This is a genomic window from Solicola agrisoli (genome assembly GCF_049059935.1).
Taxonomy (GTDB): Bacteria; Actinomycetota; Actinomycetes; order Propionibacteriales; family Nocardioidaceae; genus JAURVT01.
Genome location: NZ_JBMGQR010000015.1, coordinates 1 through 52,221 on the forward strand (window position 1 = coordinate 1; position 52,221 = coordinate 52,221).

At 70.4% G+C, this 52,221-nt stretch carries 63 protein-coding genes, 4 tRNA genes and 1 pseudogene (1 of these 68 only partly in view); 33 read left to right on the forward strand and 35 right to left on the reverse strand.

What is annotated here, in order from left to right; translation table 11 throughout:
• The 3 genes and pseudogenes from ACI6PP_RS07695 to ACI6PP_RS07705 form a co-directional block, all read left to right on the forward strand.
• Positions 1-255: pseudogene (locus ACI6PP_RS07695) on the forward strand (MFS transporter); the annotation flags it as partial.
• A gap of 31 nt (positions 256-286) precedes the next feature.
• Positions 287-1,018: an alpha/beta hydrolase gene (locus ACI6PP_RS07700; protein WP_421110514.1), complete on the forward strand. Its 732-nt coding sequence runs from the start codon at positions 287-289 to the stop codon at positions 1,016-1,018.
• A gap of 61 nt (positions 1,019-1,079) precedes the next feature.
• A complete protein-coding gene (locus tag ACI6PP_RS07705) occupies positions 1,080-1,742 on the forward strand; it encodes a DUF6518 family protein (RefSeq protein WP_421110516.1) in 663 nt (220 codons plus the stop codon).
• Positions 1,743-1,810: 68 nt separating this feature from the next.
• Here the strand turns inward: ACI6PP_RS07705 and ACI6PP_RS07710 are convergent.
• The 3 genes from ACI6PP_RS07710 to ACI6PP_RS07720 all read right to left on the reverse strand — a co-directional run bounded on the left by ACI6PP_RS07710 (position 1,811) and on the right by ACI6PP_RS07720 (position 3,501).
• Positions 1,811-1,882: transfer RNA gene (locus ACI6PP_RS07710), tRNA-Val, on the reverse strand.
• 39 nt (positions 1,883-1,921) lie between these two features.
• Positions 1,922-2,626, reverse strand: a complete 705-nt coding sequence (locus ACI6PP_RS07715; RefSeq protein ID WP_421110517.1) for a DUF6199 family natural product biosynthesis protein — start codon at positions 2,624-2,626, stop codon at positions 1,922-1,924.
• Between the two features lie 35 nt (positions 2,627-2,661).
• A complete protein-coding gene (locus tag ACI6PP_RS07720; protein ID WP_421110518.1) occupies positions 2,662-3,501 on the reverse strand; it encodes an aminotransferase class IV in 840 nt (279 codons plus the stop codon).
• Between the two features lie 99 nt (positions 3,502-3,600).
• Between ACI6PP_RS07720 and ACI6PP_RS07725 the strand changes: the two genes are divergently transcribed.
• From ACI6PP_RS07725 to ACI6PP_RS07765, 9 genes are all read left to right on the forward strand, one after another.
• Positions 3,601-3,672: transfer RNA gene (locus tag ACI6PP_RS07725), tRNA-Gly, on the forward strand.
• A 42-nt stretch (positions 3,673-3,714) separates the two neighbouring features.
• Positions 3,715-3,785: transfer RNA gene (locus ACI6PP_RS07730), tRNA-Cys, on the forward strand.
• A 31-nt stretch (positions 3,786-3,816) separates the two neighbouring features.
• Positions 3,817-3,891: transfer RNA gene (locus tag ACI6PP_RS07735), tRNA-Val, on the forward strand.
• Between the two features lie 301 nt (positions 3,892-4,192).
• Positions 4,193-4,666: a hypothetical protein gene (locus tag ACI6PP_RS07740; protein ID WP_421110519.1), complete on the forward strand. Its 474-nt coding sequence runs from the start codon at positions 4,193-4,195 to the stop codon at positions 4,664-4,666.
• On the forward strand, positions 4,663-5,010 hold the full coding sequence (locus ACI6PP_RS07745; RefSeq protein ID WP_421110521.1) for a DUF6907 domain-containing protein: 348 nt from the start codon (positions 4,663-4,665) through the stop codon (positions 5,008-5,010). The genes ACI6PP_RS07740 and ACI6PP_RS07745 overlap by 4 nt, the downstream gene beginning before the upstream one ends.
• A complete protein-coding gene (locus ACI6PP_RS07750; RefSeq protein ID WP_421110522.1) occupies positions 5,007-5,207 on the forward strand; it encodes a hypothetical protein in 201 nt (66 codons plus the stop codon). Before ACI6PP_RS07745 ends, ACI6PP_RS07750 begins: the two co-directional genes overlap by 4 nt.
• Complete coding sequence (locus tag ACI6PP_RS07755; protein WP_421110524.1) at positions 5,204-5,572, forward strand: hypothetical protein; 369 nt, start codon at positions 5,204-5,206, stop codon at positions 5,570-5,572. The genes ACI6PP_RS07750 and ACI6PP_RS07755 overlap by 4 nt, the downstream gene beginning before the upstream one ends.
• Positions 5,569-5,970 carry a hypothetical protein gene (locus ACI6PP_RS07760; protein ID WP_421110525.1) on the forward strand — a complete coding sequence of 134 codons (402 nt, stop codon included), beginning with the start codon at positions 5,569-5,571 and terminating at the stop codon, positions 5,968-5,970. The genes ACI6PP_RS07755 and ACI6PP_RS07760 overlap by 4 nt, the downstream gene beginning before the upstream one ends.
• A 98-nt stretch (positions 5,971-6,068) precedes the next feature.
• Positions 6,069-6,878 (forward strand): ParB N-terminal domain-containing protein, encoded by an 810-nt coding sequence (locus ACI6PP_RS07765; RefSeq protein WP_421110527.1) that lies wholly within the window; start codon positions 6,069-6,071, stop codon positions 6,876-6,878.
• A gap of 134 nt (positions 6,879-7,012) precedes the next feature.
• Here ACI6PP_RS07765 and ACI6PP_RS07770 read toward each other — a convergent pair whose 3' ends face one another.
• Entirely contained in the window at positions 7,013-7,774 is a 762-nt protein-coding gene (locus ACI6PP_RS07770) for a DUF3800 domain-containing protein (RefSeq protein ID WP_421110529.1), read from the reverse strand.
• Between the two features lie 357 nt (positions 7,775-8,131).
• Between ACI6PP_RS07770 and ACI6PP_RS07775 the strand changes: the two genes are divergently transcribed.
• Together ACI6PP_RS07775 and ACI6PP_RS07780 are read left to right on the forward strand one after the other, a co-directional pair.
• Positions 8,132-8,374 (forward strand): DUF6411 family protein, encoded by a 243-nt coding sequence (locus ACI6PP_RS07775; RefSeq protein ID WP_421110531.1) that lies wholly within the window; start codon positions 8,132-8,134, stop codon positions 8,372-8,374.
• 599 nt (positions 8,375-8,973) lie between these two features.
• Complete coding sequence (locus tag ACI6PP_RS07780) at positions 8,974-9,105, forward strand: hypothetical protein (protein ID WP_421110533.1); 132 nt, start codon at positions 8,974-8,976, stop codon at positions 9,103-9,105.
• A gap of 62 nt (positions 9,106-9,167) precedes the next feature.
• Here ACI6PP_RS07780 and ACI6PP_RS07785 read toward each other — a convergent pair whose 3' ends face one another.
• The 19 genes from ACI6PP_RS07785 to ACI6PP_RS07875 form a co-directional block, all read right to left on the reverse strand.
• A complete protein-coding gene (locus ACI6PP_RS07785) occupies positions 9,168-9,512 on the reverse strand; it encodes a hypothetical protein (RefSeq protein WP_421110534.1) in 345 nt (114 codons plus the stop codon).
• A 233-nt stretch (positions 9,513-9,745) separates the two neighbouring features.
• Positions 9,746-10,084 (reverse strand): hypothetical protein, encoded by a 339-nt coding sequence (locus tag ACI6PP_RS07790; RefSeq protein ID WP_421110536.1) that lies wholly within the window; start codon positions 10,082-10,084, stop codon positions 9,746-9,748.
• A 26-nt stretch (positions 10,085-10,110) separates the two neighbouring features.
• Positions 10,111-11,652, reverse strand: coding sequence for a DNA methyltransferase (locus ACI6PP_RS07795; RefSeq protein ID WP_421110538.1), 1,542 nt, complete (start codon positions 11,650-11,652; stop codon positions 10,111-10,113).
• A gap of 137 nt (positions 11,653-11,789) precedes the next feature.
• Positions 11,790-16,145, reverse strand: a complete 4,356-nt coding sequence (locus tag ACI6PP_RS07800) for a phage tail tape measure protein (protein WP_421110540.1) — start codon at positions 16,143-16,145, stop codon at positions 11,790-11,792.
• A 104-nt stretch (positions 16,146-16,249) separates the two neighbouring features.
• Positions 16,250-16,486: a hypothetical protein gene (locus tag ACI6PP_RS07805; protein WP_421110542.1), complete on the reverse strand. Its 237-nt coding sequence runs from the start codon at positions 16,484-16,486 to the stop codon at positions 16,250-16,252.
• A gap of 108 nt (positions 16,487-16,594) precedes the next feature.
• Complete coding sequence (locus ACI6PP_RS07810) at positions 16,595-16,885, reverse strand: hypothetical protein (RefSeq protein ID WP_421110544.1); 291 nt, start codon at positions 16,883-16,885, stop codon at positions 16,595-16,597.
• A gap of 102 nt (positions 16,886-16,987) precedes the next feature.
• Positions 16,988-17,515, reverse strand: a complete 528-nt coding sequence (locus ACI6PP_RS07815; protein WP_421110546.1) for a hypothetical protein — start codon at positions 17,513-17,515, stop codon at positions 16,988-16,990.
• Positions 17,515-17,736: a hypothetical protein gene (locus tag ACI6PP_RS07820; RefSeq protein WP_421110548.1), complete on the reverse strand. Its 222-nt coding sequence runs from the start codon at positions 17,734-17,736 to the stop codon at positions 17,515-17,517. The genes ACI6PP_RS07815 and ACI6PP_RS07820 overlap by 1 nt, the downstream gene beginning before the upstream one ends.
• The gene (locus ACI6PP_RS07825) at positions 17,733-17,912 is read right to left on the reverse strand and encodes a hypothetical protein (protein ID WP_421110549.1); all 180 of its coding nucleotides are present in this window, start codon (positions 17,910-17,912) and stop codon (positions 17,733-17,735) included. The genes ACI6PP_RS07820 and ACI6PP_RS07825 overlap by 4 nt, the downstream gene beginning before the upstream one ends.
• Positions 17,912-18,340, reverse strand: coding sequence for a helix-turn-helix domain-containing protein (locus ACI6PP_RS07830; RefSeq protein WP_421110551.1), 429 nt, complete (start codon positions 18,338-18,340; stop codon positions 17,912-17,914). The genes ACI6PP_RS07825 and ACI6PP_RS07830 overlap by 1 nt, the downstream gene beginning before the upstream one ends.
• Positions 18,337-18,582, reverse strand: a complete 246-nt coding sequence (locus ACI6PP_RS07835; RefSeq protein ID WP_421110552.1) for a WhiB family transcriptional regulator — start codon at positions 18,580-18,582, stop codon at positions 18,337-18,339. Before ACI6PP_RS07835 ends, ACI6PP_RS07830 begins: the two co-directional genes overlap by 4 nt.
• A 47-nt stretch (positions 18,583-18,629) precedes the next feature.
• A complete protein-coding gene (locus ACI6PP_RS07840) occupies positions 18,630-19,883 on the reverse strand; it encodes an AAA family ATPase (RefSeq protein WP_421110553.1) in 1,254 nt (417 codons plus the stop codon).
• Positions 19,867-20,103, reverse strand: a complete 237-nt coding sequence (locus ACI6PP_RS07845) for a hypothetical protein (protein ID WP_421110555.1) — start codon at positions 20,101-20,103, stop codon at positions 19,867-19,869. Before ACI6PP_RS07845 ends, ACI6PP_RS07840 begins: the two co-directional genes overlap by 17 nt.
• Positions 20,100-20,387: a hypothetical protein gene (locus tag ACI6PP_RS07850; protein WP_421110557.1), complete on the reverse strand. Its 288-nt coding sequence runs from the start codon at positions 20,385-20,387 to the stop codon at positions 20,100-20,102. Before ACI6PP_RS07850 ends, ACI6PP_RS07845 begins: the two co-directional genes overlap by 4 nt.
• Positions 20,384-20,539 carry a hypothetical protein gene (locus ACI6PP_RS07855; protein WP_421110559.1) on the reverse strand — a complete coding sequence of 52 codons (156 nt, stop codon included), beginning with the start codon at positions 20,537-20,539 and terminating at the stop codon, positions 20,384-20,386. Before ACI6PP_RS07855 ends, ACI6PP_RS07850 begins: the two co-directional genes overlap by 4 nt.
• A gap of 100 nt (positions 20,540-20,639) precedes the next feature.
• A complete protein-coding gene (locus tag ACI6PP_RS07860) occupies positions 20,640-20,864 on the reverse strand; it encodes a helix-turn-helix transcriptional regulator (RefSeq protein WP_421110560.1) in 225 nt (74 codons plus the stop codon).
• Positions 20,865-20,930: 66 nt separating this feature from the next.
• A complete protein-coding gene (locus ACI6PP_RS07865) occupies positions 20,931-21,311 on the reverse strand; it encodes a hypothetical protein (protein WP_421110562.1) in 381 nt (126 codons plus the stop codon).
• Between the two features lie 91 nt (positions 21,312-21,402).
• Positions 21,403-22,518 carry a tyrosine-type recombinase/integrase gene (locus ACI6PP_RS07870; protein ID WP_421110563.1) on the reverse strand — a complete coding sequence of 372 codons (1,116 nt, stop codon included), beginning with the start codon at positions 22,516-22,518 and terminating at the stop codon, positions 21,403-21,405.
• 275 nt (positions 22,519-22,793) lie between these two features.
• Entirely contained in the window at positions 22,794-25,868 is a 3,075-nt protein-coding gene (locus ACI6PP_RS07875) for a DEAD/DEAH box helicase (RefSeq protein WP_421110565.1), read from the reverse strand.
• A 120-nt stretch (positions 25,869-25,988) separates the two neighbouring features.
• Here ACI6PP_RS07875 and ACI6PP_RS07880 point away from each other — a divergent pair, with 120 nt between their 5' ends.
• Entirely contained in the window at positions 25,989-26,195 is a 207-nt protein-coding gene (locus ACI6PP_RS07880) for a hypothetical protein (RefSeq protein ID WP_421110567.1), read from the forward strand.
• A 64-nt stretch (positions 26,196-26,259) separates the two neighbouring features.
• Here ACI6PP_RS07880 and ACI6PP_RS07885 read toward each other — a convergent pair whose 3' ends face one another.
• Positions 26,260-26,691 (reverse strand): ester cyclase, encoded by a 432-nt coding sequence (locus tag ACI6PP_RS07885; protein ID WP_421110569.1) that lies wholly within the window; start codon positions 26,689-26,691, stop codon positions 26,260-26,262.
• Between the two features lie 106 nt (positions 26,692-26,797).
• Here ACI6PP_RS07885 and ACI6PP_RS07890 point away from each other — a divergent pair, with 106 nt between their 5' ends.
• Complete coding sequence (locus ACI6PP_RS07890; RefSeq protein WP_421110570.1) at positions 26,798-27,172, forward strand: hypothetical protein; 375 nt, start codon at positions 26,798-26,800, stop codon at positions 27,170-27,172.
• Between the two features lie 30 nt (positions 27,173-27,202).
• Here the strand turns inward: ACI6PP_RS07890 and ACI6PP_RS07895 are convergent, their stop codons facing one another.
• Positions 27,203-28,768, reverse strand: coding sequence for a GMC family oxidoreductase (locus tag ACI6PP_RS07895; RefSeq protein WP_421110572.1), 1,566 nt, complete (start codon positions 28,766-28,768; stop codon positions 27,203-27,205).
• Positions 28,769-28,803: 35 nt separating this feature from the next.
• The gene (locus ACI6PP_RS07900) at positions 28,804-30,279 is read right to left on the reverse strand and encodes an aldehyde dehydrogenase family protein (RefSeq protein WP_421110574.1); all 1,476 of its coding nucleotides are present in this window, start codon (positions 30,277-30,279) and stop codon (positions 28,804-28,806) included.
• Positions 30,280-30,385: 106 nt separating this feature from the next.
• Between ACI6PP_RS07900 and ACI6PP_RS07905 the strand changes: the two genes are divergently transcribed.
• The 3 genes from ACI6PP_RS07905 to ACI6PP_RS07915 all read left to right on the forward strand — a co-directional run bounded on the left by ACI6PP_RS07905 (position 30,386) and on the right by ACI6PP_RS07915 (position 32,123).
• Positions 30,386-30,850 carry a cupin domain-containing protein gene (locus ACI6PP_RS07905; protein ID WP_421110575.1) on the forward strand — a complete coding sequence of 155 codons (465 nt, stop codon included), beginning with the start codon at positions 30,386-30,388 and terminating at the stop codon, positions 30,848-30,850.
• Positions 30,851-31,068: 218 nt separating this feature from the next.
• Positions 31,069-31,692 carry an Ltp family lipoprotein gene (locus ACI6PP_RS07910; RefSeq protein WP_421110577.1) on the forward strand — a complete coding sequence of 208 codons (624 nt, stop codon included), beginning with the start codon at positions 31,069-31,071 and terminating at the stop codon, positions 31,690-31,692.
• A 209-nt stretch (positions 31,693-31,901) separates the two neighbouring features.
• Positions 31,902-32,123 (forward strand): hypothetical protein, encoded by a 222-nt coding sequence (locus ACI6PP_RS07915; RefSeq protein WP_421110579.1) that lies wholly within the window; start codon positions 31,902-31,904, stop codon positions 32,121-32,123.
• 89 nt (positions 32,124-32,212) lie between these two features.
• Here ACI6PP_RS07915 and ACI6PP_RS07920 read toward each other — a convergent pair whose 3' ends face one another.
• The 3 genes from ACI6PP_RS07920 to ACI6PP_RS07930 form a co-directional block, all read right to left on the reverse strand.
• Positions 32,213-32,398 (reverse strand): hypothetical protein, encoded by a 186-nt coding sequence (locus ACI6PP_RS07920; RefSeq protein WP_421110580.1) that lies wholly within the window; start codon positions 32,396-32,398, stop codon positions 32,213-32,215.
• A 37-nt stretch (positions 32,399-32,435) separates the two neighbouring features.
• Positions 32,436-33,497 carry a ribosome small subunit-dependent GTPase A gene (gene rsgA, locus ACI6PP_RS07925; RefSeq protein WP_421110582.1) on the reverse strand — a complete coding sequence of 354 codons (1,062 nt, stop codon included), beginning with the start codon at positions 33,495-33,497 and terminating at the stop codon, positions 32,436-32,438.
• Positions 33,498-33,636: 139 nt separating this feature from the next.
• The gene (locus ACI6PP_RS07930) at positions 33,637-34,824 is read right to left on the reverse strand and encodes a YihY/virulence factor BrkB family protein (RefSeq protein ID WP_421110584.1); all 1,188 of its coding nucleotides are present in this window, start codon (positions 34,822-34,824) and stop codon (positions 33,637-33,639) included.
• A gap of 17 nt (positions 34,825-34,841) precedes the next feature.
• On the opposite strand from ACI6PP_RS07930, the gene ACI6PP_RS07935 reads away from it, so the two are divergent.
• The 6 genes from ACI6PP_RS07935 (at position 34,842) to ACI6PP_RS07960 (ending at position 40,802) form a co-directional block, all read left to right on the forward strand.
• Complete coding sequence (locus ACI6PP_RS07935; RefSeq protein ID WP_421110585.1) at positions 34,842-36,485, forward strand: acyl-CoA dehydrogenase family protein; 1,644 nt, start codon at positions 34,842-34,844, stop codon at positions 36,483-36,485.
• A gap of 20 nt (positions 36,486-36,505) precedes the next feature.
• Positions 36,506-37,135, forward strand: a complete 630-nt coding sequence (locus ACI6PP_RS07940; protein ID WP_421110586.1) for a hypothetical protein — start codon at positions 36,506-36,508, stop codon at positions 37,133-37,135.
• Between the two features lie 304 nt (positions 37,136-37,439).
• Entirely contained in the window at positions 37,440-39,116 is a 1,677-nt protein-coding gene (locus ACI6PP_RS07945) for a nitrite/sulfite reductase (RefSeq protein WP_421110587.1), read from the forward strand.
• Positions 39,113-39,280, forward strand: a complete 168-nt coding sequence (locus tag ACI6PP_RS07950) for a hypothetical protein (protein WP_421110589.1) — start codon at positions 39,113-39,115, stop codon at positions 39,278-39,280. The genes ACI6PP_RS07945 and ACI6PP_RS07950 overlap by 4 nt, the downstream gene beginning before the upstream one ends.
• Positions 39,277-40,002 (forward strand): phosphoadenylyl-sulfate reductase, encoded by a 726-nt coding sequence (locus tag ACI6PP_RS07955; RefSeq protein ID WP_421110591.1) that lies wholly within the window; start codon positions 39,277-39,279, stop codon positions 40,000-40,002. The genes ACI6PP_RS07950 and ACI6PP_RS07955 overlap by 4 nt, the downstream gene beginning before the upstream one ends.
• 50 nt (positions 40,003-40,052) lie before the next feature.
• Positions 40,053-40,802 (forward strand): sirohydrochlorin chelatase, encoded by a 750-nt coding sequence (locus ACI6PP_RS07960; RefSeq protein WP_421110592.1) that lies wholly within the window; start codon positions 40,053-40,055, stop codon positions 40,800-40,802.
• A 38-nt stretch (positions 40,803-40,840) separates the two neighbouring features.
• Here ACI6PP_RS07960 and ACI6PP_RS07965 read toward each other — a convergent pair whose 3' ends face one another.
• Positions 40,841-41,680: a PPK2 family polyphosphate kinase gene (locus ACI6PP_RS07965; RefSeq protein ID WP_421110594.1), complete on the reverse strand. Its 840-nt coding sequence runs from the start codon at positions 41,678-41,680 to the stop codon at positions 40,841-40,843.
• Positions 41,681-41,732: 52 nt separating this feature from the next.
• Between ACI6PP_RS07965 and ACI6PP_RS07970 the strand changes: the two genes are divergently transcribed.
• The 5 genes from ACI6PP_RS07970 to ACI6PP_RS07990 are packed head-to-tail and all read left to right on the forward strand — an operon-like array spanning position 41,733 to position 45,095.
• Positions 41,733-42,416, forward strand: coding sequence for an SDR family NAD(P)-dependent oxidoreductase (locus ACI6PP_RS07970; protein WP_421110596.1), 684 nt, complete (start codon positions 41,733-41,735; stop codon positions 42,414-42,416).
• Between the two features lie 2 nt (positions 42,417-42,418).
• Positions 42,419-43,489, forward strand: a complete 1,071-nt coding sequence (locus tag ACI6PP_RS07975; protein WP_421110598.1) for an ATP-dependent DNA ligase — start codon at positions 42,419-42,421, stop codon at positions 43,487-43,489.
• A 17-nt stretch (positions 43,490-43,506) separates the two neighbouring features.
• On the forward strand, positions 43,507-44,025 hold the full coding sequence (locus ACI6PP_RS07980; RefSeq protein WP_421110600.1) for a hypothetical protein: 519 nt from the start codon (positions 43,507-43,509) through the stop codon (positions 44,023-44,025).
• A gap of 46 nt (positions 44,026-44,071) precedes the next feature.
• Positions 44,072-44,485, forward strand: coding sequence for a peptide-methionine (R)-S-oxide reductase MsrB (gene msrB, locus ACI6PP_RS07985; RefSeq protein ID WP_421110601.1), 414 nt, complete (start codon positions 44,072-44,074; stop codon positions 44,483-44,485).
• A 22-nt stretch (positions 44,486-44,507) separates the two neighbouring features.
• Positions 44,508-45,095: a hypothetical protein gene (locus ACI6PP_RS07990; RefSeq protein WP_421110602.1), complete on the forward strand. Its 588-nt coding sequence runs from the start codon at positions 44,508-44,510 to the stop codon at positions 45,093-45,095.
• A gap of 18 nt (positions 45,096-45,113) precedes the next feature.
• Here the strand turns inward: ACI6PP_RS07990 and hemQ are convergent, their stop codons facing one another.
• Genes hemQ through hemE form a run of 3 tightly spaced genes read right to left on the reverse strand, consistent with a single transcriptional unit; the run spans position 45,114 to position 48,293 of the window.
• On the reverse strand, positions 45,114-45,836 hold the full coding sequence (gene hemQ / locus ACI6PP_RS07995) for a hydrogen peroxide-dependent heme synthase (RefSeq protein ID WP_421110604.1): 723 nt from the start codon (positions 45,834-45,836) through the stop codon (positions 45,114-45,116).
• Complete coding sequence (hemG, locus tag ACI6PP_RS08000; protein ID WP_421110605.1) at positions 45,826-47,253, reverse strand: protoporphyrinogen oxidase; 1,428 nt, start codon at positions 47,251-47,253, stop codon at positions 45,826-45,828. Before hemG ends, hemQ begins: the two co-directional genes overlap by 11 nt.
• Positions 47,253-48,293: a uroporphyrinogen decarboxylase gene (gene hemE / locus ACI6PP_RS08005; RefSeq protein ID WP_421110607.1), complete on the reverse strand. Its 1,041-nt coding sequence runs from the start codon at positions 48,291-48,293 to the stop codon at positions 47,253-47,255. The genes hemG and hemE overlap by 1 nt, the downstream gene beginning before the upstream one ends.
• Positions 48,294-48,364: 71 nt before the next feature.
• Between hemE and ACI6PP_RS08010 the strand changes: the two genes are divergently transcribed.
• From ACI6PP_RS08010 to ACI6PP_RS08020, 3 genes are read left to right on the forward strand one after another with little or no spacing between them, the layout of a single operon-like run.
• Positions 48,365-48,961 (forward strand): DUF3000 domain-containing protein, encoded by a 597-nt coding sequence (locus ACI6PP_RS08010; protein ID WP_421110608.1) that lies wholly within the window; start codon positions 48,365-48,367, stop codon positions 48,959-48,961.
• The gene (locus ACI6PP_RS08015) at positions 48,958-50,238 is read left to right on the forward strand and encodes a ribonuclease D (protein WP_421110610.1); all 1,281 of its coding nucleotides are present in this window, start codon (positions 48,958-48,960) and stop codon (positions 50,236-50,238) included. The genes ACI6PP_RS08010 and ACI6PP_RS08015 overlap by 4 nt, the downstream gene beginning before the upstream one ends.
• 49 nt (positions 50,239-50,287) lie before the next feature.
• Positions 50,288-50,893: a hypothetical protein gene (locus ACI6PP_RS08020; RefSeq protein ID WP_421110611.1), complete on the forward strand. Its 606-nt coding sequence runs from the start codon at positions 50,288-50,290 to the stop codon at positions 50,891-50,893.
• A gap of 553 nt (positions 50,894-51,446) precedes the next feature.
• Here the strand turns inward: ACI6PP_RS08020 and ACI6PP_RS08025 are convergent.
• Positions 51,447-52,061, reverse strand: coding sequence for a class I SAM-dependent methyltransferase (locus tag ACI6PP_RS08025; protein WP_421110612.1), 615 nt, complete (start codon positions 52,059-52,061; stop codon positions 51,447-51,449).
• Positions 52,058-52,221: the 3' end of a GNAT family N-acetyltransferase gene (locus ACI6PP_RS08030; protein WP_421110614.1), read on the reverse strand. 733 nt of this gene lie beyond the right edge of the window; the window shows 164 of its 897 coding nt (coding positions 734-897); the start codon falls outside the window, past its right edge; it ends in the stop codon at positions 52,058-52,060. The genes ACI6PP_RS08025 and ACI6PP_RS08030 overlap by 4 nt, the downstream gene beginning before the upstream one ends.

Consider the following 52,221-nt stretch of genomic DNA (forward strand, 5'->3'; position numbering starts at 1 on the left):
TTCGGCTCGATCGGCGCGCAGATCCTCGTCAACGGGTTCGTCGCCACCTACTACCCCGACGCGACCCGGGCCACCGCCCTCGGCGTGACGCTCGGCCTCGGCCGGCTCGGCGCCATCCTCGCGATCTCCGGCGGTGGCTGGCTGGTCGCCGCCGAGGCCGGCCAGCTGGTCAACTTCTCCATCTGGGCGCTCGCCGCCGCCGTCGGTCTCGCCACCGTCCTGTCCGTGCCGCGCCGCTCGACCCCCACGTCCTGACCCACCCCCACCCTCACCCCTCGGAGCACCCATGACCCAGACCTTCGTCCTCTTCCACGGCGCCTGGCACGGCGGATGGGCGTGGAACGCCGTCGCCGCGCACCTCCGCGCGGACGGCCACGTCGTCCACCAGCCCACGGCACCGGGCCTCGCGCCCGGCGACGACCGCCGCGGCGTCGGCCTGTCCACCGTCGCCGACGCGCTCGTCGCCCACGTCGAGGACGCCGACCTGCACGACGTCGTTCTCGTCGGGCACTCCTGGGGCGGCATGGTGCTGTCGTCGGTCGCCGAGCGGCTGCGCTCCCGCCTGGCACGCCTGGTCTACTACAGCGCGTTCGTCCCGCTGAGCGGCGAGTCGCTGTACGACCTCGTCCCGCCGGACTACCAGGGCCTGTTCACCCAGCTCGCGGGCGCGTCCGACGACAACAGCGTCGCGATGCCGCTCGAGGTCTGGCGCGGGGGCTTCATGCAGGACGCCGGCGCCGAGGCGCAGCAGATCGCGCACGCGCTGATGCTCCCCCACCCGTTCGCGACCTTCACCGACCCGGTCGGCGGCATCGACTACGCGACGCTCGACATCCCCCAGAGCTACGTCATCTCCCCCGACGACGTCGCCCTGCCGCCCGGCGAGTTCGCCTGGTCGCCGCGCTTCCCCGAGCGCCTCGCCGACCCCCTCGTCGTCGAGACCGTGGCCAGCCACGAGTCGATGTTCACCGCACCCGCGGAGATCGCGGCGGCGCTCGTCCGCGCCACCGGCGACTGACGAAGCGGGGCGAGGTGTATACCGGGTATAGTCACCGGAAACACTGACGACGGAGGCCCCCATGACCACGGTGCTCGACGACGACCGCACGCGTCCGCGGGGGCCGGTGGTCACGGCCGTCGCCCTGCTCGGCCTCGGACTGGTGGCCGGGATGCTGACGTCGTACGGCCAGGGCCACCTGCCCGACCAGCTGCACGCCCTCGCGAACTCGTCCACCTCGTGGACGGTCGTCGCGTACGTCGGGGCGCTGCTCGCGCGGCGCTGGTGGACGGCGGTGGCCTTCGCCTACCTGACGTTCGTGCTGCTGCTGGTGGGCTACGAGATCGCGTCCACCCTGCGGGTCAGCATCGGGATGGGCCCGAACACCTGGGCCTTCTGGCTCGGCGCGGGCCTCGTCGTCGCCTTTCCCGTCGGGTACGCCGCCTGGGCCGTCCGCGCCCGTCCGGCCGTGGGGCGGCTCCTCTCGGTGGCGCTCCTGGCGGGCCTGGCCGTCGGTGAGGGCGTCTACGGCCTCACCGTCGTCGCCGCCACCACCTCGCCGGTCTACTGGACGATCAGCGTCGTCGGCGGCGTCCTCGGCCTCGCCTGGTTCGCCTGGCGCACCCGCTCGGCCCGGTCAATCGCGACCGCCGTCCTGCTCACCGCGGCCGTCGCCGGCGGGTTCCTCGCCCTGTACCAGGCGTCGTCCGGCGTCTGGTTCCTCCTGTCCCACCTGCTGCTCTGACCTCCCGCAGGAACGACGAACGGCCCCTCACCAGCACGGGATGCTGGTCGGGGGCCGTTCGGTTGCGGTGGGCGATACTGGGCTCGAACCAGTGACCTCTTCGGTGTGAACGAAGCGCGCTACCACTGCGCCAATCGCCCGCGTGGTGCTGTGGAACCTTATCCCATCCGCCCGGACGGTCACGAACTCGGGCTGTCCGACGGTCCGTCCTGGCCGGCGCCGGCCAGTCGGACCACCGAGAACGGACCGGCGCCGTCGACGGGGTCACCGTCGGCGTCGCGGACAGGTGATTCCGAGACGACGGCCCGGTCGCCCAGCGGCGCGTCCAGACCCACACGGGCGTACACCCCCTCCCCCGCGGCGGCGGCGCACCGACGGCGCACCTCGTCGACGTTCACCTTGGCGTTGGCGCCGGCGGTCACCTGCGCAGACCCCGACACGTCCACCACGACCCGGGTGAACGTCTGCACGACGACCCGCGGACGGCTCGAGCAGAGCACCCGCACACCACCGGGGAGGTCGACGGTCTCGCTCCCCGGCCATGCCACGACCAGGCGGAGCCCGCGGCCGACACCCTCGGGAGCCACGTACCCCACCAGGTCGGGCGCGGCGTCGATCGACGTCCGGGTGGTCGTGCCGCTCCCGGCGGCCACGGGGTCGTCCTCCCCCGCGTACGCGTCCAGCCGGACCGCGACCACCGCCAGGAGCACCAGCAGGACCGCGCTCACCACGCGAGTCACCCCGTGGGCGACATCGCTGGGAGCGTCGGCGTCACGGTCGCGGTAGCGCCAGGCGGCCAGCACACGCCACTGCGAGCGCGGCGCGACGACACCCCACAGCAGCAGCGGCACCCCGACGACGAGGACCACGACGAGACCCGCCACAGGTCCTCCTCGAGCTCGGGGCTGGAGCCGCGACCCTAGTGGCCGAGGGGGTCGGGGTCCTTGGCCTCGTTCTCGGCCCAGATGCGTGCCGCCTCGGCCGTGACGGGTCCGGCGGGCAGCTCGCGGTCGTCGACCTTCGTCACGGCCTGGACGTCGCGCGTGGTGCCGGCCATGAAGATCTCGTCGGCCCCCTGCAGCACCTCGATCGGCGCGTCGCGCTCGACGACGTCGATCGTCCCGGCGCACCACTCGAGCACCAGCGCGCGGGTGATGCCCGCCAGGCAGCCCGACGCGAGCGTCGGCGTCACCAGCTGGCCGCCGGTGACGTAGAAGATGTTGGACCCCGTGCCCTCGCACAGGTCGCCGACCGTGTTGGGCATGACCGCCTCCGACGCGCCCCGGGCGTGCGCGTGCTCGACCATCAGCGCGTTCTCCGCGTACGACGTGGTCTTGAGGCCGGCGAGCGCCCCCCGCTCGTTGCGCGGCCACGGCACGGTGACGATCGACGTCGTCGGCCCCGGCTTGTCGCACGGCTCGGTGATGACGACCTGCGTGTTGCCGTGGCCGCCCCGCGGCGACCCCAGCGGCCCCCGTCCTGACGTCACCGTGATGCGGATCCGCCCGAACACCAGCTCCTGCCCCTCCATCGTCGCCGCGACACCCTCGCGCAGCGCGTCGAGGTCGGGCGGGTCGATGCCGAGGCCGTGCGCGGAACGTGCCAGCCGCTCCAGGTGTCGCGTGAGCGCGAACGGCTTGCCGTCCACCACCTTGGCCGTCTCGAACACCCCGTCACCGACGACCATGCCGTGGTCGAGGACGCTGACCGCTGGCGTTGCAGGGCTGGAGAGCAGTTCTCCGTTGATCCAGGCGCGCATGGGACACACGTTAGACCCCCCGGGTTTGGTCGCCCGAAACATCGTCCGCTAGTGTTTGGTCTCGTTCGAACGGCGCTCCCGCAGGCCGCGACAACGAGTGCGGACGTGGCTCAGTGGTAGAGCATCACCTTGCCAAGGTGAGGGTCGCGGGTTCGAATCCCGTCGTCCGCTCGGAGTGGGTCACCGACCCATCTCGTGCATCGAGAGATGCCTGGTGGAGTGGCCGAGAGGCGAGGCAACGGACTGCAAATCCGTCTACACGGGTTCAAATCCCGTCTCCACCTCGGTTACGAGTCCGACAGGTCTCGAAGCAACGGGCGATTGGCGCAGCGGTAGCGCGCTTCCCTGACACGGAAGAGGTCACTGGTTCAATCCCAGTATCGCCCACCAGCATCATCGCAGGTCAGAGGCCGGTTTCGCGTAAGCGGACCGGCCTTCGTGCGTAATACGTGCGGGATGGGCTTCGGTCCGAGGTGGCACAGAACGGCCCCACAGCAGGTGTAGGAGCACTTGCGGCGGGGCCTCGGCCACAGCGGAAGGAACCCGCCATGAACCTGCCAAGCACCGTAGCGCCCCGCTCTCAAGCCAGAGTGGCCGCGCGCCTCCTCTTCCCGACCCTCGTCCTGGTCGTCGCTCTTGCGGCCACCTACGGCGCCGGCTTCGGCCTTGAGCAGCTGGCGGGGGTGGCCTGATGGTCGTCTTCTTCCGACCCACGCGGTTCAAGCAGCAGACGCCCAACGAGATCGAGCTCGCGCTTGCACCGTTCAACGTCTTCGTCGACCCCCTCGACCTGCCTTGCTACTACCACTGGGACGAGGACGAGCAGGAGATGTTCAAGGAGATCGGCGACGTCGTGGTCTACGACGACGGTCTGACCAAGGTGAGGCCCCGCCAGCGGGTGAGCGACCGCCAGATGCGCGCCCTGTTCGGCGCCGCAGAACTCGCGCTCCACACCAAGCCCTGCGCGAAGGACGGGTGGCAGTACAAGCGCAAGCAAGGCGGCCGGTCCTACTGGGCCAGCTCAATCCTGATTGCCATCGACCTCGACAACCCCGACGAGTTCGGCATGTGGGTCCGCAGAGATGCAGAGCGGACCCAGGCCCGTGACGAGCGCCTAGCCGCACAGGCGCACGAGACTCGCCGACCGACGGGGGTTCAGGCATGACGAACCGTGACGACTACCGCCACCCCGCCTGGTGCACCCACGACGAGTTCGAGCTGGACGGGCACCCCGACGATGCACTGGTCCGCCACCTGGGTGACGAGGTCCGCGTCAAGACCGTCCGCAACACCGCGATCACCGCGCAGATCCGCTGGGTCGAGTACTTCAACATCCGCGAGACCCACGGCCCCGACGTCCAGCTCGAAGGTGACGACGGGTCGGGAAGCATGGGTGTCGACGAGTTCGAGGCCGGCGACGTCCTCAGCGTCGGGTCGGTCCTGGTTGACCTGGGCACTCAGATTCAGACCGCTGGCTGGTGGATTCAGGGACCGGAGACAGCAGCATGAGCACCCTCCTGGAAGCCGCTCCCGTAGTGGCTCTCGTCCTCGTCAGTGCCGCGACCACCGTTGCCTGCCAGCCAAAGGCCTACGACCAGCTCGAGCAGCGCTGTGACGACCTCGGCGGGCAGGTGGTCGACTACGGGCCGTCTGGCTTCGACTGCCTGGTCGACGGCAAGTTCCTCGGGCTGCAGGTGCCGGCATGATCGCGCTCACCGAACGCCCCAAGGTCACGTCGGCCTGTCAGTCGTGGTGCGCCAGGCACGACACCACCGACCCGGCCGGCATGGACCACGTCGCCCGGCCGGTCACGTGGACCACCACCGAGGGCAAGCGCGCGGTGGCGTTCCTGAGCGTCTTCGAGACGCCCGACGAGATCCAGCCGCCCGTCGTCAACTGCTACGTCTCCTACGGGTCCGCCGGCGAGCAGGACGACTCGCCCTGGACCGTCCTCGCCGACGACGACCAGCCCGAGGCCTTCCACGCCGTCGACAACATGTCGCTCGAGGACGCCCGCACGCTGGCCGACGCCATCAACGAACTCCTCTCAGCCACGGAGGCGCAGGCATGAGCCAGTTCAAGATCCCGGTCAAGGCAGACCACCACCCGCTCTGGTGCGACCTCACCGACTGGTGCAGCGGAGACCACAACCCGCGACACCTGGGCCGCAGAAGCGCGTGGAGCGTTCAGGCCGACGACGTCACCCTCGAACTCCGCATGGCACGCAACGACGACGGAGTGCCCGACCAACGGCTGTACGCCGGCGAGCAGCGAGCTGTGCTGGGCATTCACAACACCGCCTGCGTCCACCCCGACGGCAAGGCCGTCTTCGCCGAGGTCGACTTGAACCCGAACGATGCCCGCACCCTCGCGGAACGGCTCCTGCGCTACGCAGACGCCTGCGAAGCCATCTACACCGACGTCGACCGCCGAGACATCCAGATCGACGGACTCGGAGGCGCCGCATGACCCCACTCCCCGCACCCGGCCGAGACCCACCCACACCGCACGCCTCCCGGGGCGTGCGGTCCTCCCATGCCAGCAGCCCCGCCACAGACAGGACAGCCATGCCCGACCGCCCCACCGTCGAAGTCCGCGACGTCGACCCCGCCACAGCCGAGACCTGGCTCGGTCTCAACCAGAACAACAGAAACGTCCGCCGAGCCGTCGTCGACTCCTACGCCCGCGACATGGCCTCAGGTGAGTGGGCCCTCAACGGCGAGACCCTGAAGATCGACCAGGCCGGCAAGCTCATCGACGGGCAGCACCGCCTGTCGGCCGTCGTTCAGGCCGGTGTCACCGTGCCCATGATCGTCGTCCGCGGCGTTGAGGCTGAGGCCATGGACACCGTCGATGCCGGCGCCAAGCGCACCTACGCAGACGCCCTCAAGCTCCGCGGCGAGACCAACCCCGCCACCCTTGCCTCCGTGGCCCGCAGAGCCGTCATGTGGGAGCGAGGGATGCGCACCAACACCGGAGCCATCCGACCCACCGCCCGCGAGATGCACGCCTTCGTCGAGGCCAACCCCCGAGTGCGCACCTCGGCCGACCTCGCCTCGAGACTGGCCAACCGCGAGCGCCTGCCCGCCTCGGTGATCGGACTGTGCCACTTCCTGTTCAGCGACCTCGACCCCGACGAGGCCAACACCTTCCTGCTGCGCGTGGCAGACGGAGACGGCATCGCAGCCGACTCCCCCATCGCCGTCCTACGCAGCCGCGTCACCCGCCTGCGCATCACCGGCGGACGCATCAACGAGACCGAGGGCCTGGCGCTCACAATCCGGGCCTGGAACGCACACAGGGCCGGCGAGAAGCGCACCAAGCTGCAGATGCCTCGGGGCGGGCTCACGAACGACAACTTCCCCGAACCGAAATGAAGTGTGCTCAGACTCGCTCGCGGAAAACCGCACCATACACGAACGTTCACGGTAGGGTCAGTGTCAAGTGCTGACCCGGCGTCGTATGACTCGGTTAGGCGCTTCCCGCCCCCGTGTCTCTGACATGGGGGCCTTTACTTTCTCACCACGACCCCGGGCACGCCGCCACTCAGCTTGTTGACCGCGGCATGGGCTGCGGAACCCATCTGTCCCCACGTCGAACTGGGGACCACGCGCGCTGCTCCTGGCCCCGGCGGCATGTACGAGCGCCATGCAGCGTAGGCCACAAGATCGGCGACCTGAATCAGGTACGAATGCTGCGATGACCTCGGAACGGGGTCCTCAATCAAGTGAGTCATCTTCATTTGGAAGCCGCCGCTGCCGTACTTCTTCCCCGCAGTGAGGAACCGTCGCGCCTTCCGCACGTGCCTGCGGACACGGTCGTTGTCACCCTCGTCATGAATGATCATGATCTGCTGATTCTCGAAGTTGCTCGTTCGCTCCAGGCGCTGCAGCAGCATGTTCCACGACTCGTCAAAACACTGAACCCCCTGAAATCCAGTCGCGGCCTTGTCCGTCACCACGGCAAACGCACGGGTCTCTGAAATTGGCAACTGCCGAAGGTGCGCCCGGTAGATCAACCGCCTTTGATCTGGCGACAGGTTGTGGCGACGAAGGGGGCCAGACCCACGGATCAAGTAGTTTGCCTTGAGCTCGTCCTGCATCAGGACGCCGAAATGGTCGCGAACCCTCCTGCGCAGGTTGACCATGTCCTCAAATGCTTGCGACCACTTGTCGAGGTCCACCAGTACGCAACCGAGGGCATAGCAGGCCGACGACCCACCGCGAGCGGGATCTCCGATGTCGCCGGATTCATCGACGTAGGCAAGAAGCATGCGGCTGATCATGGCCCGCCGATGGTTTCGCCGTCAGCAGAACCGGAAGAACGGAACCGTCTAGGACGATTCGACTCGTGACTGGCATCAAAATTGGTAGGCGGCACTAGTGTGCCTGAATGCCTACACGTCAAGAGTTGCAGCAGTGGTTCGATCAGCATGTCCGTGCAGCACCTCCGGGTGTCTGCAGGCCTCAGATCCGCGACACCTATGCTACCTGTCCTTCTTGCGGTGACCGCTTTCCTCCCAAGGAGAGCTAGGCCGTTACTGCCCGGCTAGCGGGTTGCGCGACGATCGCAGATCCGACATCGTGCCGGAACGGTCCGGGATCACCCACCCGCCGTTCGGAGCGCCACCATGGTCATCGCCGTAGTCGTCGGCCTCGTCATCGTCCTCGCCATCCTGGGCTTCCTGCTACCCAAGCTCTCGAAGCACCCTGAGCGAGCCACCCAGAAGACCGCCAACGCCGGCGGGGACGTCGCGGGCAAGATGCCAGGCTTCCTCGGCCGCTGGGGACGCAAGCCCTTCAGCTCAACCTCGAAGTGGGCCGGCAAAGGCGCCTCGGCCGGGCGCAAGGGCCGCGGCAAGACCGGCGTCTGAGTCGCCATGTTCGAGCTCCTGGCACTGTTCGCCTTCACCATCAGCGGCCTCGCGGGCCTGTTACTTATCGCCTGGTGGTGGGCTGACGGTCGAGACGACGGTGATGGTGGAGGGCCGGTGCCCTCCCAAGATGCACCGACCAGCGGTGTGCGATCGCGGCGCTAGTCAGAACCCTGCGCAAGTTCTACGCAACTCACTCAAAGCGTCGAAAGCGTGTCGTAACCTGCTGCTTCGCGCGGCCCCGAGACCCGCGCGACTATCGAGTCCCCGTCCCCTTCCCCCAGGGCGCGGGGGCTCGATGCTGTTCAGGGCTTGTCAGCCCAACATCGGTGGACATATCGTGCATTCGTGAGGTGTGCGCGCCCGCAGCAACCGCACCTCACACCAACTTCCCAGCCGTGAGCTGGGGAAATCTGTTGTCGCGGCTCGAATCGGGGGATTCGGAGTGCATGCCTGGTCTGTCGATGGATAGGGCGAAGCCAGTCGCGACACACCGGCACCCCGCTGGCTCGGTAGGAGCTGGCGGGGTGTTCTTGGTAAGACTTTGGCTTGCGTAGAACTCGTAGACGAGCTGCCATCTGAGGGCATACGTTTCGGCGATGAGCACCTACGACCAAGACGGCCCCATCCGTGCGAAGGATGTCCTGTGGCTCGTCGGGTTCGCCATCGCATACACGACCGCGGCGCTCCTCTTGCTTATGGCGGCTGATGCGCTAGGACTTGGCGGCTAGCTGTACCGATGATGTCCCGGATCAAACGCCTTCCCACTGAGGTGAGCTGGCTGTTGCTCCTCTCATCTGTCTGCGGCATCGGCACCTGGACCCTCAGTGACGCGCCGCTGGCGGTGAGGGTCGCCCTCATAGCCTTCTGCGTGTTCGTGGCAGCCGTCTGCGTGCGAAGCCTGCTGGCGACTCGTGGTAGCTCGACGAGCCCACAGGCGGCGGGCGACGTTGCGCAGGATGCCACCCGCCAGCCCAACCCCCATGGCGAGCAGTAGGTCCGCCCAGTACGGCCAGCCCAGCGCTTCAACCATAGGCAGAATCACGATCACTGCCACCGAGACCATCGCGCCGATACCAAGCACTTTGCCCAAGGGAAACGGCACGAAGTCGTCGGGCTCGCGAGTCGGGTAGGGCACTAGTTCAACCTCTGCGACCGCTGTCGCCTGTCCCGCCAGATCAACACGGCGGCTGCTGTCGCAGCCCCCAGGGCCGACACCACCACGGCGCCCAACAGCGACCAGTACCAACGCCATCCGAGGTCGTCGGAGAGGTATGAGTGTGCGATAGATGCCGGCAGGCCTGCGGCAAACGAGATCCATACGAAGTACCAGGGCGATTCCACGCCAGATCCCCCCGCCATTCGGCCACCTTAGTTGCGCTCAGCCGGCCGGTCCTGGAAACCGCGGCTGTTGTGGCCGCCACGTCGACCGCGCTCCCACCCCAGCGCGATCCCCTCGGCCATCCCGGGCAAATTCAACGCCTCGAACGCGTCGGCCAACTCATGGTGCCGCGGCAGACGTGACGAAGCGCGCCAGGAGCCGATTAGCAGGCCCATCACGGCGGCCAGGATGTCCGTCCGCTTCCCCGCCGTCTCCTCAAGCTCTGAGATGACCTTGGCCGGCGGGCGGGTGTCGTAGACCGCGCGGCTGGCATAGGCGTGGAGGGTCACGCGAAGGGCGGTGTCGGGGTCGAGGCGGCGGAAGGGCACGGCTCTTGTAGTACCGGTCGCCACTGTCAAACAGCAGCGGCTTTGACGTCGCTGTGCATCAGTTCCTCGGCCGAGGGTCGGGCCTCAGGCGGTCGGGATGGCGGCAGAGGCAGAGAGGTCACGGAGGCCAACTCAGGGATGCGTTCCTCGATAGAGGGTCTCAGCAACTCGTTGACCGTCACCAGTTCAATCTCAAGCTTGTCGTGCCAGCGTGCCCGCGCGACCTCCTCTCGAGCGCCTCGCGTGAAACTGAAGGCGACGATGTAGCCCTTGTCATGCCCGCCGCGACGCATCGCCGTTTCGAAGTTGTCGACCACGTTCCTGCCAACGCGATCGGACCTCTTCACCTGGATCGGGTTGCCAACCATGAAGCTGTACCCATCGATGCCCATGTCGCCGGATTTTCGCGGCGAGTGTGTGCCGACGAACTTCTGAACCACCCAATTCTGGAACTCGAATGGAGCTAGGTGCCGCAGGTCATCCTCCGTGTCTGGCGCTCCGATCACCTTGACCGGCACTGGTGTGACTTTCCGCATCCGAGCCAACATGATGTTGACCGCCGTTGGGCTGATGTCGATGCCGATCCACCGACGCTTCAGAGTGGCTGCTGCGGCTACTGCTGTGCCGCACCCGCAGAATGGGTCCAGGACTACCGAGCCTTCGTCGCAACTCGACTCGATGATTCGCTCTAGTAGGGCCTGTGGTTTCTGGGTCGGATAGCCCAAGCGCTCCGCCGCCCGCGCATTGATCGGCCGAATGTCCACGACGATGTCTTGTAGCGGCAGCCCCGGGGAGATGTGCAGGTACTGCTTGAACCGAGGCTGGCCGCCGCCTCGACGTGCAGGCCAGTGGATGAGGCCGACGCGGTCGACCTCGTCAAGGCGGTCCTGCATCGACAGGTGAGCCAAACTGTTGCCAGTCAGCTTGGTGTAGTAGTCGTACATGAGCGACGGCGGTTGCCAGTGCCTTCCCTTGCTGTCGGGGTCAATACCGCGCCAGGGTCGCCCCGAGTCCCCGCCGTTTCGACCTGGGCCCGTCAGCGAGACGTCTTGGTAAACCCCCCTCTCGTCGCTGAACTTGAACTTCTCGGTCACATACGTGGGGTCGTACTGTTGAAACGTCCTGTTCCACGTGAATTTGTCAGTCTTCGAGTAGAACAGCAGCGTGTCGTGTTGAGGACCCCAGCGCTTCGCTGAGTTGTGCGAACCTGTTCGCTTCCAGATGACCTCACTCCGGAACTGAGTCTGGCCGAAGATTTCGTCGAGCATGACCTTGAGGTAGTGGCTCGCGTGCGGGTCGCAGTGTAGATATAGCGATCCCGTGGGCTTGAGCACCCGGTGCATCTGCCTGACTCGGGCGCGCATCCACTCGACGTAGTGGTTGATGCCGCCGTCCCACCGGTCCTCGAACGATCGCACCTCCGATTCGTCCCCCCAAACCACCTCGTAGGTGCGGTTTGAAAAGAACGGCGGGTCGAGATAGACCAAATCGACCGAGTCGGAGGGCATGGCACTGAGGGCGGTGAGGTTGTCCTCGCGGTACAACACGCCCGTATCGATGGCGACCATGACGACCCTTTGCTCGAGAAGAGTTAGGGAAGTGAACCAGCGTTACGAGTGGTGCGGAAGTGAAACGCGATAACTACACGATTGTACTTTCTGCTAAGCGACCATCGCGGAATCGTCACGCTTAGTCGGCATGCCCGTCACGGCATTGCTCCTGCCAGCATGCTGTTCAGCGTGAACTTGACCCGGCGGTCGACCTCGGCCGCGAAACGGTCGTCGGTCATGTGCTCGATCTCGACCTTCAGCGTGTTGCTGACTCCTGCCGGCTGGTAGCCGCCGGCCTGCTGCCACCTGGGGTCGTTCGTCATCTGCCCATAGGCACGACCGGCTTGGCTGAGCAGAGCAGTGTTTCGATTCAGCTCGTTCAGTGCGGGGGCATTTTGGAGGTACTGCTGCCCGATGCGGATCGCGGTCTTCGTCGGCCCGGCCTCGTTCAGCTGGTTCAGCAGCCACGGGGATGCACCACGTGCCTTGAGGGCAGCCATGACTGAGGTGAATTGACCCAGGTTCATCAGCGTCTGGCGGAGGTTCCGGTTCACCGCGGACGCCGAACCGAGGTCACCAATGCCGGCCTGGTCGGTCACCGCACTCGCAGACGCCGCGACCGCCTCAGACCGGCCTTGCGCCGCCTCGACCGCAGCCTCAGCGGCAGCCACGCGGGCCTCCTCGGCGGCAATAGACCCGTAGCGGGCGCGGTTCTTCTGCGCCACCGCCAGAGCCGCACGCGCCTTGTCCAGCGCCGCACGGCTGGCGTTCATCCGCGCCAGCTCCTTCTGCGCCTCGCCGAGCTCAGCCCGCGCGATCTGACGGTCCAGGCCCTTGAGCCGCTCGCCCTTCTTCTTGCTGGCCAGCGACTTCTGCAGGTCCCGGACCGACTTCTGCTGATTCAGGATGTCCAGCCGCGACGCACGGTTCGAGGTTGCGTCCGACACCGCCGACTGGGCGTTCTCGAGCGTGGTCACCGACGCGTCGAACTGCGACTTGCGACGGTTCGCGGCCGACAGTGCGGCAGCCGGCGACAGGGCAGCGGTCGTGTTGCGCGCCACCGCCGCGGTGTTGGCCTGTAGTGCAAAAGTCAGCGACCCAATGCTGCCCGCGCTGGACGAGCGCGGCATCGTCAGGTTCTCCGACTTGGTGACCGCACCGCCGGCAGCGAAGTGCTGGGTCTGCCGCGGGTCGAGCATGTACTCGCGACGGCCCGACGTGTTGACGACGAACGTGTCGTTGTTGACGAAGCCGCCTGAGTCGCGCTTGCCCGCGTAGGACATGCGGCGGTTGAACAGGCTGTCGTCCGGGCCTCGTGCACCCTTGCCGACCGCGGGACCGTGGCCGCCGTAAGACTCAACGTTCATGTTGCCGATGCGGGCTGCGGTGTGACCGGGGCTTCCGGTGAACCAGCCGACGTCGAACGCGCCGCCGCCACCGGAACGGAACCCAGCCCACGGCATCGAGCCCGTGGCGCCACGACGGCTGTACGGGTTCTGCCCCAGGGCCGCGTTCAGGACCGCGGACACGAAGCCCGAGCAGTCGTACCCGCCGGGGCCAACACCGCCCCATACGTAGGGCTTGCCGACCTGCGACTGAGCGAACGCCTGACCGCGCTGAATTTGCAGCGGCGACAGGCCACCGATGCCCGACCCCAACAGAGCGAACAGCTGCGAGGCGACCCGCGACAGCTCGGCAGAGATGTCCTGCGCCATACCGTTGAAGTCAGCAGTCACCGAAGACACCGCAGCACCTAGGCCGGCTGTGTCCACGTTGATCGTGCCCACGGCGCCGCCCTCGGCGAAGTGCGGGATCGACTTGCCCTTGCCTGGGAAGCCGAGGTCGCCGCCCTTCTTGAACTCGCCGGACTGGATCGCCTGACGCAGCCGGTACACCTCGGCCTGGCCGCCCAGGCTCTTGACGTCAGCCGTGGTCAGGACGTGCTCGCCAGGCATCAGCATTGCCGGGACCGAGTCACGGTTGGCCTCGCCCGCCCACAGCGGCACCTCGCCACCAGTGGCGAACGTCGGCACGTCCTTGCCGCGGGTGCGGTTCGCCTCGGCGCGGAGCTTCTGCGCCTTCGCCGACAGGGTGATGTCGACGTTGAACGGACCGATGTCGTTCAGCTTGCGGCGCGTCTCGGCCGTGAAGTCGTTGACCGTCTTCGACGCCTGCTCGGTCTTCGTGACGACCGTTGTGGTCCGCTTCTTCGGGATCTCGAGCAGCTTGTCGGCGAGAGCTCTGGCCTGCTTGCGCGAGCCGGTCATAGCCTCGGCAAGGTCAATGAAGTTACGCCGAGCACGCTTGTAAGCGCCGGGCTTGTCCTGCGCCTCGTCCGACGCGTCATTCCACGCCGACGCCAGCGAGGCAATCGACTCGCGCGCCTTGATGGCAGAGTCGCCGCCGTTCTTGATGCCGTTCCGGTTCTCCTTCGCGGCGGCAGCGGCATCGCGGTATGCCTGCTTCAGCCGGGTCTGCGACTCATACGTCGACAGGTTCCCCGACTTCAGGTCATCCTGAGCCTTCTTCAGATCGGCGACAGCGGCAGCCTGCTGATCCACCGCGGTCGTCGTGCCTCCGACGGCGCCCTTGACCGACTTCTGCGAGCCCGTGACGGCGTCGGTGACAGTCTTGTTCTCCTGCCACTCCTTCTGATTGGCGCGGATGTTGCCCCGGGTCTTACCCAGCGCACTCGCCAGGTTCTCCGCAGCCTGCTGCTCCTTCGTGAGCTGGACCTCCGAGCCCTCACCGGAGTAGCCCTGCGCGGTCTGGTCGACGCTCGCGATCGCGGCCGACACGGCGTTCATCGCGTCCTTGTTGCCCATCGCGGCCTGCGTCAGAGTGTCGAGGTTGATGCCCAGTGCCACGGCGTTCTTGAGGGCGCCGGTCTTGCGCAGGTCGTCGGCCACGAACGCACCGGAGTTCTCGGTCAGCGCGCCGGTCTGACGGTCCAGGGTCGCGGTCAGCCCCTCGACCCCGACCGCGGCATCGGTGTTGCTCTTGGCGAACGAGGTCAGCAGCCCGATGCCGCCACCGACTGCGGCACCCCAAGGTCCGGCGACAGAGAACCCCATGGCCGCCGAGCCAGCAGTGCTGGTCAGGATGCCCAGACCCCGGTTCGCTTCGCCTGCGCTGCCAGAGACGACGGTCAGGCCGGCCCCGATGGCCAGCGCTCCCCCGCGCATCGCGATCGCCCGCTTGTTGAACCCCTGGACCTGCTCCCCGGTCTTCTCCGACCTGAGCCCCAGCGTCTGCAGGGTGTCGTTCATCGAGTGATAGCCCGACACGGCGCGGGTGGTCACAAACGTCGCTCCACCCACCGCGGCGGTCACGCCAGCCAGACCGAGGGCGGTGGACTTCAGCGGCCCGGGCAGCTGGTTGTAGGTGTCGACTAGCTGGTCGCCGGTCTGCGCGAGGCTGCGCAGCGGACCCTGAGCACCCGACCCCGTGCCGATGAAAGCGGTCTCCAACGAACCCTTCAGCCGCTCGAGGTCACCCGAGAGGTTGTCCATCTTCCGCGAGGCGGTGTCGGCGGCGTAGCCCTGTTCGTCAACGTTCTTGGTCCACTTCGCGACCGCCTGAGCGCCACCGTCGTACAAGATCCGGGCGGCGGTGATCTGCTCGTTGCCGAACAGCCGGCCCAGCGCCTGATCTCGCTCGGCGTTCGTCAGGTCGCCCATCTGAGACTTGAGCTGGCCGGCCACACCTTCGAAGCCGACGAACTGCCCGGCGGCGTCATAGACGTTGATGCCCAGCGACTTCATCGTGTCCGAGGCCAACTGCGACGGGGAGGTCAACGACGAGAGCATCCCTCGCAGCGAGGTACCGGCCTGGTCGCCAAGGATGCCGTTGGACGCCAGCAGCCCGACCGCGCCGGCGGTCTCCTCGATCGAGACACCCATCTGGGCGGCAACGGGCCCGACGTACTTGAACGCGTTGCCCATGTCGGTGACACCGCCCTGGGCCTTGCCCGCAGTGGCCGCGAGGAGGTCGGCGATGTGGACCGTGTCTGCGCCCGACAGATTGAACTGGTTCATCGTCGAGGCCGTGATCTCAGCGGCCTCAGCGACACCGATCGACCCCGCAGCAGCGAGGTCCAATGCCCCGGTCAGACCGCCCGCAAGGATGTCCCTGGTGGAGACGCCTGCCTTGGCCAGCTCCTCGATGCCGGCAGCGGCCTCAGTCGCCGAAAACGAGGTATCGGCGCCCGCCTTGATGGCCGCGGCGCGAAGCAACTCCATGTTGGCTGCGGTCTCATGCGTGGCCGCGTCGACCGACGACATGGCCTTGTCGAACCGGGCGGCTGCGACCACCGAGGCCGTCACCGCGACTCCAAAGCCCACCCCCATCACGCCGGCGGCGTCGCCGATGTCCTGCATCGCTCGACGCTTCTTCTCGGACTTCGCCAACTCGGCGTTGAAGTCCTTCGCTGCCAGCGCGGACTTCTGGAACCCCTGGATCGCCCCCTTGGGGTCAACGATCAGGCGGACGAGGACTGAGCGGTTTGCCATCTGCCACTGCCTTGCCGGTCCGAATCGGCGGACCATCCGCAGGCGGTGGGGCGGGTGTCAGTCAGGTTGGTGGTGCTCCGCGTTGGCGCGCGGGTGTCAGCAGGTCAGTCGGGGCGAGCGATAACCGGGCGTGCACAGTCGGCGTCCACCGCGTCAGCGAGGTCGGCAACGGCCTCCCACAGCTCCACGGTCAGAGCGTCCTGGCCGTCCATGGCGGCGACACCTCGCAACGTCTGAGCGAAGGCCCCCAGGCCCCCGTGCTCGGCCCTCATCGCAGCTAGGCCATCGACGAGGCGCGAGGTGGCTGTCGACGTGCGGACGATGCTGTCGAACTCGCTCATCAGGTCTCCTTCATGAGGGGCAGGCGGCAGCCCCTCGACCCAGGCCGCCAAGCCTGGGTCGAGGGTCCGGACACCGCCTGACGCCCGGTCTGTGGGGTGGTTCGTCGGTCAGACTGCGGAGGCATCGAACCGGTCGTCTGCTATCGGCGTCTGGTCGTCGACCGCGTCTCGCTGCTCAAAGGTCTCGATCTCCTTGGCGGTCTCGAGCATCCGGCGAGAGAGCGCGGCCAGGTCCGCGCCGCGCATGTTCGGGTCGTCGAGCGCAGCAGCGAGACGGACCCGCATGGCCAGCAGCAGATCGAGCGTGGTGCCGTCCTTGACGGCTTCGGTGATCGACCGAGGAACGCGCCGCGCAGCGGTCTCACCCTCGGCGACAGCCCTCAGCTGCTTGCTAGCCACGGGCTGCTCCGGCTGGAAAAAAATGCCAGAGAGAGATCGGCTCTATGCCGGAGGGTGCTAGCGATAGGCGGCGCTGGTCCCGCCCCACATCCTGCAGGCGGCTCATCGGCTGGCACCTGCCTCCTGCTCCCAGAGGCGGTCCATCTCGTAGCTCCCGAACCGCGGCAGCTCGTCCTCGCCGGCCTCGATGCGTCGCTTGTTCTCGGCGGCGTAGGCGACGCGGTCGTTGCTCGGGTTAAACATCGCGGCGTACTCGGCATCGGCATCGGCCTGTCGCTGCTCAGGCGTGCGCGTGTCGAGGTCGGTGTTCTCCATCCAGTCCTGCAGTCGAGCCTTGGCTGACCGGAGCCCTTCGTGGTCGACCTCGATCTCGGGGAGTCCTGCAAACTCCTCGAACCACCGCTGGAGAACCAGCACGTCTGGCTCAGCCGCGGCGGCATGCCTGACGCCGACCGGAAGCTTGAGCAGCAACTCGGGGTCGATGCCCGAGGCGGTGAAAGCTGGCGTGTCCGAGGTGCCACCGGCGAACATCTTGGGCGGGTCCTTAACCGCAGACACCGCCTTGAACCGCTCGGGGTAGACCTCGGCGTACCAATCGGCCAACGGGTTGGTCGCGTAGTTGTCCACCATCACGCCACCTGCTCGATCGGGCGAGCCATGCCGAACTCAAGCAGCAGAGCCAGGTCGGTCTCGCTGATCCAGGTCGGCAGTGTGTCTCCCTCGCGAAACTGCTTCTCGTAGACGTGGTTGGGTCCGATGTAGGGGCCCTCGCTCGTGCAGAGCTGTACCAGCGGAGCCAGCACCACGTACCTCGTGTCCGCCTTTGGCTTCGTGTTCGTCATGTCGATCACGCCACCGTCTGGACGTAGCCGAGCTCCTGCAGGCGCGCGAGGTCCGCCGCGCTCACCCAGTCGGGCAGCACGTCGCCCTTCGTGTAGCGCTTCTCGTAGGTGGGGTTGGGCACCACGGCAGGAGTCGTCGTGAGGGTCACGAGCGCTGCGGTGACGACGTACTTGGGGCTCGGCATTATGCGGACTCTCTTTCCAGTCGGTGGGCCAGAACTGCGGCCCGGTCCAGCTGCCAGGACCGCCCGACCTTCCGACCGGCGATGACGCCGTCTTGAGCCAGGCGGCGCACGTGCCGTTCGGTCATGTCCAGCTCGTGCGCCGCCGCGGTGATCCCCAGCTGCATGACCAACGATGGCGAGTCGGGCTCTTTGCGGACGTCCGCATGTCCGCTAGCGGACATACCGGCTTGCTCGGCCGCGCGCTTGAGTGCGGCCAGGCTCGCTCGCACCCGTGGGTTCGCTTCGATCTGGTCCGTGCGCTGCTGATACCGCACACCCATCACCGCAAGTCGGTACATCTCGAGCGCGGCGGCACCTCGGAAGATCGCGGCGTCCCCCAGCACCTGCACATCAGGCGACTGAGGGATCTCCCCGCGCAGCCCGCTCACGAGGCGGCCCGCTTGTGGCCGTTCGCTCGACGCCCGTCACGGTCTCGCTCGGTCAGTCCTGCCCACACCCCGGCCGGCTCTGGCCAAGCGTCGAAGTACCGACGGCAGGCAGCGAGTGCCGGACAGTCGCCGCACTCGACCGCGGCCTCGGCCTGAGCAACCGGATCGTCCGACACCCACCTTGGGTCGCCAACGCACGGGATCGATTCACCCGAGCCCTGCAGGTCATGCAGCTTGGCCATGAGTCGCCCGTGAGCGGCGGTCTGCGCGGGCAGATCCTCACGCCGGATCACGCGACTTCACCCACCGGGGAGGCTCCCGTGGGTGAGCCACCCTCCCTGCCCCCTACTAAAGGGGGGCTAGGGAGGCTTGGTGGGCCGCCCTCAGGGGTGCTTAGGGAGGCTTGGGGAGGCTCGGCTCGGACGAAGTACAACTTCTGGTTGTTGGGACCGGCATCGAATCGCAACACCCCGGCCGCCACGGCTGCAGCCAGGGCCTTGCGCTCGTCTCCCTTCGAAAACGTGACTCGCAGCTCGCGCAGCTTGGCCTCGACCTGAGTGCCGTTGAACCCCGCGTGATCACTGATGATCTGGACGACCTGACGGCGCAGGTCCTCGGCGCCCTTCGCAGTCTTCTGCTGCTGCCGACCACCGAAACCGGTCAGGGTCAGGCGGCGGGTAGCGGGGTCGAACTCCAGCTGATCCTCCTCGACCTCGACGTCGCGCCCCATGGCCTTGAGGTAGCGGACGGATTCGTCGCTCTCGGAGCGGGTGATGTTGATGATGCTGTCGGCCCAGTCCTCGAGCGCCGAGGCCCCGCGAGTGCGCTCACCGTTCCAGCCGGCGTGCGCGGCGAGGATGACATCGGAGGCTCCCACGTCCGCTCTGGCCCACCTGTCCAGCTCGGCCAGCCAGGCACCCACCTCGCCAGCGTCGTTCTGCGAGGCGCCCGTGTAGGCCCGCCCGAACGGGTCCACGATGACGCTCTCGACGTCGAACGCCTGCAACTGCTCAGCCAAGGCCCCGCGGTCCTCTGGCACGCCGAGTGGGTTGCGCCGGCCACGCAGGTTGACCACCACCAGGCGGCCTGGGTCGACTCCGACCTCGTCGGCCCACCGTGCGGCTTGGGCTGCGCTGACCTCGAAGTTGAGGATCGCGACACGTCCCCGCACCGCACGGGTACGGAACCGCCCGAGGAACGGCTGACCGGACAGCAGCGAGTGGACGAGGTTGAGGATCAGCGTGGTCTTGCCGGTCTTGCGCATCGCCACGATGAGCGTGCCGCCCTCGGAAGGGATCAGGCCCTCGACGCGGTGAGGCGGCTCCTGAGGTCGCTGCAGCAGCTCGGCGAGCGTGCCGATGTCGAACGCGGGCATCTCGACAAGAGCGGCCTTCTCCGCGGCCACCTTCTCCTTGGCCGCGTCGCGCAAGCGCAACTTGTAGGCCTCGGCCTCGATCTCGGTGCTCGAGGGCGTTCCAGCCCACCGCGCTTCCTCGTCGTCGAGCTCGGGTGGGTTGTTCCACCAGTCAGGCTGCGTCGTCATAGTCGCCTCCCTGATCGAAAGCGACGGCATATCCGGCGTGCTCGGCCACTGCCAGCAGGTCGCGGCCGACGTCGGCGGAGGTGTTCCACGCGCGTCGGGTGGCAGACCACAAGGGACGACCGCCGGCCTGCTCGATGAGCGGCTTCACGTTCTGCCCTTGGACCCAGGCCACTGCACTGCCGGGCTCGATCTCGATGGAGATCCACGGTCGGCGCCTCATGCTGCCGCCTCCGCCGTCGCAAGATCCGTGATCTGCTCGACCCACCGCGGGGCGATGTCGGCGTGGGCGCGGCAGTTGTCGGCCTTGGCCCGGATTCGCGCATCGGTCTCGGCGATCTGCTCGGGGCTGGCATGGCCCACGTAGTCGTCGGGGCGGGGCCTGGCCGCCTCGAAGCGATCGGCGCGCTTTTGCCAGTAGAACGCCGTCGCCTCGGCGAGCGCCTGGCGCAGATTGTCGGTCGCGATCCGGTCGTAATGCTCGGGGCTCAGTCGCATGCGGGTCACGAGGCATCGCCGCCCACCGGTACGAGCGCACACAGCATCAGCTTGGCTGTGAGGCCCCGCTCCTCTGCCCGCTCGAGCGCGCGGACGGCGCTGTGCAGCGACATGTAGACGCGCCTTGTCCGGGTGTCCTCATCGACGGTGAACATCACCACGTGAGCGATTGCGTCGCCTAGGATTGCAGTGTCGAGGCCGCCAGCCAGAGACTCTGCAGCTCCACGGTTCGTCCCCGTGGGGCTGCTTTCTTGTGTGGGATCAACCTGCACGGCGAGCACCGCCGCTCTTGGCAGACGGGATGGGCCGCAACAGGGCCCGCACTTCGTCCAAGTCGACACGAATGAGCCGAGGCCCAATCCGGAATGCCTGCAACGTGCCGTCGGCGACACGCCGACGAATGGTGTCCTTTGAGACACCCACCTCTTGGGCGGCTTCGCTGAGAGAGCCGAATCGGCGTGAAGATTCGGCAGTTAAGATAGACACTTCGGTGCTCCCGGGGCGCGATAAGTAGCGCCTCCGATGGGAGGACCGATGTGCTTACGCTAGCACTCACGTGCCCCCATGTGCGGCGACGAACTGGCGCGCCGTCCACTTTCGCTCCGCGACCATCCTGAACATCTCGTTGAACTCGACGGCGAGGTGGTCGACTTTCAGATCCACCATCGCTCGAAGGAGATCAGACACTGCGCGAGCGTCGCCGTCTTCGGAGACAACCAGCGGCACCTCGTAGGAACACGTGGGCATGTGGCAGTGGATGATCCACCGCCAGTGGGGCGGTACGTCTTCTTCGGACGGCTTCGACAGCCAACCACCGACGCCCTCCCGTTCCATTAGCGCCATCTCGTCGGCCGTTTCGGGTCGCCACCCCCCGACGTGCTCCTGATGAAATCCATCTCCTTCGAGCACGGACACCCGCCCTGTCGCGGTCATGCCCCAACAGACCAGGCCCCGAAGCGGGTGATTTGCGCACCGGGCCCAAAGCTGCGCGATAGGGCGAAAGTCAGGACTCCAAGTCGAGTAGTCACGCATCGAGGTCACCCACGACCATCTTGGATAGCGCCTTCGCAATCTCCATGTCTCTCCCCTGCGCCGCGTGTTGGTACCTGAGCGCGGCTCCCGGTGTCGAGTGGCCCAGTCGCCCCATCAACTCGGCAAGTGTGGCGCCCGTGGATGCTGCCAGGACGGCGCCGGTGTGTCTGAGGTCGTGCCACCTGAGGTCGGGCCGCAGAGCCTTCTCGCGGGCCGCGTAGAAGCTCTTGTAGAGCGTCGAGGGTTGCAGGTTCGTGCCGGCGACGGACGGGAACAGCAGACCACTCTTGCCGGGCTGCGCGTGCGAGGCCAGGTGATCCTTTAGTGCCGGCATCAGGTGTGGCGGGATGGCGACATTGCGCACGCCGGCGTCGGACTTGGGCGTCCCGATGATGGTCTTGCCCTCGACACGGACCACGGCCCGCCGGATCTGCAGCACACCTGCCTCGAGGTCGACGTCCTTGCGTCGCAGCTCGGTCAGCTCGCCGAAGCGGAGGCCGCACCACGCGGCCAGCAGCGTCATCACCTTGTACTTGTCAGGCATGGCGGATACGAGCGCCTCGAGCTCGGGCAACGTGGCGGGCTTGATCTTGTGTACGCGCTTGGAGTTGCCGGCCCCGCGAATGTGGCATGGGTTCACGGTGATCAGCTCGTCGTTAACCGCGGTCGCCAGGATCGACCGGAGCAGGCTGTAGGCGTGCGCCCGCATAGTCGGCTTCTCCGAGCCCTGCTCTGTGTGCCAGCGGCGGACCGCGGCCGGTGACACCGTCTTGAGCGCCATGCTGCCAAAGGTGGGCTTGAGCCGGCTCTCGATGAGCTTGGCGTAGTGGTCCTTTGTGCGCGGCTTGAGCGTGCGGTCCTTCAGCCATAGGTCGGCGTACTCACCGAAGGTGATCGGAGCCGCGTGCTGCTCGTTGGGCGGCACCCATGCACCGAGGGAGATCTGCTGCCGCTGGGCCGCAAGCCACGCTTCAGCGTCCTCGGCGGCGTCGAACGTCCAGGGCGCGTTGTAGATGACGCCGTCGGGCGCCGTGTAGTTCGCCTGATAGCGCTTCGAGGGCAGCCGGCGGATGTTTCCGAACGACCTCTTGCGCTTCCTTGGTGGCACTGAGTTCGGCCTTCCGTGCGGGATACGTGCGGAATGAGTGCCGCCTCGTGCACACTTGTGCCTGCCCCTGAGACGGGCTACTGTTTCTCAGAAGCCCAGCATATCAAGGGTTTCAGCAAGTCAGACCCAGTAACACCACCTCTGGCCGAAACTGGTTCAATCCCAGTATCGCCCACCAGCAACTCCCTCTCAGAAGCCGGTCTCGCACAGCGGGCCGGCTTCTTGCATGTCGTGGTGCGCAGCGGGGACTTCTCAGCGAGAGGTCCCGCGGACAGTTACTGGGCCGCGGCGGCAGTCACGTTGAAGAAGTCCGACGGCATCGCCGACTCGAGCCGCCAGGTGAAGGCAATCGGACGATCGCCCTCATGGCTGACGTAGTGGGCGGGTCCGAGGAACAGGTAGGGCGAGGTCCCGAACTCGTCCTTGGCCTCGTGACGAACGAAGAGCAGAACCGTGCTCGCGCCGTTGACGTAGCGCTGGCCGGTCTTCGAAGCGACGGACGTCGTCGACTGCGACTCCCAGTGAAACAGCGTCGGGCTGATCGGATAGTCCGCGTACATCGTGGTGGGTGAGTAGTCGGCCTCTGACTTCTTCAGGGTGATGAAGAAGGCGTCGACGTTGCGGTCGGCGGAGTACCAGACGCCTTCGCGGAAGCTGTTGGGGTTACGCGGGAAGTCCAGTGCGGCCAGGATCTCCTCGCGCTGGTAGCGGGCGTGGACGAGCAGCGGAACGTCCGAGAGGTCGCCGCCCAGTGCGACGGTCATGCGCCGTGCGGCCTCGAAGGACAGGTCGACGACGGTCGAGAGCTCGGCACGCGTGGCTACCTCGGCGCGCAGCGTCTGCAGCCCAGCCTCGATGGACTCGTGGCCGCCGCCGTCGGACCAGAGCGAGAAGAACAACATCCTCGCCACGCGCTGCTCAGCAGACGACAGCTCCTCGTAGGCGGGAGCGACCTCGGCGAGGATCGCGGGGTAGATCTGGGCGCGAAGCGGATCGTCGACGTGGGCGAAGGCGCGCACCCGCTTGAGCAGCTTCTCCTCAAGCACCGAACCAGGTTCGGTCGGGAGGTTGGCGTCGCGGCGGAGCTTGGTCCACGAATGGCTCCCTCGACGGAGGATGTCGCTGAGCTCGAGGCCAGACTCGTCGAGGAAGGTTGACAGGTCCTGGTCGCCACGCGTGCGGAGCTCGGTGACGATCTGCTGCCAACGGTTGGCGATCTGGGAGCGGATGTTCTCGAGCACGAGCGTCTGCGACTGCTTGTCGAGCACGATCTGGCACCCGGACGGAAGGAACGGGAATCCCTTCTCGACCTGCTTCTCGACCTCGCGGCGCGACCCCCCGGTCAGGGCCCGGTACCGCGTGGCGAACTGGAACGACTTGTGCTGGTAGCCGATGAAGTCCAGGACCGTCAGGACGGCCTTGTGCGGGGTGCGACGCAGTCCGCGGCCCAGCTGTTGCAGGAAGACCGTGGCGCTCTCGGTGGGGCGCAGAAACAGGACGGTGTCGACGTCGGGGATGTCGAGTCCCTCGTTGAACAGGTCGGCGGCGAAGAGGATGTTGACACGGCGGGCGCGAAGATCGTTGAGTGCATCAGCTCGCTCCTGCTGAGGCGTGTTGCCGCTGACGGCCCGAGCCGGGATTCCGGCCTCGACGAACACTCGCGCCATGTACTCCGCGTGGGCGACGCTGACGCAAAACCCGAGTCCGCGCATGGCACCGACGTCGGCGACCTTGTCACGCAGCTGGGTCAGGACGATCTGTGCGCGCACGTCGTTGCCGGTGAACACCTTCGACAGCTCGTGCTCGTCGTACCGCCCCCGCGACCACGTGATCGCGCTGAGGTCGGTGCCGTCGGCGACGGCGAAGTAGTGGAACGGGCACAGCAGATCGGCGCCGAGCGCGTCCCACAGGCGCAGCTCGGCCGCCGTGCGTCCCTCGAAGAAGCTGCGGACGTCCGTGCCGTCGGCGCGCTCCGGCGTGGCCGTCAGACCCAGGAGCTCGACGGGAGTGAAGTGGTCGATCAGGCGCCGGTAGGTCTTGGCCTCGGCGTGGTGGAACTCGTCGATGACGACGATGTCGTACGCGTCCGCGGGGATGTTCTCGACGCCGTAGGCGTTCAGCGACTGGACGCTGGCGAACACGTGCTTCCACCGCTCTGGACGGGCGCCACCCACGTACAGCTCGCCGAAGCCGGCGTCGGCCAGCACCTCGCGGTAGGTACGCATCGACTGCTCGAGGATTTCCTTGCGATGGGCGACGAACAGCAGCGAGGGCTGCTCACCGTTGGCGCGCTCGCAGAATCCCCGGTAGTCGAGCGCCGCGATCACGGTCTTGCCGGTTCCCGTGGCCGCAACAACAAGGTTGCGGTGGCGATCGTGGATGCGCCGCTCTCCGTCGATCGCGTCGAGCATCTCTTGCTGGTACGGGAACGGTCGCACCTGGAGGCCGGAGATCGAGATGGTGACGCGATCGGATTGACGACGCCCGGCTGCTTCGTTCAGTGAGTCGTCCAGACGGTCACGGTCTCGGTCAGGGTCGTACGGCTCGAACTCGCTACCGTTCCAGTACGAGTCGAACGTCGCCCGGAACTTGTGCAGCAGCGACGGCGTCGCGGCCGTCGAGAGTCGGACGTTCCACTCGACGCCCTCGAGCAGGGCGCTGGTCGAGAGGTTGGACGACCCCACGTAGGCGGTGTCGAAGCCGGTGTTGCGGTGGAACAACCACGCCTTGGCGTGCAGGCGGGTGCGGGCGGCGTCGTACTGAACGCGCACTTCGGCACCGTAGTCACGCACGAGCCGGTCGAGAGCCTCGCGCTCCGTGCCGCCGATGTAGGTGGTCGTGGCCACCCGGAGCGGGATGCCGGCCTCCTTCATCGCTGCGAGCTCGCGTTCCAGCAGCCGAACGCCACGCCACATCACGAACGCGCACAGCAGGTCGACGGAGTCGGCGGAGTCGAGCTCGGCCCGCAGCTCGCTGGCGAGGGACGGCTCGCCGTGGGCGTTGGTGAGCAGAGCCGCGTCGTTCAAGGGCGTCCGGGGACGCTGGCCGTATCGGCTGACGATGCCCGGCCCGGCCGGCGGCTTCAGCGAGTGCAGCTCGCGGACCGGTTCGACGACCGCCAGGTCGGGATCGTCGAGGTGCCGGAGGAGCTCGTTGGCTGCATCGAGGCGCTTGGCGGGATCTCGAATCGCGCCGAGACGTTGGCCGATCGCGGCGGCTAGGTGGCGCGTCAGGACGTGCGTCTGGTCTGCGTCGTCCACGGCTGCAAGCTCGGCGAGCAGGTGCTCCTCCCCCGCTACCGCCCGATCGATGGCGTGCGTGACCAGCGATTCATGCAGACCTTCGTGCACCGTGTCCCCCCGAGTTGGTGTGGGGCGCAGCTTGTCATGGAACGTCCCTGGTTCGGGCGGATTCGCGGACGAGCGACGCCGATCGGCGCTGTGACCGCCTCGTCAGGTTGGATGGGACCCATGAGCCAGACCGACCCCATGTGGGTGCGTGCGACGTGTCCGGAGTGCGACGACAGCGGGCCGCGGATGCACGACCAGTCCGAGCTGCCGGTCGACGGGCGCGAGGGGTTCCTGGAGTGGCGTCAGGAGCTGCTGACGGTTCACGTGCGGCCGGTGGCGGTGTCGCGGCGCGTCGAGGACGCGTGGTCGGCGGTGGAGACGATCTGATCTCTGGATCCGGGTCGCGATAGCGACCACGATCCAGAGACCAGCCACGATCCAGGGACTCTCGTCAGGACGAGGAGTGGGGGTCGCCGCTGTAGATGTCGAGCATCTGGTCGCGCAGAAGGACCTGGTCGGCCGAGAGCCAGAGCTCGACGATCTTGCGGCCCTCGAAGCGGTAGAGGGCGAGCTCGTTGGCCTGCATGCGCAGGCCGGTGGCCCGGACGCCGCGGAAGTCCTTCATGTGGGTGCCGGTGTCGTGGAGCCGGCAGGCGAGGCGCTTGCCGTCGACGACGGCGAACTCGATGCGCCACTGGAAGTCGGGGAACGCGTCGATCATCTTGTCCAGCTCGGCGCGCAGGCGGTCGGCGTCCCAGGGCGTCCCGTTGAGGACGAAGTCCGCGGCGAAGAACTCCTCGAGCCGGTGCATCTCACGTCGGTTGATGGCCGTGATCATGTCGGTCACGACCGCGACGCGTCGGCGTTCCGCGAGGGTGTGCATGGGGCGATCCTTCCAAACCAGGAGGTCACGTCCGCGGCCGGTGGCCGTCGCCGAACCGACGCGCGTCGTTGGGCCCACCCGTCCGGCCGGACGTAGCGTCGGATCCATGCGTTCGTCCAAGTTCTCCGCAGCCCTGATCGCCGCCTCGATGGCCGGCACCGTCCTGCTCGCCGGGTGCGGGTCGCCCGACGCGAACGAGACCGATCCGGCCGAGGTGCGGCGCACCGACAACGCCACCCCGACGCCCCAGGGCGACGAGCAGCAGAAGGAGGCCGCGTCGGCCACGCCGTCGCCGTCCGACCTGCCCACCGTCGACTGGGACAACTACGACGACGGCCTGCAGCAGAAGATCGACGGCTACACCGAGGCCAAGAACTGCGACGGCATCACGGGCGAGATCCAGAAGGCCAAGGGCGCGTCGGGCCAGGCCGACCTGATCGGGTACCTCGAGGCGAGCGGAGCGGCCGCCGGCTGCACGTGAGCCTGACGGCCGCTCCCACGCCCAGCGTCCTCAGACGCCGCGGATCAGGTCGGCGCAGCGCTCGCCGATCATCATCGTGGTGATGTTGGGGTTGACGGTCGTCAGCTCGGGCATCACCGAGCCGTCGGCGACCCGCAGGCCCTGGACGCCCTTGACGCGCAGCTCGCTGTCGAGCGGCGACATCAGGTCGTCGTCCGGGCCCATCCGCACCGTGCCCGCCGGGTGGTAGACGGTGTTGTGCGTGGCGCGGACGTACGCCGCCAGCTCCTCGTCGCTCTGCGCGCCGGGGCCGGGCGTCAGCTCGGACTCGGCCCAGTCGGCCATCGGCGCCTGCGCGACGATCTGACGAGCGAGCTTGAGGCCCTCGACCATGACGCGCATGTCGTGGCCCTCGGGGTCGGTGAAGTAGCGCGGGTCGACCTTCGGCTTGTCGCGGAAGTCGCGGCTGCGCAGGCGGACGGTGCCGCGGCTGCGGGCGTGCGTGACGTTGGGCGTCAGGCAGAACGCGTTCTCCGCCGTGGGGTAGCCCTGGCGCAGCGTGTGCATGTCGAACGGCATGGAGCCGTAGTGCATCATCAGGTCCGGCCGGTCGAGCCCGTCGGTGGTGCAGGCGAACACGCCGATCCCCCACCACTGCATGCTCTCGGTGACCATCGGCTGCGCGGCGCGCCACTGGATGACGGCCTCGGGGTGGTCCTGCAGGTGCTCCCCCACGCCGGGTGAGTCGACGACGACCTCGACGCCGGTCTCGCGCAGGTGCTCGGCCGGGCCGATGCCCGAGAGCATGAGGATCTTCGGCGAGTCGATCGCGCCGGCCGACAGCACGACCTCGCGACGCGCGGTGATCCGGCCGATGTGGCTGAACGCGCCGGTGGCGGTGTCGACGCCGGTGCAGCGGGTGCCGTCCATGCGCAGCCGGACCACACGGGTGTCGGTGATCAGCGTGAAGTTGTCGCGCTCGTCGACCACCGGATGCACGTACGACACCGACGACGACGCGCGCGTGCCGTCGGCCTGGCGGTTCACCTGGAAGAAGTTCGCGCCCCGCGTGACGGTGCTGTCGGCGTTGAACGTGACGCGCGGGATGCCGGCGTCCTCGCACGCGTCGAGCAGCGCGACGCCGCACGGGTCGCTGGGCGGGATGTCCATCAGGTGCACCGGGCCGTCGGTGCCGTGGTGCGGCGCGTCGGGTCCGGCGTGGTCGTTGGTCTCCAGACGGGTGAACAGCGGCTTGAGCGCGTCGTAGCCCCAGCCCTTGGCGCCGTGCACCTGCTCCCACTCGTCGAGGTCCTCGCGCGGCGCCCAGAACGCGATGCACGAGTTGTGCGACGAGCAGCCGCCCATCACCTTGGCGCGCGCGTGGCGCAGGAACGAGTTGCCGTTCTCCTGCGGCTCCACCGGGTAGTCCCAGTCGTATCCCGACTCGAGCAGCTCCATCCAGCGGTCGAGCCGCAGGATCTCGTCACGGCCGCGGTCGTCGGGGCCGGCCTCGACCAGCGCCACCGTCACCGACGGGTCCTCGCTGAGGCGGGCCGCGACGACGGCGCCGGCGGACCCGCCGCCCACCACCACGTAGTCGAACTCGTTGCTGCTCATCGTCGTCTCTTCCTGTCGTGCGATCGTGCGGAGCGTCAGTCGCGCTCGGGGAACCAGCCGGTGACGGCGGGCTCGAGGTTCTGGTAGACGTGCTTGGGCTCGGTGTACTCCTCCAGGCCCGTCGGCCCGAGCTCGCGCCCGACGCCGGAGTGCCCGAAGCCGCCCCACTCGGCCTGTGGCAGGTAGGGGTGGAAGTCGTTGATCCACACCGTGCCGTGACGCAGCCGGTTGGCCACGCGCTGGGTGCGCGACGCGTCGGTCGACCAGACGCCGGCCGCCAGGCCGTAGCGGGTGTCGTTGGCGATCGCGACGGCCTCGTCCTCGGTGCGGAACGTCTCGACGGTCATCACCGGCCCGAAGCCCTCGTCCTGGACGACCGACATGTCGGACGTCACCTGGTCGACGACGGTGGGCGCGTAGTAGAAGCCGTCGGCGAGCGGGCCCTCGCCCCAGGTGCCGCCGCAGCGGACGCGCGCACCCTCGTCGACGCCGGCCTGGACGTACGCCGTCACCTTGTCGCGGTGGGCCGCGGAGATCAGCGGCCCGGTGTCGACGTCGTTGTCGAACGGCCCGCCCATGACGATCTGCTGCGCGCGGCGCACCAGCTCGTCGACGAACGTCTCGGCCACCGACTCCTCGACCACCAGGCGCGAGCCCGCCGAGCAGACCTGGCCGGAGTGCAGGAACGCGGCGTTGAGGGCGTTGTCGAGCGCGGCGTCGAGGTCGGCGTCGGCGAACACCACGTACGGGTTCTTGCCGCCGAGCTCCAGGGCCACCTTCTTGACGCTCGCCGCGGCCGACGCGGCGATGACCTTGCCGGTGGCCAGCCCGCCGGTGAACGAGACGAGGTCGACGTCGGGGTGCTCGGACAGCACCGCGCCCGCGTCGACGCCGGTGCCCGTGACGAGGTTCGCGACGCCCGCCGGCACGCCCGCGGCCGTCAGCACGTCCATCAGGACGATCGCGGTGCTGGGCGTCAGCTCGCTGGGCTTGAGCACGAACGTGCAGCCGGCGGCGATCGCGGGCGCGACCTTCCAGGCCACCTGCAGCAGCGGGTAGTTCCAGGGTGAGATCAGGCCGCAGACGCCCACGGGCTCGCGCTGGACGCGGCTGACGACGTCGGGGCTGCCGGCGTCGACGAGCCGTCCGGCGTCCTGGCCGGCGATCTTGCCGAAGTAGGAGAAGCAGGCCGCGATGTCGTCCATGTCGAGGCGGCTCTCGTAGATCCGCTTGCCGGTGTCGAGCGACTCCGCGCGCGCCAGCTCCTCCTTGCGCTCGCGGATCTGCGCGGCCACCGCGAGCAGGACGTCGCCGCGCTCGAAGCCGGTGGTGCGACGCCACGGGCCCGCGAAGGCGCGCGTGGCGGCCTCGATCGCGCGGACGGTGTCGGCGCGGCCGGCCTCCGAGACGGTGGCGACCGCGGTGCCGTCGGCGGGGCATCGGATCTCACGGGTGCCGCCGTCCGCGGCCGCCTCCCAGCGTCCGTCGATGTACAGCGTCGTGGCGCTCACGCGGGCTCCTCGGGTCTCGGGATGGTGCCTCCCGAGGATTCTGGACCACGCCGACGCGTCGTGCGTCCGCGAGGGCCCACCGACACGTCCCGGTAGCGTCGGCGTCATGGAGCCGCACCCGATCCTCGGCCTGACCCCGCACCCCGAGGGCGGGTGGTTCCGCGAGACGTGGCGCAGCGCGCACGACGTCCAGCTGCCCGGGTACGAGGGCCTGCGGTCCACCGCGACGGCGATCCTGTACTCGCTCGGCGACGGCGAGGAGTCGGCCTGGCACCGCGTCGCGTCCGACGAGCTGTGGATGCACCACAGCGGGCCGGCGCTCGTGCTGGGCCTGGCCGAGGGTGACGCGCCGCCCGCCGACGCCGACGTCGAGCGTCGGCTCGGCACCGACCTCGACGCCGGCGAGCAGCCGCAGGTGCTGGTGCACGCCGGGTGGTGGCAGCGGGCGCGCACGGCCGGTCCGGGGCGGGCCCTGGTGACGTGCGTGGTCTCCCCCGGCTTCACCTACGCCGACTTCGCCCTCGCGGACGCCGACCCTCGAGTCGCCGGGCAGGAGCCCGGCCAGACCTGATCGTCGATCCGGCGGCCCGACCTACACGAGATCGACCGGATCGATGACCTGATTTCACGAACTGCCGAATAGGGACATTCGCGTCTCAACCGGACTCGGGTCGATCTACGTTTCGCAGGCAACCACGCACACAGGCCCTGACGGTCCACGGCGCTGGTGAGCACAAAGCGAGCGAGTCGTTCTCGCCGCCCGTCGTCGATTCTCGGAGGAAGACCATCATGTCCGGCACCCCCCACACGAACCCGCAAGGCTTCGAGCAGATGCGCAACCCCAAGGCCGAGGCCAAGGCCGCCCGTGCGTACGCCAAGGCCACCCGACCCTGGTTCAAGAAGAAGCGCTGGTGGGGTGCGGCGTTCGTGCTCGTGGTCATCGGCGCGACGGTCGCTAGCAACGGCGGCGGTTCGGAGACGCCCGCTCCCGTCGCGGCGACGGAGGCGAGCGCAGCCCCTGCCGCGACCCCGACGGCCGAGGAGGTGGCGGCCTCGGACGAGGAGGCGGCTGCGGAGGAGCCGGCTGTCGAGAAGGAGCCCGAGATGACCGCCTCGCAGGAGAACGCCGTGCAGGCGGCCGAGAACTACCTCGAGTTCGCGCCGTTCTCCAAGAAGGGCTTGATCCAGCAGCTGTCGTCCGACGCCGGTGACGGTTACCCCAAGGCCGACGCGAAGTTCGCCGTCAACCACATCGAGGTGGACTGGAACAAGCAGGCAGCCAAGGCGGCCAAGAACTACCTCGAGATGACGTCGTTCTCCCGGTCCGGACTGATCGAGCAGCTGACCTCGAGCGCGGGTGACGGTTACACGCAGGAGCAGGCCGAGTACGGAGTCACCAAGGCGGGGCTCTGAGGGCCGACCTCGAACCAAGGACGGCGCGCCCCGTCTGGCATTGAGGGAAGACTCCGATCCAGTTCCAGAACCCCGGACGCCACCGCGGGCGTCCGGGGTTCTCCACACGGTGGACTCGCACGAGCCTGTCCGTCCGCTCGTCGGCCTCGTCACCGTCGGGCTCGAGCCTCGCCCTCGCGGACGCGGGCCCGACAGGCGAGGATGGGGCGATGACCGACACCGACGACACGACCCAGCAGGTCCTCGACTCCGCCACGAGGCTGCTCGCCTCCGGCGGCGAGACCTCCGTCAACGACCAGTACGTCGCCGACGACACCGGGCTCCCCGTCGGGGTGGTGCGCGACGCGCTCGTCTCCCTCGGCGACGGCGTCCTCACCACCCAGATCTTCGAGGACGGCTCGATCAGCGTGCTGGGGCTCGGCGAGTCCTGACGTCCGTCGCGTCCGCGATCTGATGCCTTCTGGTGCTCAAGGACAGGGTTTGAGGACCACAAGGCATCGGATCGGGGACGCGGGGCCGGCTACTCCGAGCGCTGGGGCTCGTCGCGCTCGCGGGGCTCGTCGGTGACGGCGCCGGGGCTGGTGCCGCCCTCGGACGCGAACGGGGTGCCCGTCTCGGCACCGCCGTCGCCCTTCTCGTCCTGCTCGTCGTCGCTGGACGGCGCGCTGTAGGACTCGTCGCCGGCAGGGTCGGTGGGAGAGGTCATGCGTCCACCCTCGCGGCAACGAGCGACGCCCGCACGATCAGCGCCGCCGCGCCGCGCCCCGGTGCTCGCGGGTCCGCTGCTTCCAGACCTTGAGCTCGGCGGCCCGCAGCCGCGCGTCGCTGCGCCGGGCCATGTAGGCGGCCTCGCGCTGCAGCGCCCGCCAGCTGTCGTAGCGGCGCACCGTCAGGGAGCCGTCGTCCAGGGCGGCCCGAACCGCGCAGCCGGGCTCGCCGGCGTGGCCGCAGTCGGCGAAGCGGCACGACGCGACCAGCTCCTCCACGTCGGCGAACGTCGCCGCGACGCCCTCGGCGCCCGAGCCCAGGCCCACCTGGCGCAGGCCCGGCGTGTCGACCACCGCTCCCCCGCCGGGCAGGAGGACCAGCTCGCGGCGGACGGACGTGTGCCGCCCGCGTCCGTCCGAGCGGATGCCGCGGGTGAGCAGCACGTCGGCGCCGACCAGCGCGTTGGCGAGGCTGGACTTGCCCGCGCCCGACGAGCCCAGCAGCGCGAGCGTGCCGGACGCGGCCCGGGCGCGCAGCGCGTCGAGCCCGCGGCCGTCCTCGACGCTGCACACCACCACCTCGACCCCGGGCACCTCGGCGAGGACGTCGGCGGCGACGTCGTCGGCGTCCGCCGCGAGGTCGGCCTTGGTGAGGACGACGACGGGCTGCGCACCGCTCTCCCACGCCAGCGCGACGAGCCGCTCGACGCGGGCGACCGACGGCATCTGGTCCAGACCGCAGACCGCCGCGGCACTGGTGACGTTGGCCGCCAGCGCCTGCACCTCCGATCGTCCGGACGCCATCGCGCGGACGACGCACGTGCGTCGCGGCAGCAGGTGCTCGAGCGTGGCGCGCTGGTCGGGCCAGCGGCGGACCAGGCCCCAGTCGCCGACGCAGGGCCCGAGGGTGGAGTCGCGGGCCGTCGCGTCGAGCGGGCCGCCGCCGAGGCCGGCGCGGATCGGGCCGTCGGCGGTCATCAGGGTGGACAGGCCGCGGTCGACGCGGGTGAGGCGACCGGGGAGGAGATCGGGGTCGAGGGTGCGGGCCGTGGCGGCCCAGGAGTCGTCCCAGCCGAGGGACGTGAGGATGTCGTTCACGTGGAGGCTCTCTGCTTGCTCCCGTGCGCGGCCGGGCCGACCGGTCAGGTCAGGGCGCGACGGGCGGGGTCGGGCGGTCGGTGCCGAGTCGCACGGTCATGGCCCTCCTTTCCGCTCCGGTGGTGTCTCTGCGGCGAAACTAGACCCGGTCGGCGCCGGGCCGCACCTGGTTTTCCGCCGCCTCCTCGGGAACCGGCTCGGCCCCCCGCGCGCGGCGCGCGATCGCGTCCTCGACGACGCGGCGCGTCCGCTCCTCCAGCTCGTCGCCGAACTGGTGCTGGTCGAGCACCACCTGCTCCAGCTCGGGCTCGAGGTCCTCGCGCGGCTGCCCGTCGAGCTGCTGCTGCCAGGGCATCCGGGCCCGCTCGCGGAACCGGCGCACCAGCTCGAGCCGGGCGCGCGACGTGGACGCGGACGGGAACACGCGCTCGGCCGACGCGTTGAGCGCGGCGCCGATGAGCACCGAGATCGACAGCACGTACAGCCACAGCAGGATCGCGATGGGCGCGGCGAGCGGCCCGTAGATCGACGTCGACTGCCCCGCGTCGGCCGTCACGCCCAGCGCGCCGCGGACGGCCCAGCTGCCGAGGATCCACATGGTCAGCGTCAGCACGGCGCCGGGCAGGTCGTACCACCAGCTCGTCCGGACGGGCACCGACAGGTGGTACAGCGTGGTGAGGAAGACGATCGACAGCAGCAGCACCGTCGGCCAGTAGAGCCGGGCGACGAACGCGAAGCTCTCGGGCACGAACTGGTCGACGAGCGTGGGTCCGGCCAGGATCAGCGGCACGAGCACGATGCCGAGCAGCAGCGCCACCACGTACAGCGCGAACGACAGCGCCCGCGTCTTGACGATGCCGCGGCGCCCGCCCAGGCCGTACATGATCGTGATGGTGTCGATGAAGACGTTGAGCGCGCGCGAGCCCGACCACAGCGCGAGCACGAACCCGATGGAGATGACGTCGATGCGTCCGCCACGCAGGACGTCGTCGAGCGTCGGCTCGATCACCGCCTCCACCGTGGACGGCGTGAGCGCCTGCGACACGATGTCGAGGATCCGGTCCTTGAACACGTCGACCTCGGCCACCTGGAACCGGTTGGCGACGTACCCGACGCTGCCCGCCAGCCCGAAGATCAGCGGCGGCAGGGACAAGATGGCGAAGAACGCGGCCTCGGCGGCCAGGCCGGTGACGCGGTAGCGGAAGCAGCTGGCGACGGTGCCGGTGATGATCCGCCAGAGCGTGTGGCGGGCCTCGCGCCAGCGCGAAGCGGTGGCCGACGGCGCCGGTGCGGCGTCGTCCGCACGCGCTCCCGCCTCGGCTGACATGCGCCTACGGTAACGACATGGACCCCCTCCAGCGTGTACCTGAGAACCAGGCGCCGCCGCTCGTCGGGCGCGACACCGTGGCCGACGACGCCGCCCTCGCCGACGCCGTCCGCGCGTTCGCCGGCGACGGCGCCGACGCGGTGCTGGCGTCGCTGACGCCGCTGGGACGTCTGGCGGGGTCGGCCGAGGCCCGCGAGCACGGGATGCGGGCCAACGAGAACGGGCCGCGGCTGCGCACCGCCGACCGGTACGGCCGCCGCGTCGACGAGGTCGACTTCCACCCGTCGTACCACTGGGTGATGGACCGCGGCGTCGGCCACGGCCTGGCCGGCGCGGCCTGGACGTCGGACGAGCCGTCGCCCCACCTGCGGCGCGCGGCGGGGTACGTCGCGTGGACGCACGTCGAGCCGGGCCACGCCTGCCCGATGACCATGACGTACGCCGCCGTGCCCGCCCTGCGCGCCGACGAGGGCCTGGCCAAGCAGTGGTCGCCCGGTCTGACGTCGCGCGCCTACGACCCCGGCCTGCGCACGCCGGACGACAAGGGCGGCCTGCTCGCCGGCATGGGCATGACCGAGAAGCAGGGCGGCTCGGACGTCCGTGCCAACCTCACCGTCGCCGAGCCCACGTCCACGCCCGGCGAGTACCTGCTGCGCGGCCACAAGTGGTTCACCAGCGCGCCCATGAACGACGTGTTCCTCGTCCTCGCGCAGGCCCCCGAGGGCCTCACCTGCTTCCTGGTGCCGCGCGTGCTGCCCGACGGCACCCGCAACCCGTTCGCGATCGTCCGGCTCAAGGACAAGCTCGGGAACAGGTCCAACGCGTCGGCCGAGCTCGAGCTCGACGGCACCCGCGCCACCCGTCTGGGCGACGAGGGTCGCGGCGTCCGCACGATCATCGAGATGGTGGCGGCCACCCGGCTCGACTGCGTGCTCGGCTCGGCGTCCCTGATGCGCCGCGCCACCGCCGAGGCGTCCTGGCACGCGTCGCACCGCGCCGCGTTCGGCTCCACGCTCGCCGGCCAGCCCGCCATGCGGAACGTCCTGGCCGACCTCGCCGTCGAGAGCGACGCCGCGACGCTGCTCGGGCTGCGGCTCGCGTCCAGCGTGGACGCCGCCGACGACGAGCACGAGAAGGCGCTGCGACGGATCGCGCTGCCGCTGGCGAAGTTCTGGGTCTGCAAGCGGACGTCGTTCCAGGTGGCCGAGGCGCTGGAGTGCCTCGGCGGCAACGGCTACGTCGAGGAGTCCGGCATGCCGCTGCTGTTCCGCGAGTCGCCGCTGAACTCGGTGTGGGAGGGCTCGGGCTCGGTCAACGCCCTCGACGTGCTGCGCGCCCTGCAGCGCGAGCCCGGCTGCCTGGAGGCCTGGATCGCTGAGGTGGGGGCGGTGCGCAGGGCCGACCGTCGCCTCGACGACGCCGTCGACGACGTGCTCGCCGGGCTGGGCGAGCTGGAGGACGCCGAGGCCCGCGCGCGCCACGTCGCTTCGCGGATGGCGGTCTGCCTGCAAGGCGCCCTGCTGCTGCGTCACGGGGCGCCGGCCGTCGCCGACGCGTTCTGCGCCAGCCGGCTCGGCGGCGACTGGGGCGGCGTCTTCGGCACCCTCCCGTCCGGGCTCGACCTGCAGGCGATCGTCGAACGGACGACGCCGGCGTCCTGACGGGGCCCTACCCTTCGGCCATGCGTGAGTACGTCTCGGCCGCCCTGTGCGGAGCCCTGGTCACCCTGGTCGCCTGCGCCGTCTCGGGCGCCGGCGCCGCCACGGCCGCACTGGCCGTCGGCGCGACGCTCGCCGTCCTGGCCTGGGCCACCGCGCAGCTGTCGCAGGACACCGAGGCGGGCATCCCGGTGGCGGACGTGGCGTGGGGCTTCGCGCTCGCGCTCCGCGGACGGACGGCGCCGGGCCGGCTGCTGCCGCTCGTCGCCGCGCAGGTGGTGGGCGCGGTCGTCGCCGGGCTGGGTGCGTCGCTGGTCGGCGGACGGCTGGCCGCCACCCCCGACGTCGCTCCCCCGGGCCTCGGCACGGCCGCGCTGCTCGGCGTGGTCGTGGGGCTCGTCGGCGGGCTGGCCGCGGTGCTGGCCGACCTGCACGCGCAGGACGCCGCCGCCGGGCTGTCGGGCGTCGTCGGCGGGGCCCTCCTGCCGGGTGCGCTAGGGTCCGCCGCGCACCCCGCAGCGCTGCTCGGCGTCGCCGCAGCGGGCTCCCTGGGCTGGACGACGGCCCTGGTGACCGGGGTCACGGTGCTGGTCGGCCACGGGCTCGCAGGCCTGTGGATGCGGGCCGTGGTGGCCGAGGCCGAGGTCCTCTGAGCCGGTCCGGCCACGCCGAGTGTCCAGCATGTGGATGCCATGTCCACATGTCGAGACCACCGTTTGTGCGCCGTTCACGTGCGATCCAGACTGATCCCATGCTCAGCGCCTCGACGACCCACCTGGTGGTCCGCCGCCACGTGGACCTCGGACGTCTGCGTAGCCAGATGTGTCGCACGTCCTCGGACCTCGCGACCGCCTGAGCAGCTTCTCCCCCTCGGCATCGGACGCGCGGCCAGAGCCGCACTCCGGTGCCTTTCTGCTGTCGCGTCCTGCCCTCCTCGACCGAAGGACGCCTTCTCGCATGACCAGCACGCAGACGCCCGCGCGCCGCCCCCGCCCCAAGCGCGGCGAGGGCCAGTGGGCGCTGGGCTACCGCGAGCCGCTCAACGCCAACGAGCAGTCCAAGAAGGACGACAACCCGCTCAACGTGCGGGCGCGCATCGAGAACATCTACGCGCACCGCGGGTTCTCCTCGATCGACCCCGGCGACCTGCGCGGACGGTTCCGCTGGTGGGGCCTGTACACCCAGCGTCGTCCCGGGATCGACGGCGGCAAGACCGCCACCCTGGAGCCCGAGGAGCTCGACGACGAGTTCTTCATGCTCCGCGTCCGCATCGACGGCGGCCAGCTCGACCTCGAGCAGCTGCGCGCCGTCGGCGAGATCTCGCGTGACCACGCCCGCGACACCGCCGACCTCACCGACCGCCAGAACGTCCAGTACCACTGGATCGACGTCCGCGACATGCCCGCGATCTGGGACAAGCTCGAGGGCGTCGGCCTGTCGACGCAGGAGGCCTGCGGCGACTGCCCGCGCGTCGTGCTCGGCAGCCCCGTCGCCGGCATCGCCGAGGACGAGATCATCGACGGCACCGCCGCGATCGAGGAGATCGAGCGCCTCTACATCGGCGACCGCGAGCTGTCGAACCTCCCCCGCAAGTTCAAGACCGCGATCTCGGGCCACCCCAGCCACGACGTCGTCCCGCAGATCAACGACATCGCGTTCGTCGGCGTCGAGCACCCCGAGCACGGCCCCGGCTTCGACCTTTTCGTCGGCGGCGGCCTGTCCACCAACCCGATGCTCGCCCAGCGCCTCGGCGCCTGGGTGCCGCTCGCGGAGGTGCCCGAGGTCTGGAAGGGCGTCGTCGAGGTCTTCCGCGACTACGGCTACCGCCGCCTGCGCACCCGTGCGCGCATCAAGTTCCTCGTCGCCGACTGGGGCCCGGAGAAGTTCCGCGAGGTGCTGGAGAAGGAGTACCTCGGCCGCACGCTCGTCGACGGCCCCGAGGCCTTCGCGCCCGAGACGCCCGGCGACCACGTCGGCGTGCACCGTCAGAAGGACGGCAGGTTCTACGTCGGCGTCGCCCCGTCGGTCGGACGCATCTCCGGCAGCCTGCTGCTCAAGCTCGCCGACGTCGTCGAGGCGCACGGCAGCACCCGCGTGCGCACCACCCCGATGCAGAAGCTGGTCGTGCTCGACGTCGACGAGGACCAGGTCGAGCCGCTGATCGCCGCGCTCGACGAGCTCGGGCTGCACGCGCGTCCGTCGGCCTGGCGCCGCAACACGATGGCCTGCACCGGCATCGAGTTCTGCAAGCTGGCCATCGTCGAGACCAAGGCCCGTGCGGCCGGCCTCGCCGAGGAGATGACGCGGCGCATCCCCGACCTCGACGTGCCGATCACGGTCAACGTCAACGGCTGCCCCAACTCGTGCGCCCGCATCCAGACCGCCGACATCGGCCTCAAGGGCCAGCTGGTCCCCGGGCCCGACGGCTCGCAGGTCGAGGGGTTCCAGGTGCACCTCGGCGGTGCGCTCGGCCTCGAGGCCGGCTTCGGTCGCAAGCTGCGCGCGCACAAGGTGACCGGCGACGACCTCGCCGACTACGTCGAGGGCATCACCCGCCGCTACCTCGACGCCCGCACCGACGGCGAGTCGTTCGCCCGCTGGGTGTCCCGCGCCGACGAGGAGGCGCTGCGATGACCGGCCGCGCCGTCCCGTTCCACTGCCCCTACTGCGCCGACGAGGACCTGCGTCCCCACGGCGAGAAGCACGGCGAGTGGGAGTGCCGCTCGTGCCTGAGGGCGTTCCGGCTCTCGTTCATCGGGCAGCTCGCCCCGCACCAGACTGGAGGTGACCTCGCATGACCCTGACGTCCCCCGAAGGCCGACTGATCGGCCGCTCGCCCGCCGAGCTCGAGGAGACCGCGCGCATCGCGGGCGCCGAGCTGGAGCTGGCGCCGGCCGAGATCATCCTGGGCTGGGCCGTCGAGATGTTCGGCGACCGGTTCGCGATCACGTCGTCGATGACCGACGCCGTGCTGGCCCACCTCGCCTCGACCGTGGCGCCCGGCGTCGACGTCGTCTTCCTCGACACCGGCTACCACTTCGCCGAGACGATCGGCACCCGCGACGCCGTCGCGGCCACGCTGCCCGTCACCGTCGTGAATGTCCGCGCCAAGCAGACCGTCGCCGAGCAGGACGCCACCGAGGGCAAGGACCTGTGGGCGCGCGACCCCGACCGCTGCTGCGCGCTGCGCAAGGTCGAGCCCCTGCGCGACGCGCTCGCCGGCTACGACGCCTGGGCCACCGGCCTGCGCCGCGAGGAGACCCACGACCGCGTCATCGCCCCCGTCATCGGCTGGGACGACCGCAAGCAGAAGGTCAAGATCTCTCCGCTCGCGCGCTGGACGCAGGCCGACATCGACCGCTACATCGCCGACAACAACGTCCTGGTCAACCCGCTGCAGTACGACGGCTACCCGTCCATCGGGTGCTTCCCGTGCACGCGCCGGGTCGCCCCGGGCGAGGACGCCCGCGCCGGACGCTGGTCCGGCACCGGCAAGTCCGAGTGCGGCATCAACCTCTGATTCTCCCACCCCCAGCACCACCGCATGACCTCAGGAAGGAGGCACGCACCATGACCGCACCAGCCCTGGTCGCCGTCGCACACGGCAGCCGAGACCCACGTTCGGCCGCCACCATCACTGCCCTCACGGAGACGGTCGCATGCATGCGTCCCGACCTGAGGATCGAGACCGCGTTCCTCGAGCTCGCCGACCCGTCGTTCCCGACGACCGTCGACCGGCTCGTCGCGGAGGGCTACGACGAGATCGTCGTCGTCCCGCTGCTCATCACCCGCGCGTTCCACGCCACCGTGGACGTCCCCGCCGCGATCGAGACCGCCGCCCAGCGTCACCCCGGTCTCAAGATCCACGCCACCGACGTGCTCGGCACCAACAACGGCACCCTCGACGTCCTCGACCGTCGCCTCCGCGCGGCGCTCTCCGGCGCCCGGGTGCGCGAGCTGGACGGCCTGGTGCTGGCCGCGGCGGGCTCCACCGACCAGCTCGCCAACCAGCACGTGGCCCGCGTGGCCCGCGCCTGGGGCGCCCGGCACAAGCTGCCGACGGTGGCCGCGTTCGCCTCGGCGTCCCCGCCGGCGGCCGGTGAGGCCGTCCGCGCCCTGCGCGCCGACGGACGTCGTCACATCGCGATGGGCTCGCTCTTCCTCGCCCCGGGCTTCCTGCCCGACCGCGCGGCCGAGCTCGCCCTCGAGGCCGGAGCCGTCGCCGTCGCCGAGCCCCTCGGCGACGACGAGGAGATCGCCCGCACCGTCCTCGCCCGCTACGCCGTGGGCGCCGTCGAGCTCGTCCCGATCCCGGCCTGACGGGGGTCGATCGTTTACCAGGAGAACCTGGTAATCGATCACTCGTCGAGGAGGCGCGCCTTCTGCTCGTCGACGTCGAAGTCGGCCTGCGGCCAGGGGAGGTCGAGCGCCTCGAGGTGCTCGGCGAGGAGCTGGGCGACGGCCCAGTTGCGGTACCACTTGCGACCGCTGGGGACGACGTGCCACGGCGCCGCCTCGGTGGAGCAGCGCTCGAGGGCGATCGCATACGCCTCGGCGTAGGCGTCCCACAGCTGACGCTCGTCGATGTCGGCCGGGTTGAACTTCCAGTGCTTGGTGGGGTCGTCCAGACGTGCCAGCAGACGGTCGCGCTGGTCGTCCGGCGAGATGTGCAGGAAGCACTTGACGATGGTCACGCCGTCGTCGACGAGGCGCTGCTCGAAGGCGTTGATCGCGTCGTAGCGGCTCTCGATCTCCTCCGGCGGGGCCAGCTGCCGCACGCGTCCGATGAGCACGTCCTCGTAGTGCGAGCGGTCGAAGATGCCGACCGTCCCGGGCCCGGGCACGCCCTTCTCGACGCGCCACAGGAAGTCGTGCTCGAGCTCCTCGGGCGTCGGCTTGCCGAAGGACGTGATCTGCACGCCCTGCGGGTCGAGCAGCCCCACCGCGTGCTTGACGACGCCACCCTTGCCCGCGGTGTCCATCCCCTGCAGCACGAGCAGCACCCGCCGGTGGTCCGACGCCGCCCGCCCGGCCGCGTAGAGCCGCTCCTGGGCGTCCTCGAGCCGTGGCGCGAGCTCGGCCATCGCGTCCTTGCCCTCGGACTTGCCGCCGTCGAAGCCGAGGACCTCGCGCGAGTCGCGTCCCGCGAGGGTCACCGTGCCGGGCTGGACGCGCAGGGTCTCGCTCAGTGAGGTCATGCGCGCCAGCATAGGCACCGACGTGCCCCTGCACCGGTGGCAGGATGGCCGCATGACCAGCCTCCAGCCAGCCCGTCACGCCGTCGTCCTGGGCGGCACCGGGTACGTCGGCAGCCACGTCGTCGAGGGCCTGCTCGCGGCCGGCGCGGCGCGCGTCACCGTCCCCACCCGGCGCTCCACCGACCTGCCCGCGTGGGCCGACGACGACCGCGTGGTGCTGCTCCAGACCGACGTCTCCACCCCGGACGGGTCCACCTACCTCGGCCGGGTGCTCGACGACGCACCACCGGTCACGTTCGCGTCCGCCTCGGTCGGCGGCTGGTGGGAGGGCCCGCACCTCGTCGACCTCGACGCCGACACCTGGGACGGCCTGCTGCGCAGCAACCTGACGTCGCACTGGCTCGCCGCGCGCGCCGTCGTCCCGCACCTGGACCCCGCCGGCTCGGCGTACGTCACCACCAACGGCATCGCGACGGTGCAGCCCGAGGCCGCCTCGGGCCCGGTGAGCGTCACCGGCGCGGCGCAGACGATGCTGCTCGACGTCCTGCGGGCCGAGGAGTCGCGCGAGGCCGTCCGCTTCCACGAGCTGTGCATCGTCAACCCGATCGTCGACGACGGCCAGGCCGAGCACGCCGACGAGGCGGTCGTCGAGATCGGTGACGTGGTCGCGCGCGTCCTCGCCCTCGGCGCGGGCTCGGACGCCGGCGCCCACCAGGTGCGCCTCGGCCGGCTCTGACCATGCCCCTGGGCCTGCCCGTGCCGGTCGACCTCGCACCCATGCTGGCGCGGGCCGTCGACACGGTGCCGGCCGGCGACTACGCCTACGAACCCAAGTGGGACGGCTACCGCTGCCTGCTGTTCCGCGACGGCGACGACGTGGTGCTCGGGTCGCGGTCGGGCAAGGCGCTCACGCGCTACTTCCCCGAGCTGGTCGACGCCGTCCTGGCCAGCGCGCTGCCGCGGCGGTGCGCGCTCGACGGCGAGATCGTCGTCCCCGTCGCCGGGCGGCTGGACTGGGACCGCCTCAGCGACCGCATCCACCCGTCCGCCGCCCGCGTCCGCGAGCTCGCCGCGGCCACCCCGGCCTCGTTCGTCGCGTTCGACCTGCTCGCGGACGGTGACGACTCCTGCCTCGACCTGCCGTTCTCCGACCGCCGCGCCCGCCTGGAACGGGTGCTCGAGCCCGTCGACCCACCCCTCCACCTCAGCCGCGTGACCCACGACGTCGACGTCGCCCGGGGCTGGTTCGACACCTTCGAGGGCGCCGGCCTGGACGGCGTGGTGGCCAAGCCCGTCGGCGCCCGCTACTCCCCCGGCCGCCGCACCATGCTCAAGGTCAAGCACCAGCGCACCGCCGACACCGTGCTCGCCGGGTACCGCCCGCACAAGCGCTCCAGCGCCGCCCGCCCCCTGCTGGGCTCGATGCTGCTCGGCCTCTGGGACGACGACGGCGTGCTGCAGTTCGTCGGCGGCTGCGCGGCCTTCGCCGACGGCGTGCGCGCCGACCTCGCCGCCATGCTCGACGAGCTGCGCGTCGACGCCGGCGACCACCCCTGGACGTCGGGCGAGCGCGGCGAGGACGACCGCCGTCCGGAGAACGAGCACCGCTGGAGCGGCGCCAAGGACCAGGCGTTCGTCCCGCTCGACCCCCGCGTCGTCGTCGAGGTGGCCTACGACCAGCTGCAGTCGCGACGCTTCCGTCACGCCACCCAGTTCGTGCGGTTCCGCCCCGACCGCGACCCCGCGTCCTGCACCTACGACCAGCTCGACGTCCCCGCCGCCTACGACCTGTCCGACGTCCTGCAGTGACCGCCTAGGCTGGCGTCATGTACTCCGTCGTGCTGCTGACCGAACAGGCCCTGACCGAGCTCGACGTGCGCCAGGTGGTGTCGCTGCACGAGGGGCTGGACGACACCGTCGAGTACCACGTGCTGCTGCCCGTCGACGACGCCGCGGCCGCCATGGCCGCCTCGCTCGGCACCCTCGGCGGCGTCGACGTCGTGCCCGTCGGCGACCCCGAGGACGTCCGGCACATGCAGCACCTCACCGAGGAGGCCGGTGCCGACCAGCTCGCCACCACCACCGCCGGGCTCGAGGCCGCCGGCCAGCAGGTCACCGGCCACCTCACCACCGACGACCCCGTCCGCGCGCTCGAGGCGCTCGTCGCCGAGGTGAAGGCCGACGAGGCCATCGTCCTCACCCAGCCGCACCTGGTGCGCGAGTTCTTCGGCCTCGACTGGGCCGCCCGCGCCAAGCGTGCCCTCGACATCCCCACCCTCCACCTGCTCGAGCACGAGACCTTCGACGAGCAGTCCGGCGGAGGGGAAGGCGTAGGTCTGATCTGACGCCCGCTCGTCGGGCGTCGCGTGCGTGGCTCAGTAGGCTGGAGACATGGCCTACGACGTGGAGAAGACCGACGAGGAGTGGCGGGCTGAGCTGAGCCCGCAGGAGTACGACGTGCTGCGCAAGGCGGGCACGGAGCGGCCGTTCAGCAGCTCGTACGAGACCGACCCGACCCCCGGCGTGTACGCCTGCCGGGCGTGCGGCGCCGAGCTGTTCCGCAGCGACACCAAGTTCGACGCGCACTGCGGCTGGCCGGCCTTCTGGTCCCCGCTGGCGGGCGACCGCGTCGAGCTGATCGAGGACCGCTCGATGTTCTCGGTGCGCACCGAGGTGCGCTGCGCGCGCTGCGGCTCGCACCTGGGGCACGTCTTCGAGGGCGAGGGCTTCGGCACCCCCACCGACCAGCGCTACTGCATCAACGGCGTCAGCCTGACCCTGGAGCCGGACGCCGACAAGGCCTAGCGCCCCCGATAGCCTGAGGCCCATGGGGCTGTCGGCGAGGAACACCCGGGTGGTCGCGGTGGCGGTCGTCGTCGTGATCGGCGTCGCCGCCGCCGGCTTCCGCGTCTACCAGGACCGCGCCGCCGACCTCGTCAGCCCGGGCGCCGCCGGCACCAACCGGTTCGTCGCGTCGTCGCAGCCCGAGACCTCCTACGTGGTCGAGGGCCTCGACGTGTGCCTCGACCGCCCCGGTGACGTGACCATCACCGACGTGTCCTTCGTGACCAACCAGGGCGGCGCGCGCGTCACCGCGTGGGGGGTGCGACCGCAGCTGGCCACGCGCGGCGCCGACCCGTCCCAGCCCAGCACCCTCGGTCGCCGCGGGGGCTTCGAGCGACGCGACGTGACGCGCACCTGCGGCGCTCCGACGGACTCCTCCGAGCTCGCGCTCGAGGTGCGCAAGTCCGCGCCCGGCCTGGGCCGTGGCCTCGACCTGCGGATCACCTACGACACCGGCCTGTTCACCCGCGAGCTCGAGGTCGAGATGGACGTCGTGCTCTGCGGTCCCGAGACCGGGTCGACGTCGGTCAGCCGGGCCTGCGCCGACATCGAGAGCGCCGAGGCCGGCTGAGCCCAGTACCTGGACCCGTCAGGGCAGGGTGGCGAGCAGCTGCGGGACGCCGCGGAGGCGGCCGGTGTAGAAGGGGATCTCGTCGCGCACGTGCAGGCGCGCGCGGGTGGCGCGCAGGTCGCGCATGAGGTCGACGATGCGGTGCAGCTCGTCGGCCTCGAACGCCAGGATCCACTCATAGTCGCCGAGGGCGAACGACGAGACGGTGTTGGCGCGGACGTCGGGGTAGTCGCGGGCCGCCATGCCGTGCTCGCGGAGCATGTCGCGGCGCTCGTCGTCGGGCAGCAGGTACCACTCGTACGAGCGCACGAAGGGGTACACGCAGATGTAGGGGTGCGTCTGCTCCCCGGCCATGAACGCCGGGATGTGCGCCTTGTTGAACTCTGCCGGGCGGTGCAGCGCCATCTGCGACCACACGGGCGCGAGGTGCTGGCCGAGCTCGGTGCGGCGCAGGGCCTGGTAGGCGTCCTGCAGCTGGTCCGACGACGGCGCGTGCCACCAGACCATCAGGTCGGCGTCGGCACGCAGGCCGCTGACGTCGTAGAGCCCGCGGACGACGACGTCCTGCTCGGCCAGGGACGCGAACAGCTCCTCCACCTCGCCGACGGCCTTCGCGCGGTCGACGTCGCCGAACGGGACGGCCAGACGGAACACCGACCACATCGTGTAGCGGACGGTCTCGTTGACCTCCTTGGCGATCTTGCCGTGGTGCGGGACCTTGCCGGAGGTGTCAGTGCTCATGGGTCCATTGTGGCGCGGCCCCGGTGGTGGTGCGCCAGCGGTCCGCGACGCGTCCGGCCGCGGCACGAGCGCCCGCGACGACGGCCGGGATGCCGACGCCGTGGTAGGCCGCGCCGCACAGCTCCAGGCCCGGGACGCGGGCGACGGCGTCCTCGACGGTGGCGATCCGCTCGGCGTGGCCGACGGTGTACTGCGGCAGCGCGCCGCCCCACCGGTGCACGTGCGCGTCGACGAGGGGGCCGCGCAGACCGGCGGCCTCGGCGAGGTCGGCCATCGCCAGCTCGACGAGCTCGTGGTCGTCGCGCTGCAGCAGCGCCTCCTCCCCCGCGCGGCCCACCGAGGTGCGCAGGACGAACGGCCCGCCGTCGGCGGGCTCCAGCCAGCCCCACTTGCGCGACGAGAAGGTGGCCGCCTTGATCGAGCGCCCATCGACCGGCGGCACCAGGAAGCCCGAGCCGAGGGCGGGGTCGATCGTCGCGGGATCGACGGCCAGCGTCACGATCGCCATGCTCGCGTACTTCACCTCGCGCAGCGCGCGGGCGGCGACGGGTGCGACCTCGCCCACCAGCCGGGCGGTGGGGGCGCCGGGGACGGCGAGCACCACGGCGTCGACGTCGAGCACGACGGGGTGCGTGGTGGGTCCGTGGACGAGCCGCCAGCCGTCGGCGGTGCGGTGCAGCTCGCGGACCGTCGCGCCGAGCACCACGTCGGCCCCGGACGCGGCGGCGACGGCGTCGGGCAGGCGTCCGATGCCGCCTCGGATGCCCGCGAAGACCGGCGTGGTGGCCCCGCCCGCGGCCGAGCGGGTGCGCGCGAGGCTGCCCGCCGCGGCCGCGACCAGGCGCGTGCGGCCGTCGACCAGAGCCGCCACCTGCGGCGCGGCCGACGTCAGCGAGAGCCGGTGGGCGTGCCCCGCGTAGACGCCGCCGAGCAGGGGCTCGACGAGGCGGTCGACGACCTCCCGTCCGAGACGGGACGCCACGAAGTCGCCGACGCTGACGTCGCGCTCGGGCAGGGCACGAGGCACGTCGGCGCGCGTCCGCAGGACGCCCGACCTGGACAGGACGCCGCTCGCCGCGAGCGCCGCGCGGTCGGCCGGCACGCCCATCACGGTGGGCGGCATCGGGCGCAGCGCGCCACGCGTCCAGATGGCGGCGCCGACCTTGTTGGGGTGGACGACGTCGTCGGCCAGGCCCACGCGGCGGGCGAGGTCGGTGCCCTCGGGGCGCCGGGCCAGCATCGACTCGGCGCCGGTGTCGACCCGCACGCCGCCCACCTCGCGCGTGCCCAGCTTGCCACCGAGCTGCGGGGCCGCCTCGAGCAGCGTGATCTCGGCGTCGTGGAGGCGGTCGCGCAGCTCCAGCGCAGCGGTGACGCCGGCGATCCCGCCGCCGACCACCGCCACCCGGATCGGCATCAGACCGGGTAGGCGTGGACGAAGTCGACGAGGCGGGCCAGCTGGTCGGGGTCGGTGGCCGGCAGCACGCCGTGACCGAGGTTGAACACGTGCCCGGGTGCGGAGCGTCCGGCCTCGATCACCTCGGCGGCGCGCGCGGTCATCACGTCGGTGGGTGCGAAGACGAGCGTCGAGTCGAGGTTGCCCTGCAGCGCCTTGCCGCCGCCGACGCGCTTGGCGGCCTCGTCGAGCGGCACGCGCCAGTCGACGCCGACGACGTCCGCGCCGGCCTCGCCCATGGAGTGCAGCAGCTCGCCGGTGCCCACCCCGAAGTGGATGCGCGGCACGCCGAGGTCGGCGACGTCGGCCAGCACGCGCTCGGAGTAGGGGCGGACGTAGCGCTCGTAGTCGGCCAGCGACAGCGTGCCGGCCCACGAGTCGAACAGCTGGACGGCCGACGCCCCCGCCTCGACCTGCACGCGCAGGAACCGTGCCGAGATCCGCGCCAGGGACGACATCAGCGCGTCCCACGTCTCGGGGTCGCCGTACATCAGCGCCTTGGAGTGGCGGTGGTCCTTGGACGGCCCGCCCTCCACCAGGTACGACACGAGCGTGTACGGCGCGCCGGCGAAGCCGATGAGCGGCGTCGAGCCGAGCTCGCCCACCAGGCCCTGGACGGACTGCGTCACGTAGTCGACGTCGTCGGGCTCCAGGTCGCGGAGCTGCGAGACGCCGGCGAGGTCGCGGATCGGGTTCGCGACCACCGGACCGGTGCCCGGCACGATGTCGAGGTCGACGCCGATGGCCTTGAGCGGCACCACGATGTCGGAGTAGAAGACGGCCGCGTCGACGCCGTAGCGGCGCACCGGCTGCATGGTGATCTCGACGACCATGTCGGGGCGCCGGCACGACTCGAGCATCGGGACGCCCTCGCGCAGCGCGCGGTACTCGGGCAGCGAGCGGCCGGCCTGACGCATGAACCACACGGGCGTGTGGGGGACGGCCTCGCCGCGACAGGCGCGGAGGAAGGCCGACGAGCTGAGGTCGGGAAGGTCTGCCACCCCCCGATCCTCCCAGCCCCGACGGCGCGTCGCAGCCGCGGGGCGACGCCCCGTGCGCCTACGCTGCGAGCATGCCCGCCCGCAAGGAGCTGGACGGCCCCCCGGCCGAGTTCTCCCGCGCGGTGTCACAGCTGCGCGAGGCTCCCTTGAGACCAGAAGTCGTCTGCGAGCAGATGCCCGCACCCAGCCGCATCGCTCCGCACGCCTTCGCCATGAGCGGCGACGTCGTCGTGGCCGGCGAGGAGCTCGGCACCGGCCGCATCGTGCTGCTGCACGACCCCGCCGGCAACGACGCCTGGCGCGGCACGTTCCGCCTGGTCACCTTCGCCCGTGCCGACGTCGACCCCGAAATGGCCGCCGACCCCGTCCTGCCCGAGGTGGGCTGGAGCTGGCTCGTCGACGCGCTCGACTCGCGCGGCGCGGAGGCGGTCGCCCCCAGCGGGAGCGTCACCACCGTGCGCACCGAGGGCTTCGGCGGCATGTCCGCCGACGGCGGCTCGGCGCAGGTCGAGATCCGCGCGTCCTGGACGCCCGGCGGCGACGGCGACGTCGCGGCCCACGTCAGCGCCTGGGGCGACCTGCTGTGCACCGTCGCCGGACTGCCCCCGCTCGCCGCGGGCGTCGTGCCGATGCCCAACCGGCGGGGCGGGCTCGGTCCTCGCCGGTGACCGACGCCCCTGACGCCCCCGAGGCCGCGGGCGTCGACGCCACCGAGCCGGAGGAGACGCTGCCGCCGCTCCGGCTCCGCGACCCCCTGCCGCCGGTGGTCGACACCCCCGACGCGCTGGCCGAGGTCGTCCGCGCGGTCGCGGCCGGCACCGGACCGGTCGCGCTCGACGCCGAGCGCGCGTCGGGCTACCGCTACTCCGCCCGCGCCTACCTGGTGCAGCTGCGCCGCGAGGGCGCCGGCACGTTCCTCATCGACCCGATCCCGTTCGGCGACCTCAGCGCCCTCGACGACGCCATCGGCGACGCCGAGTGGCTGCTGCACGCCGCCAGCCAGGACCTCGTGTGCCTGGCCGAGCTGGGCCTGCGTCCGCGCGCGCTGTTCGACACCGAGCTCGCCGGACGCCTGCTCAACCTGCCCAAGGTGGGGCTCGCGTCGCTCGTCCACGACCTGCTCGGCCACACCCTGGCCAAGGAGCACTCCGCGGCCGACTGGTCCACGCGTCCGCTGCCCGAGCCGTGGCTGGAGTACGCCGCGCTCGACGTCGAGGTGCTCGTCGAGCTGCGCGACATCCTCGACGAGCGCCTGCGCGCCGCCGGCAAGCGCGAGTGGGCGGCCGAGGAGTTCGAGGCGCTGCTGTCGTTCGACGGACCCCGTCGCCGCGAGGAGCCGTGGCGCCGCACGTCGGGCATCCACAAGGCCCGCGGACGACGCGCGCTGGCGCTCGTCCGGTCGCTGTGGACCCGCCGCGACGAGATCGCCGAGCGTCGAGACACCACGCCCGGGCGCATCCTCCCCGACGCCGCGATCCTCGAGATCGCGTCCACCCAGCCGGCCGACCGTTCCGCGCTGCGCAGCCTCGGCGCCCTGCGCAACCGCGGGCCCCGCCGGTTCCTGGACGACTGGTGGGAGGCGGTCGAGGAGGGCATGGCCGTCCCCGAGAGCGACCTCCCGCGCACGTCCCAGCGTCTCGACGGCCCGCCGCCGCCGCGCCTGTGGGCCGACCGCAACCCCGAGGCCGCCGCCCGGCTCACCGGTGCCCGCGAGGTCGTCGCATCGCTGGCCGAGGAGCACGACCTGCCGCTCGAGAACGTCCTGCTGCCCGACGCCCTGCGCCGTCTCGCCTGGGAGCCGCCCGCCGAGCCCGACGCCGCCGCGATCGGCGCGTTCCTCACGGGCCTCGGCGCGCGTCCGTGGCAGGTGGGGCTGGTGGCCGAGAGGCTCGCCGCGGCCTTCGCCGACGCGCGTGCCGACGGCGACGCGTCCGCCGACGACTGACCTCGGACGAACGCGCGCGGACGTTGTCCGCGGGTCCTACGCTTTGCGCATGTCCGCACCCCGGCACCACCGCCCCGCGTTCCTCGGGGAGGACTTCTTCGACTCGCTGCCCGGCGACGACGACCCCGCGCTGCGCACCGCCGCGGGTGCGCGCGTCGCGACGCTGATCGTCCGCGGGGCGCGCACCGACGACGACCAGGGGCTGGTCGACCGGGTCGTCCGGCTCACCGACGAACACGGGCTCGACACCCTCGCCGACCTGTGGGCCGGCTCCCCCACCGACTCGCTGTCGGGCGTCCTGTGGCGCCTGTACGTGCTGCGCGCGTGGGTGCGGCGCGAGCCCGCCCGCGCATCACGCGAGTTCGACGCCGGGCGCCGCTTCGCCCCCGTCGACGAGGTCGTCGCAGGCGTCGTCGACCCACCCGGCCCCCAGGAGGTCGCGCACCTCGTCGACACCGTCGTGGCCGGCGTCGTCTCCGGCGACTTCGCCGACACCCTCGACCGAGCCTCGGCCTTCGCCCGCCTCGTCGGCGTCGGCCGCGCCCACCTCTCCGAGGACCCGCCCGCCTCCGTCGAGTCCGCCGCTCGCCTCGTCGCCACCGCCGACGTCCTCCGCGACGCCGCCCGCCTCGAGCGCGCCGGCTCCCTCACCTGACCCCGTCCCCCACCCCCCTGCCCCGTCCCCAACCGCCGAGTGGCGCAAATTCGGGGTCGACACGCGCGATCCGGCCCGGATCTGCGCCACTCGTGCCGGGTTTTGCGCCACTCGAGGGCTGGACGCGCCCGGGTGCGGACCCCGTCACGTCCGCGATCGCGGCGACGGACGGACCAGGCCGGGGTCGACGTCCGACCGACGCTCTCCTCCGCACCCTCCGCACCGCGATAGCACCCTCCGCGGTGCGACCGCCGAGTGGCGCAAAAGCCGAACCGAGTGGCGCAAGTTCGGGCTCCCGACCGCGTGTCGACCCCGAGTTTGCGCCGCTCGGCGGGTGGGGGGAGGCGGAGTCGGCGGGAGGGGAAGACGAAGTCAGCGGGCGGGGGAAGGGGGATTCCCGGTCGGTGGGTGGGATTGCTCACCGGGGTTCGGCTGGGGTGGAGGGCCGCGCTCGGATAGCCTGTTCTCGGCGTCGGGCTGCGGATGCCCCGGGTCCCAAAATTAGCCGCCACGAGCGGCCATGCGCCGTGAGGTGCACCCAGCCCGACGCCACCTATTCCTCGCCCGGACGGGCGTGCAGGCTCACCGCGTAGCCGCCACCGTCCCAGGGCTCCCGGGCCCAGCCGGCCCACCGCTCGGCGGGCACCAGGCCGGCGTCGGCGCACCACCGCGCGTACGCGTCGAGGCCGAACGGCGCCTCGTCGAGCGGCAGGTGGTCGGGGTCGAGGCCGAAGCCGGCGAGCAGCAGGCCGCCGGGGCGCAGCACCGACGCCATCTGCCGGACCGCCTGCGCCTCGGTGCCCGCCGCCAGCAGCGGGACCACGTTGCCCGCAGCCACCACCAGGTCGAACGGTCCGCCGAGGCCGAGGTCGGACAGGGAGGCGAGGTCGCCGTCCACCCACCGCACCGCGGACGAGAGCGTCCGCGCGAGGGCGACCATGTCGGGGGCGGCGTCGACGCCGACGACGTCGTGCCCGAGCGACGCCAGCCGGATCGCCACCCGCCCGTGGCCGCAGCCCGCGTCGAGCACCCGCCCCGGCGAGCCGAGCAGTGCGTGGCACAGCGCCGCCTCGCCGTGCACGTCCTGCCCCGACGCCTCCGCCTCGGCGAACCGCGAGGCGTACTCCCCTGCGTCGACGCGCACGCCGACGTCGTCCCAGCGCGTCATGCGTCCAGTGTGAGGCGGAGGTTGCGGTAGCTGCGCACGACCTCCATGCCGACGGCGAGGTACAGCCCGAGTGCGCCGGTGCGGCTGTCGGTGTTGAGCTCGGCCCGGACGGCGCCGCGCGCCCGCGTCGTCGCGAACGCGTCGGCGAGCAGCGCCTGCG

Bases quoted from the DNA above. Each gene is read 5' to 3' on its own strand.
- ACI6PP_RS07885 (WP_421110569.1), bottom strand. From the start codon at position 26,691: ATGCACACCCTCGCGGAACGCCGACGCGTCGCGGTCGTGACCGACATG.
- ACI6PP_RS07935 (WP_421110585.1), top strand. From the start codon at position 34,842: ATGGACCCCCTCCAGCGTGTACCTGAGAACCAGGCGCCGCCGCTCGTC.
- ACI6PP_RS07705 (WP_421110516.1), top strand. From the start codon at position 1,080: ATGACCACGGTGCTCGACGACGACCGCACGCGTCCGCGGGGGCCGGTG.
- ACI6PP_RS07975 (WP_421110598.1), top strand. From the start codon at position 42,419: ATGCCCCTGGGCCTGCCCGTGCCGGTCGACCTCGCACCCATGCTGGCG.
- ACI6PP_RS07780 (WP_421110533.1), top strand. From the start codon at position 8,974: ATGAGCACCTACGACCAAGACGGCCCCATCCGTGCGAAGGATGTCCTG.
- ACI6PP_RS07960 (WP_421110592.1), top strand. From the start codon at position 40,053: ATGACCGCACCAGCCCTGGTCGCCGTCGCACACGGCAGCCGAGACCCA.
- ACI6PP_RS07940 (WP_421110586.1), top strand. From the start codon at position 36,506: ATGCGTGAGTACGTCTCGGCCGCCCTGTGCGGAGCCCTGGTCACCCTG.
- ACI6PP_RS07920 (WP_421110580.1), bottom strand. From the start codon at position 32,398: ATGACCTCTCCCACCGACCCTGCCGGCGACGAGTCCTACAGCGCGCCG.
- ACI6PP_RS07895 (WP_421110572.1), bottom strand. From the start codon at position 28,768: ATGAGCAGCAACGAGTTCGACTACGTGGTGGTGGGCGGCGGGTCCGCC.
- ACI6PP_RS07865 (WP_421110562.1), bottom strand. From the start codon at position 21,311: ATGACCGCGACAGGGCGGGTGTCCGTGCTCGAAGGAGATGGATTTCAT.
- ACI6PP_RS07980 (WP_421110600.1), top strand. From the start codon at position 43,507: ATGTACTCCGTCGTGCTGCTGACCGAACAGGCCCTGACCGAGCTCGAC.
- ACI6PP_RS07905 (WP_421110575.1), top strand. From the start codon at position 30,386: ATGGAGCCGCACCCGATCCTCGGCCTGACCCCGCACCCCGAGGGCGGG.
- ACI6PP_RS07835 (WP_421110552.1), bottom strand. From the start codon at position 18,582: ATGGCCAAGCTGCATGACCTGCAGGGCTCGGGTGAATCGATCCCGTGC.
- ACI6PP_RS07770 (WP_421110529.1), bottom strand. From the start codon at position 7,774: ATGCTTCTTGCCTACGTCGATGAATCCGGCGACATCGGAGATCCCGCT.
- ACI6PP_RS07805 (WP_421110542.1), bottom strand. From the start codon at position 16,486: ATGAGCGAGTTCGACAGCATCGTCCGCACGTCGACAGCCACCTCGCGC.
- ACI6PP_RS07800 (WP_421110540.1), bottom strand. From the start codon at position 16,145: ATGGCAAACCGCTCAGTCCTCGTCCGCCTGATCGTTGACCCCAAGGGG.
- ACI6PP_RS07825 (WP_421110549.1), bottom strand. From the start codon at position 17,912: ATGCCGAGCCCCAAGTACGTCGTCACCGCAGCGCTCGTGACCCTCACG.
- ACI6PP_RS07955 (WP_421110591.1), top strand. From the start codon at position 39,277: ATGACCCTGACGTCCCCCGAAGGCCGACTGATCGGCCGCTCGCCCGCC.
- ACI6PP_RS08010 (WP_421110608.1), top strand. From the start codon at position 48,365: ATGCCCGCCCGCAAGGAGCTGGACGGCCCCCCGGCCGAGTTCTCCCGC.
- ACI6PP_RS07745 (WP_421110521.1), top strand. From the start codon at position 4,663: ATGACGAACCGTGACGACTACCGCCACCCCGCCTGGTGCACCCACGAC.
- ACI6PP_RS07845 (WP_421110555.1), bottom strand. From the start codon at position 20,103: ATGAGGCGCCGACCGTGGATCTCCATCGAGATCGAGCCCGGCAGTGCA.
- ACI6PP_RS07775 (WP_421110531.1), top strand. From the start codon at position 8,132: ATGGTCATCGCCGTAGTCGTCGGCCTCGTCATCGTCCTCGCCATCCTG.
- ACI6PP_RS07930 (WP_421110584.1), bottom strand. From the start codon at position 34,824: ATGTCAGCCGAGGCGGGAGCGCGTGCGGACGACGCCGCACCGGCGCCG.
- ACI6PP_RS07880 (WP_421110567.1), top strand. From the start codon at position 25,989: ATGAGCCAGACCGACCCCATGTGGGTGCGTGCGACGTGTCCGGAGTGC.
- ACI6PP_RS07720 (WP_421110518.1), bottom strand. From the start codon at position 3,501: ATGCGCGCCTGGATCAACGGAGAACTGCTCTCCAGCCCTGCAACGCCA.
- ACI6PP_RS07760 (WP_421110525.1), top strand. From the start codon at position 5,569: ATGAGCCAGTTCAAGATCCCGGTCAAGGCAGACCACCACCCGCTCTGG.
- ACI6PP_RS07755 (WP_421110524.1), top strand. From the start codon at position 5,204: ATGATCGCGCTCACCGAACGCCCCAAGGTCACGTCGGCCTGTCAGTCG.
- ACI6PP_RS07950 (WP_421110589.1), top strand. From the start codon at position 39,113: ATGACCGGCCGCGCCGTCCCGTTCCACTGCCCCTACTGCGCCGACGAG.
- ACI6PP_RS07765 (WP_421110527.1), top strand. From the start codon at position 6,069: ATGCCCGACCGCCCCACCGTCGAAGTCCGCGACGTCGACCCCGCCACA.
- hemQ (WP_421110604.1), bottom strand. From the start codon at position 45,836: ATGAGCACTGACACCTCCGGCAAGGTCCCGCACCACGGCAAGATCGCC.
- ACI6PP_RS08025 (WP_421110612.1), bottom strand. From the start codon at position 52,061: ATGACGCGCTGGGACGACGTCGGCGTGCGCGTCGACGCAGGGGAGTAC.
- ACI6PP_RS07815 (WP_421110546.1), bottom strand. From the start codon at position 17,515: ATGGTGGACAACTACGCGACCAACCCGTTGGCCGATTGGTACGCCGAG.
- ACI6PP_RS07910 (WP_421110577.1), top strand. From the start codon at position 31,069: ATGTCCGGCACCCCCCACACGAACCCGCAAGGCTTCGAGCAGATGCGC.
- ACI6PP_RS07990 (WP_421110602.1), top strand. From the start codon at position 44,508: ATGGGGCTGTCGGCGAGGAACACCCGGGTGGTCGCGGTGGCGGTCGTC.
- ACI6PP_RS07700 (WP_421110514.1), top strand. From the start codon at position 287: ATGACCCAGACCTTCGTCCTCTTCCACGGCGCCTGGCACGGCGGATGG.
- ACI6PP_RS07740 (WP_421110519.1), top strand. From the start codon at position 4,193: ATGGTCGTCTTCTTCCGACCCACGCGGTTCAAGCAGCAGACGCCCAAC.
- ACI6PP_RS07965 (WP_421110594.1), bottom strand. From the start codon at position 41,680: ATGACCTCACTGAGCGAGACCCTGCGCGTCCAGCCCGGCACGGTGACC.
- ACI6PP_RS07890 (WP_421110570.1), top strand. From the start codon at position 26,798: ATGCGTTCGTCCAAGTTCTCCGCAGCCCTGATCGCCGCCTCGATGGCC.
- ACI6PP_RS08020 (WP_421110611.1), top strand. From the start codon at position 50,288: ATGTCCGCACCCCGGCACCACCGCCCCGCGTTCCTCGGGGAGGACTTC.
- ACI6PP_RS07795 (WP_421110538.1), bottom strand. From the start codon at position 11,652: ATGGTCGCCATCGATACGGGCGTGTTGTACCGCGAGGACAACCTCACC.
- ACI6PP_RS07915 (WP_421110579.1), top strand. From the start codon at position 31,902: ATGACCGACACCGACGACACGACCCAGCAGGTCCTCGACTCCGCCACG.
- msrB (WP_421110601.1), top strand. From the start codon at position 44,072: ATGGCCTACGACGTGGAGAAGACCGACGAGGAGTGGCGGGCTGAGCTG.
- hemG (WP_421110605.1), bottom strand. From the start codon at position 47,253: ATGCCGATCCGGGTGGCGGTGGTCGGCGGCGGGATCGCCGGCGTCACC.
- ACI6PP_RS07945 (WP_421110587.1), top strand. From the start codon at position 37,440: ATGACCAGCACGCAGACGCCCGCGCGCCGCCCCCGCCCCAAGCGCGGC.
- ACI6PP_RS07840 (WP_421110553.1), bottom strand. From the start codon at position 19,883: ATGACGACGCAGCCTGACTGGTGGAACAACCCACCCGAGCTCGACGAC.
- ACI6PP_RS07750 (WP_421110522.1), top strand. From the start codon at position 5,007: ATGAGCACCCTCCTGGAAGCCGCTCCCGTAGTGGCTCTCGTCCTCGTC.
- ACI6PP_RS07970 (WP_421110596.1), top strand. From the start codon at position 41,733: ATGACCAGCCTCCAGCCAGCCCGTCACGCCGTCGTCCTGGGCGGCACC.